Below are 57671 nucleotides of genomic sequence, written 5' to 3'. Positions count from 1 at the left end.
AGGTACCATCGGCGTTCTTGATTACACCGTCCCCGATCACACCATTATACCTCCCTGGCAATGTAACTGTGCTTTTACCCAGTGAAGCCATCCTGGAAAAGGTAAGTGAATGTCCTACGGCACCAAGCTGCGCATCAAATAAGACGTTCATGCTGATCCGCTTATAGGTAAGGCCGGTGCCAAAACTGAACTTAAACTTGGGTAAGGTATTGCCGAGATAAAGCAAGTCAGGATTTTCCAGAGCCACGCCGGTAACTGGATTAAATACAATCTGTCCGTCTGGCGAGCGTAGATAGCCCCTTCCATACAGATCACCCATACTACCGCCTGCGTTAGCCACGACCTGGCCACCACCCAGAGCGCCGGTGCGGAGCACTACAGAACTATCAGCCAGTTCCCGGATCTTGTTCCTGTTTGCAGTGAATGTTCCAAATGCCGTCCAGCTGAAGTTTTTCGTTTTTACAGGCGTGCCATTAATCGCTAGCTCAATGCCTTTATTATCTACACGGCCTATATTCACAACTTGCACATTGTAGCCGGTAGCCTTATCTACAATCCGGTTCAGGATCTGATTTTTTGTATTTCCGGAATATACAGCAAGGTCGAAGTTTAAGCGGTTCCTAAGTGTTTTCAACTCGAGACCAAGTTCTACTGTAGTGGTTATCAGCGGTTTCAGGTTAGGGTTTGGCAATGTCCTGGGATTGTTCATCGCACTGTCTGGGTAAATTCCGTCCGAGGCATATACATAATTATAGGCCGTACGATACGGAATGGTACTGCCGCTACCTACCTGTGCAACAGAAGCTCTTACCTTTGCAAAGTCAATCAGCTTAGGCAACTTCCAGTAATCCGAAGCGATGAAGGCAATACTTGCTGAAGGATAGAAAAAGCCCACATTATCTGTCCTGGTAATGGTTGCCAGAGTACTGTTCCAGTCCTGACGACCGGTAAGATCAAGGAATAAGTAGTTCTTATAGCTGAACGATGTAGCCGCATAAAAGCTGTTGATTCTATAGCGTGCCGTATCCGGAACATATACCAATGGGTTCTGGTTGTTCAGCAGACTATACCAGTTTGGTATTACCAGGCCGTCCGCACGTCTTTCTATTTTGTCATAGACGTTGCGCATCTGGCTGCCTCCCAAAGATGCGGTCAGCTGCAGGTCTTTGTTAAAACGCTTATTGTATTTTAGCAGGAAATCTACATTGATCTCATAAGAGCGGATATTTGCAACCCGATAAGAGCCTTGGGCAAATTTATTCCCGGCGGCATCCCATGGACGCCGGGTTTCACGGATATCCTTATTGTAATCCACCGACGCCCTGGCCATCAGGCTCAGCTCATCTGTAAATTTATAATTAGCCTGAATATTACCCAGTGCCCCGTTGCGTCTTTGCGCATTGATATATTGTTCAGAAATGGCATAGGGACTTTCCGGATTGGTAGTGGTAATATTAATCAATTGCTGATACTCCTTGCCCGGTGCCCAATAATCTCTGTACCAGTCAACGTTCACGTTTGGCTGCGCGAACATGAACCAGTACATCAATGACTGGTTACCATAGCCGGTAGCAGGCAGGTTATCACTATATCTGTTGCTGTACATCGCCTTTAGGTTAATGTTGAGCCTTTTCGTGAGGTTGGTATTGGCATTCAGCGAAACGCTTGTTCTTTCCAGCCCCGTATTGGGTACGATCCATTCGTTCTCACTATGACTGGCGGACAACCGCAGTCCGACATTGTGCAGCGTACCGTCAAGGCTTACTGAATTGCTCGATTCAAAGCCGGTAACGAAAAATGCATCAATAGGATCCTCATAAGACACCCATGGAGTCCGGTTTACACCTCTTGCTTTGGTTACCGGGTCAAACTGGTAAAACATACTTCCTGTATTCAATGGCGGCCCCCAGGTGGAACTGGTGGCATTAGTACTTGGTCCGTCTACAGTGGCTCCGTATGAGAAATAAGAGTTACCATAAACACCAGCCCCAAACTCCTGTTGCCTGTCCGGACCACGGTTCACATCTTCCCAGGTGCTGTTGGAGGTAAAGGTAATGCCCAGGCCCTTTCTGCCTTTCTTTGCCGATTTAGTCGTAATGATAATGGCGCCGTTAGCACCTCTTTGTCCATACAGCGCCGAAGCAGCGGGGCCTTTCAACACGGTCACCTCTTCAATGTCGTCAGGGTTCAGATCGTTCAACCCGCTGCCAAAGTCGGCTGGCATAATATCACCCGAAGTACCATAGACACCACCACCAGTAGCAGCAGTACGTTTTGAACTGCTTGACGCCACAACACCGTCAATAACGATCAAAGCCTCATTATCGCCGGTAAGGTTATTTTCTCCGCGCAAAATGATTTTATTTGATCCCGCAGGACCTCCATTACGGACCAGGTTCAACCCTGCCACTTTACCCGACAGGGCATCAGTCCAGTTGCTGGAAATTGCACCGGTCAGCTGTGTGCTGTCTATTTTTGTTACCGCGTAGCCCAGGGATTTTTCTTCCCGTTTGATACCAAGAGCAGTCACAACTACTTCCGATAATGCATTGTCTGCCGGAACAAGTTTGGCGTTCAGAGTAACCGAAGATCCAGCCCGCACCTGTATATTTTCGCGCCTGAACTTTTCATAAGAGATGAAAGAGATCTCCACGGTATAGGTTCCGGGTTCTGCCTCCAGTGTATAGCGGCCATCATGATCAGTCTGCCTGGAAATGCCGAGACTGGTGATCCTTACAATGGCGCTGGGCAGTGGCTGGTCATTTTCGTCAAGTATCCTTCCGCTGATCTTCCCCCCAACCGGCTTTTCTACGATCAGTACATTACTGCCGTTACCCATTTTAAAGGTAAACGTTGTTCCGTTGAGCAGCATTCCAAGCACCTGCTTGACAGTGAGTTCAGCTTTCGGCACAGTAACTACACGCTGATCGTTTAATTTGGTATTGCTGTAATTAATGGACAGGCCACTCAGCTTTTCCAGTTCCTGGAATGCTTTTTTTAAGGTCGTCGCCTGCACTCCGAACGTAATGGTCTTATCAACGACTGTCTGTGCCTTTATTTCAGCAGGGCAAAAAGACAACCTTAAAAGCACCAATATGGTTAGCAACCATAACTTATTCATATATTTACTTAATTTATACTTATTAATTCCCGAGTTTAAATTTTACTGATGTCCGGCGGGTTGCTGGTAATAGCCCGTCCGGACTTTTTATGATCTTCTGGTAAGGTTATTTCATGATCTTTCCTCCTTTTTGATGTTGTTTGGTAATAAAGACCTGGTTGTCTCTGAGCGTATAACCCAAACCGGAAAGCAGGCTCAGGTCATCCAGCACTGCCTTAAGTGGCATGTTTCTAAATTTGGCTGTATAGCGGCCTTTGCCCAGTTCATCGTCTGTAAATTGTATACTTACTCCATAACGGTGTTCCAGGGAACTGGCAATTTCCCTCAGCGGCGTATTGTAAAAGATAAATTCGTTACGGACCCAGGCACTCACTGCTGCTGCATCTGCATCATTGAACGTATACAAGCCAGTGGCGGTGTTGATCTCAATTTGCTCATCAGGCACGAGATAGCGTAAAAGTTGTTGTCGTCCGGAGTCCGAACACATTATGCCTACTCTTCCGGTCTTCACAGTCACCACTATTTTATCGTCCGTCCTGAAAGCCCTGACATTAAAAGAAGTTCCTAGCACTACGGTCGAGATATTACCGCTTTTTACCACGAAGGGCCGGTCCGGGCGGTGTACCACGTCAAAAAAAGCTTCTCCATCCAAATAGATATCGCGTTCCTTCCCCGAAAAACTCTTTTCATAACGGATACGGCTACCGCCAGCCAGGTATACCACCGAACTATCAGGCAATAAAATCCGAGACTGTTGTCCCTCGGGATTACTGATCTCAGCAAATACCGGCGTTTCGTCAGTAGGACTAAACCGATATCCATACATCACTATGGCAACGGCCGCCAGCAACAGACTGGCTGCTGCATATAAAGGCCAGTTCTTTAGCTTCCCTAACCGAAATCGCTTTAATACTCCGGCTTCACTATGTGCCTTTACTTTCACCCAACTCTGCTCCATCCTGACAGGCTGCCCAAGGTACGCGGCAGATGCTTCCAGGACTTTCATTGTGTTGATGAATGCTTCCAGATGTTCCGGGCGTTCGTCGATCCACAATTGCAGTTCCGTCAGTCCGCTGTCATCGATGGCCCTTTCAAAATAGGCAGTGATTAACCTGTATTCCCTGTCTTCCATTTTATGGTGTTCTGATAGGAAGACAACTTTTTGCTCCTGCTTACGTAGTGCAGCCCATTAAGGTTATATTAAGAAATCATTAACCGCCAGAACGCTGGTCCTGCGGATCCCTGAGCTGCTGTCGCAATTGCTTTACCGACTGATAAAGGAGAGTTTCCACAGTTCTCACCGTAATCCCCAGCAAGTCCGCAATACGAGATTTTTCTATATTTTCAATACGGCTCATTAGCAGCACCTCTCGCTGTCTGGCAGGAAGCTTATCGATAACAGAGAAAATTTCCCTGTAAGATTCCCTTCCCGCAAGAATATGAAAGGGAGTGTGGTTGTCCTGTGGAAACATAGCATCATCGTCTAGTTGCTCTGCAGGTCCCGGGACGGCCTTTAACTTTTGCAGGTAGTTAAGCGAGCTGTGCTTTGCCGCAACAAAGAGATATTCTTTGGGTTTTCCGATCTCACGGTTTTTTCTGCTGTCCCAGATCCTGATGAAAATATCTGCAACGAGTTCTTCCGCAGCTGGATAATCTCTGGTATAGATATTACAAAACTGGCAGAGTTGCCTGTAATACCGGGTAAAAAGTGTTTCGAGCGCCATTACATCATCTTTCCGCAAAAGATCGGCTAGAACTTCGTCTGTATGCTGGGCGTACATGGCTTTGTGGTTATTTTCCGCAAAAGTAAAGAGGTAATGTTAGGTCAGTGTTAAATATCTGTACCTTACTTTTTACGTTCGGTAGTGTAGCGCACCAATTGTTCTAATCCGGTACGGGCATCACCAGGGGCAAAACTGTCCAGGATATCAAAGGCTTCCTGCTGATATTCCAGCATTTTCTTATGTGCGTAATACACCCCTTCCTGACCGTTTACAAAGTCAATGATCTCTTTGATCTTCGCCGGATCGTCCTGATGATTTTTTACCAGACTCACTATGCGTTTCCTTTCTGGCTTCTCTACTCTGTTCAGTGCATAGATTAGCGGCAGGGTAACTTTCTTTTCCTTAATATCAATGCCTAAAGGCTTGCCCACATCGTCAGTACCAAAGTCGAAGGTATCGTCCTTGATCTGAAAAGCTATACCCACCTTTTCACCGAACATCCGCATTTTCTCGATCGTAGCTTCATCTGCCCCGGCGGAAGCAGCTCCGCAAGCACAACAGGACGCAATCAGAGAAGCTGTCTTTTGACGGATCACATCAAAATACAACATCTCGCTAATGTCCATACGCCTTACCTTCTCAATCTGCAGCAGTTCTCCCTCGCTCATCTGTCTTACCGCTTCGGAAACAATTTGCAGCAAGCGGAACTCACTATTGTTTACAGAAAGTAACAACCCTTTGGCCAGCAGGTAATCGCCGACAAGTACCGCAATTTTGTTTTTCCACAGCGCATTGATTGAAAAGAAGCCCCGGCGCTCATAAGCATTGTCCACAACATCATCATGCACCAGGGTAGCCGTATGCAACAGCTCTACAAGTGCCGCTCCCCTATGTGTAGATTCAGTGATCCCTCCGCAGAGCTTTGCCGCAAAAAATACGAACATCGGTCTTATCTGCTTGCCTTTACGCTTGACAATGTAGTGCGTAATGCGGTCGAGCAAGGGGGCATCACTGTGCATCGAGTCCTTAAATTTGGACTCAAAGGCATCAATGTCTGCAGCAATCGGTTTTTTTATCTGGTCTATTCCAGGCATTACGCTATAAAAATTCGTGTGCAAACATAAAGATTTTTCTCAGATTTTCACGGCTTTCAGCGCCGTATACCCACCCTCTATATTGATTACCTTGTCGACTCCGCGTGCCTTCAGTATAGATGCTGCGATCATGGAACGGTAACCTCCCGCACAGTGAACATAATAGATTTTTTCCGGTGTTCCGGTTAATTCATTTGTCCAGTCGTTAATGTAATCAAGCGGACGCAGCAGGGCCTCTTTCAGATGTCCGTCTTCATATTCGTCCGGCTTGCGTACGTCAAGTACTTCTGCCCCTCCCGCAGGAACCCGCATAAATTCTTCCGCACTTACCGAAAAGATGCTGTCGGTCTGCTTTCCAGCCAATGTCCAGGCTGCAAATCCCCCTTTGAGATAGCCTATCGTATGGTCATACCCCACTCTGGACAAGCGCATAACTGCCTCTTCTTCCCTGCCTGGTTCAGTCAACAGCAGCAGTGGCTGTTCCATTTCGCTCACCAGCGCCCCTACCCAGGGTGCAAATTGTCCGTCAAGACCTATATTGATCGCACCCGGAATAAAGCCGGCCGCAAAATCATGTGATGTGCGCGTATCCAGCACCAGGGCACCGGTAACAACGGCCAGTTGCTCAAAATCATCAGGATCCAGCGCTTTCGTTCCCTTTTCAATAATCTTGGCAAAACGTTCATAGCCATTTTTGTTCATCGCCGCGTTCTTTGCAAAATATTGCGGCGGGGGTAAAATCCCAGAGGTTACCTCTTTGATAAACTGCTCACGGCTCCCAGCTTTCAATGCATAATTCGTCGCCTTTTGGCGTCCAAGTGTATCAGAGGTTTCACGGCTGATGTTCTTGCCGCAAGCGGAGCCCGCCCCATGAGCAGGATAAACGATGACCTCATCTGGCAGTCCAAGTATCTTGGTATGCAGTGAGTCATAGAGGATACCTGCCATATCTTCCATTGTCATCTTTCCCTGCTGAGCCAGATCGGGCCGGCCAACATCACCTATAAATAAAGTATCACCGGTAAAGATGCAATAAGGCTTGCCTTTCTCATCCTTCAACAGGTAAGTTACCGACTCGGGTGTATGGCCAGGTGTATGCAGTACGGTAATCGTCAGCTCCCCGATCCTGAAAACCTCCCCATCCGAAGCAATATGAGCAGGAAAAGTAGTTTCCGCTGTAGGTCCGTATACAATGGTCGCACCCGATTGCTCAGCCAGGTCAATATGCCCCGATACAAAATCCGCGTGAAAATGGGTTTCGAAAATATAGCTGATCCGGGCATTTCCTTTTTCCGCGCGCTTTAGGTAAGGCCCAATTTCCCGAAGAGGGTCAATAATCGCTGCTTCGCCGCTGCTTTCTATATAATAGGCAGCCTCCGCAAGACAGCCTGTATAAATTTGTTCAATGATCATCATTTATGTGGTTAGTTCACCCCTTAATTCCGTAGCCATCAGTCTGACCACCTCAGACTTATTCAACTGCTGCCCCATCAGGTACATGAGTTTAGTTGTTGCTGCCTCAAAAGTCATATCGTAACCGCTTACAATACCGATCTCCTTTAACCGTCTGCTTGTTTGATACATGCCAAGTTCCACAGAACCTCTCTGGCATTGCGTAATGTCAACAATGACCTTACCGGCATCAATAGCCTCCTGCAAACAATTAATGAACCAGTCTGCCGTACTTGTATTTCCCGAGCCAAAAGTCTCCATCACGATAGCCGTTACCGTTGACGAAGTCACTGCCCGCACTGCCAGTTCAGAGATACCAGGATAAAGCTTAAGTACACCAATATTAGGATCATAATCCAGGTGGACAATAAGCTCATGTTTGGGCTGGGGCAGGATATAGTTATTAAAAAAAGAGAGTGTAACACCTGCTTCGGCCAGCAGGGGATAATTAGGGGAACGGAAAGCCTCGAACTTCTCAGAATTGTATTTAATGGAACGGTTACCCCTCAGCAACTGGTAATCAAAGTAGACACAAACTTCAGGCACCATAGGCTGGCCGTCCGGCTTTTTGGTTGCCGCAATCTCCAGTGCAGTGATCAGATTTTCCTTAGCATCTGTCCTGATCTCACCTATAGGCAGTTGGGAGCCGGTAAGCACTACTGGCTTACCCAGATTTTCCAGCATAAAACTCAGCGCAGATGCAGTAAAGGCCATCGTATCCGAGCCATGAAGGATCACGAAGCCATCATAAGACCCATAGCTGTCCCGGATCAGCACTGCGATCTGCGCCCAGATATCAGGCGTCATATTAGAAGAATCGAGGATCGGGTCAAACGAATAGACCTCCAGGTTATAGTCCAGACGGCCCAGCTCAGGTACGTTCTGCCTGATCTGTCTGAAATCAAAGGGAACAAGATCTCCCTTTACAGGATCATTGATCATCCCGATCGTACCTCCGGTATAAATAATGAGTATACTCGTCATCACTTGCCAAATATGCGTTTAGAGTTTTCGGTAGTTATGGCAGCGATCTCCTCCTGATCCCGTCCGTAAATCTCTGCCACCTTCCTGGCAACATGGACCAGGTAGCTGCTCTCGTTAGGTTTCCCGCGAAAAGGCACTGGTGCCAGATAAGGCGAATCTGTTTCCAGAACAATACTGGAAAGCGGCACTTGTTTCAATACTTCGTCAAGTCCCGAATTCTTGTAGGTCACTACGCCACCGATACCCAGGTAAAAGCCCATTCCAATAGCCCTGTGTGCCTGGTCAATATTACCGGTAAAACAATGAAAAATGCCGCTCAGCTGTTCATCCTGTTCAGCTTCCAGCACTTCAAAAACCTCATCAAACGCTTCCCGGCAATGGATCACAATAGGTAGCTCCATATCCTTCGCCCAATTGATCTGTTCACGGAAAGCTGCCTTCTGATGCTCCAGTGTAGATTTGTCCCAGTACAGGTCAATCCCGATCTCTCCGATAGCACATATTTCGCGGTCGGCCATACTTTCGCAGATCTGGTCCAGCAGATCTTCGTAGTCTTCCTTTACTTCGCAGGGATGCAGGCCTGCCATTGCAAAACAGTTTTCCGGATAACGCTGCACCATCAAATCTATCTTTGTGACAGATGCCATATCCACATTGGGTAAAAAGAGCCGGGTTATACCCTGCTCAAAGCAGCGTCCCATCAGCACCGCCAGTTTATCCGCATCCGTTTCGTAATACAGATGGGTATGAGTATCAGTTAGCATGGTCAAAGATAATGAAAAAACCCTGTCCGGTACCGGACAGGGTTCTTATTTCGATTGTACACTTCCGTTACAAGAGCGCCTATTTCTTAACAGGAGCAACTGGCGTGGTGGCAACAGGTGCGGTTCCAGGCTTCTTGATATCAACCAGCTCTATCTCAAACGCCAGTGGAGAATAAGGCGTGATCTTAGCCTGAGGTTGTCCGTTTTCACCATATCCCAGTTTAGAAGGTATAATCAGCAGAATCTTTCCACCTTTTCCGATCAGTTGAATACCTTCATCAAAACCTGGGATCGCAGCGCCAAGCGTAAACTTACGCGGGCCGTATTGCGCCATAGGGTGGTGAATGCCTGCTTCTTTAGCAGTCTTCTCTATCGAAGTATCAAAGATCATTTCCTTACCGTCTTTTTTCTTGGTCAGCAGTTTTCCGGTATAGTTCAGCATAATGGTATCACCAGGAGCCGGCCTTTGCGAATCACCAGGGGCATTGATTACATATTGAAGACCTGAAGTAGTCGTTTGAGTCTTCAGCTTATTGTCTTCAATGAATTTTGTAATCTTACCAGCTTCCGCCTTTTTCAGGCGCTCTACGCCTGCCATATAGTCCTTTTGAAAGAAATCCTGCGCTCTTCTCTGAAATGCACTGTCTGCTTCTTTAGCGTTCTTCTTCAATACCTTCTCTACTTTTACCGTAAAGACAAGATATTTATCTTTTGCCGCATAAGGTGGTTTAGGATTATTGGTGTGTTTGGCCATGGTGTCCAGGTCCAATTTAAAGGTAGCACTGTCACCTTCACCAAAAAGGTACAGCACATCGTTCATATCACCTGCATATTGCTTCTTTGCCACAGGGAAAACCTGGGCCTGGTCAATGTCATAAGTACTGAACAGTACAGAATCCTTTTCCGTTTTCTGAATAAAATTGAGCTTTACGATGTCGCCTTCTGCGATCTTGGCGTTACCTCCATCTTTGTGGATCTTGTACATCAGGCCACCCTGGCCTTTCTTGTAGTTGTTACAGGCAGCCAGCCCCAGGGTAGCTGCGAAAAGAATTACTATACCTTTCTTCATTTTATATTTATTGTAATAATTGTGTTTTATATTCGGTTAATATCGATTTAAACTTTTGTACGGTCTCTCCAAGATCTGTTTCGGAAACACCTCCCGCAGCATTTCTGTGTCCGCCTCCGTTGAAGTACTTCTTACAGATCTCGTTGGCAGGAAAATCCCCAGTAGAGCGCAAAGATAACTTTACTTTATCAGTTCGCTCAATAATAAATGCAGCCAGTCTGATGCCGTTGACAGAGAGTGCATAATTGACTATACCCTCAGTATCGCCCGTTACGATATCATACTCCTGCAATTCCTGGCGGCTCACTGCGATAATAGCAGTATTGTACGCACGGAGTATTTCCAGCTTACTACTGATGCAATGTCCCAAAAAACGTAAACGGTTTTCAGTGGCATTATCGTACACCAACTGATGTATTCTCCAGTGCTCCGCTCCCATGTCGATCAGGTCTGCTGCGATGCGGTAAACTGAAGAAGTAGCCGATTCAAATCGGAAAGACCCAGAATCAGTCATGATACCTGTGTAAAGACAGGTCGCAATGTCTTTATTCATCCGCTTACCGTCACCCAGCTCGTTTACGATGAAATCATAGACCAGTTGCGCAGAGGCACAGGCATTGATGTCCCAGTGGCGGTAATCATCGAAATCCTCCGGCTCCAGGTGATGGTCGATCATCAGCTTATAGCCAGGCGCCACACGCACCAGTTCGCCAAGTTCATTGATCCTTCCAAGACTGTTAAAATCCAGGCAAAAGATCAGCGACGCATTTGCTACCAGCTCTGCTGCCTGTTCCTGTGCTTCGGTAAACACGATTACTTCAGCATTGTTGGGCATCCAGTGCAGAAAATAAGGATAGTCAGTTGGCGTAATTACCTGAACATGGTGCCCCAACTGAATCAGATAAGCATAAAGCCCAAGTGAAGAGCCCATCGCATCTCCATCTGGCTTATGGTGTGTAGTGATCACGATCTTCTGCGGCGTAGCCAGCAGGGACTTTATTTCTGAAATGGGCAACATCATATTAGGCGCCAAAGCTAAGGATTATATTTTGCAGCTTTAATATTAACAGTATAAAATGTAATTTTGCAAAAAAATCGAAATTATTAAAGATGATTACCAACAGAACTTTTACCATGATCAAGCCGGATGCTGTGGCAAACGGCCATATCGGGGCAATTATCGACGACATCACCAAAGCAGGTTTCAGGATCATAGCCTTAAAATACACCAGGCTTACTCCGGAGGCCGCAGGCAAATTCTACGAAATCCACAAAGAACGTCCTTTTTATAACGACCTGGTGAATTTCATGTCTTCAGGACCTATCATTGCCGCTATCCTGGAAAAGGACAACGCAATAGAGGAGTTCAGGACGCTGATTGGAGCAACTAATCCGGCACAGGCTGCAGAAGGCACTATTCGCCGTAAATATGCCAAATCCATTGATGCCAATGCCATTCACGGTTCAGATTCAGACGCCAATGCAGAGATAGAAGGCAATTTCTTCTTCACTGCAGAAGAACGTTTCTAACTACCAATGAACGAATGAAGAAAATTCTCATTACTGCCTTAATGCCAATATGCACTATAGCAGCATTTGCCCAAACAAAGGCACCGGTTAAAAAAGCCGGCACAGCAACTGCCAAACCAGCCACGGTAAAGACCGGGTCACCGGCTATCACACTCAAAAACAACCTGGACTCAGCAAGCTATGCCTTTGGGTCAGCAATGGCCGCCAGCCTTAAAAATAATGGTATCACTGCGCTGAATTACGACCTGCTTGTAAAAGGTGTACGCGACGCCTTCAGCGGCAATTCCTCCTTACTTAACCAGGAAAGCGGACAAGCAGCCATCATGAAGGCGTTTAATGCCGCTAATGAAAAGAAATTCGGACCTGCAATCGCCGAAGGAAAGGCTTTTCTTGAAAACAACAGCAAGCAACCAGGCATACAGGTAACCCCAAGCGGCCTGCAGTACCAAATTATTACCAAAGGTACAGGTGCTGCACCCAAGGCTACCGATACCGTAACTGTACATTACAAGGGAACTCTTCTGAACGGCAAGCAATTTGACAGCTCTTATGACAGGAATGAGCCCCTGGACCTGGCCCTAAACGGCGTTATCCGCGGATGGACAGAGGGAGTTCAACTCATGCAGACCGGCGCAAAATACAAGTTCTTTATCCCTTATCAGTTGGCCTACGGAGAAAGGGGTGCGGGGCAGGACATTCCTCCATACAGCACGTTGATCTTTGAGATAGAATTATTGAAGGTGAAGCCTGCAAATGGTAATCAATAAGACTTCTCCAAACTATTGTCACAGATCTTTGTTGTTATAAGAACATCAATAATTACAATTCTCTTATAACAACAAAGACCTATGACAAATAAAAGCCACTTCCCGCTCGCATTACTTGCGCTTCTCTGTACCACACTGTCCAGTTGCGAACTCATCGAAGGCATCTTCAAGGCTGGGGTATGGACTGGGGTCATCATCGTAGTCCTCGTACTGGCACTGATTATCTGGCTTATCAGTAAGATTTTCTGATCAACCGCTTCAAGCGGTTAATGTTGCCCAGATTACAGAAATACAATCTCTGTGATTACTTCAGTACCCGCCTTTTCATTGATCTTCTGAATAATGCCAGCCCTAACCATGAGCAGTTCATTCTTCACTACTGAAGATTCCAGGCGCACAAACAGCTTCTTTTGCGATACATAGATTTGCGTCGTCCTGTTGGCCACAGCTTTACCCATCAGTTCAGGCCAGAAAGCCACTACAGATGTTTCATCATATCTGCCTTTAAGGCGATAAACATTCAGCAACTTCTCAATTGCCTCCTTCATCGTAATATCATTCGGTTTACGCATGCTTTATCGTTCCGTTATGTACTTCAAAAAGTGCTACGGGTACATTTATCCTGTTAAACAGAGTCTCCACCCGTTCCCGACCGGTATCTGTAATGAAAATCTGCCCGAAGTCGTCACGCGAGACCATTTCCATAAGCTTATGCACCCTCAGATCATCAAGTTTATCAAAAATGTCATCAAGTAGCAATAACGGCTTGAAACCTTTATACTGTTGCAGATAAGCATATTGTGCAAGTTTTAATGCGATGAGAAAAGACTTCTGCTGACCTTGCGAGCCAAACTTTTTCAACTGCATCCCCGAAAGTGTAAACACAAGCTCATCCTTATGGATGCCTGTCGTCGTTCGTTCCAGCAACTTGTCCTTCTCAGTTGACTGCAGGAGCATCTGGCCAAAATCAGCACTGTCCAGTTGGCTCTGATATTCCAATCCCACCGTTTCCTCTCCTCCCGTTAGGTAATAGTAATACTGGTCAAACAAGGGGATAAATGTCTGCATAAACTGCTTCCTTTTAGCAAATATTCTTTCCCCAGAGACGACCAGCTGGTCGTTTAGTATTTCCAGCAGTGCAGGGTCATAGTTCCGCGTTATGGAAATCTGCTTCAGCAGAGCGTTGCGGTTCTGTAAATGACGATTGTAAAGAATGAGTTCATCCAAATATTGTGTATCCGTCTGAGAGATGACATTGTCTATAAAACGCCTGCGTTCCTCACTACCCTCCATTACGATGTTAGTATCATAGGGCGAGATCATTACAAGCGGAAATAGTCCGATATGGTCAGCCAGCTTGTCGTATTCCTTTTTGTTGCGCTTAAACTGTTTCTTCTGGTTGCGTTTCACCCCGCAAGAGATCTTTTCATTTTTGTTCTGCCGGTCAAAGTCTCCCTGCACCAGGAATAAATCTGTTTCGGCCTTGATCTGCTGACTGTCTATCGGGTTAAAATAACTCTTGCACAAACACAGATAATGGATTGCATCCAGCATATTTGTCTTACCTGCCCCATTATGGCCTACAAATACATTCACGGTCCTTGAAAAGCTAAGGTCCGCATCCATATAGTTTTTAAAATTGAGCAGTGTAATGTTTTTTAACCACATAAGATCAGCTTCAAAGTTACCGTTTCGTCCTGTCAATTCAGAGACCATCTCCGGAATTATTCGCTACTCCCGGAGAAAAGCTGCTTCTGATTAACAATCAGCCCATTAAATACTGAAAAAACCAGTTGATACTTTAATGTAAAACTGTATTTTTGCAATCCTTAATTTTATTACACAATTATGTCCACAACAGAAAATGAGATAACACAGCCGGTAAAGAAAGGTGCGTTTTTACAGGAAAATACTAAAAGCCTGCTGTTCATCGCCGGGGCCATTGTCGTTTTGATCGGTATCTATATTTGGTATCAGAACGTATACCTGAAGGACCGGGCTGAAGAAGCCGCTGCTAAAATGTATAAGGCGGAACGCCTGCTCGGTACCGATTCCCTGGCCAATAAAGCCATAAACGGGGGCATAGATTATCCGGGTTTTGCAAAGATCGCAGAAGAATACAACAACACCAAATCGGCTAATTTGGCCAGCCTTTACCTGGGTGGCATTTACCTGCGCAAAGGCGAGTATAAAAAGGCTATCGAATCCCTGGGTAATTACGCGGAAACTGGCAGCCCGGTAGCTGACCCGCTTGCGCTTGGTCTTCTGGGCGATGCATACAGTGAGTTGAAAGATTATAAGCAGGCCATTACCTACTATAAAAAAGCCGCCGATAAGTCCAGCAACAAATTTACTTCACCGTTGTTTCTGAAGAAACTCGGCCTGGTTTACGAAGCAGAAAAAGACTTTAACAGTGCAGCCGAGGCTTACACCAAGATCAGGACACAATATCCCGAAAGTGCAGAAGCCGCAATGATCGACGAGTACATTGCCCGCGCTGAAGCACAAGCTAAATAAATAGTTTCTTTATCAAAATGAATGATAAAGCCGGCTGCTAGCCGGCTTTTTTTATATCGTCATAGCGCACAGTTCATTTACCGGCAAAACCGTACCTTTGCATATATGGCAACACAACTCAAAAACCTCTCAGACTTTTCACATACTACAGTACCTGATGGTTCACGTTATAAATTTGCGATCGCAGTGGCAGAATGGAACGCCGAAATTACCGGTAGTCTTTATAACGGGGCCTTTCAAACCCTGCTGAAGCATAATGTAAAAGAAGAGCATATCTTAACTGTAACCGTGCCCGGCAGTTTTGAACTGAGCTCAGCAGCAGACATTTTGCTTCAGAAGCGTCCTGATCTCGATGCCGTTATCTGTCTGGGTTGTGTCATTCAGGGCGATACCAGGCACTTTGATTTTATCTGCGATGCCGTAGCCAATGGCATCACTCAGGTTAGTGTTAAATATAGCAAGCCCGTTATCTTTGGAGTATTGACTACCAATGACCAGCAGCAAGCCATAGATCGCGCAGGTGGAAAACATGGTAATAAAGGTGATGAGGCCGCGATTACCGCGATTAAGATGGCGGCATTTTCAGCCTCGCTCTAAATTTTTGTATACTTTAGCGAAAAAACTGTAGTTTAGTATTGTATCTCTAAATCCAGATCAATGATGAAAGTAGCGATTCTATTACTTGGCGTATTTTTTGCAATAACTGTACTGGAAGCCTGCTCCAGCCGTATCTGCCCTGCCTATAGTTCTTATCCGGAAGGCAAACGGCGCAGGGGATAGTCCAGGCAATGATATTTAAAGACAGAAAATGATAAAGATGCAGTGGAAAAACATTACCGACCCAGAACAAGTCAGCCAGATAAAAAACCGACAGGGCTACAGCCTCATTTTCAAACACAGTACACGCTGTTCTGTGAGCGCAATGGCCAAAAGACGTTTTGAACTCGATTGGGATTCCATTCCTTCAGATACGCCACTTTACTTTTTAGACCTCATTACATACCGTAATATCTCCAATCAGATTGCCGAGACATTCCAAGTGCATCATGAATCGCCTCAGATCCTGCTCATAAAAGACGGCGAATGCGTACTCGATGCCTCGCACAGTGACATCTCTGCTGAAGAAATAGCGGAAACTATTATTTAGTCCTGGTTGGCCTCACCTCAATCTTACTTGGCAGCACATTAGGATTCATCTTCAGCAAGTCTAGTATCATTTGCCCAATGTCCGAAGGCTGTATCTTCCAACCATCAGCATCATTTGGTTCGTGGTCATTGAAATGAGAAGTTACCGACCCGGGCATGATGGTCGTAGTTTTCACCCCGTAATCCCTTAAATCCAGCATAGCAGCCTGCGTGAAACCCACCACACCAAATTTAGATGCATTATAACCTGAGCCTCCCGCAAAGAAATTCGTACCGGCAAGGCTCGCAATGCTGATATAGTACCCTGTATTTTTCTTAAGTTCTTCCACACTTGCCTTAAGGGTATGAAATACGCCCGTAAGGTTTGTAGCAATCATGGCATTCCAGTCTTCTAGACTTAACTGGTCCACTGGTGCAAATTTGCCCAATCCCGCATTCGCAATGACCACATCCAGCTTACCGAACGTCGCTACGATACCCTCAACTGCCCTCTGCTCGTCGTTAAAATCACGCACATCCGAAGCAATTGCCAGCACATGGCCCTGGTCAGCCAAAGCCCCATCTGCCAGCCGGGCTTCTTTCAGCAGGCGGGTCTTTGCATCTTTTGCGTCTTCCAGTTTTCGTCCGGAGATCGCTACTTTCAAACCTGCCTCCACCAGTGCTTTCGCAATACCAAAGCCAATACCCTTTGTACCACCCGTAATGTAAACGACCTTATTCTCTATACTCATGATATGATTTGTTTCTTAGTTTCATTCATCCTTTTACGCTGCTTTTAGACACAAAAACAGCGCCAATCCAATCTTTATAAAGTGTATATCCGCTTGTTAGTAAGCGATTTATTTTTCTGAACGTACATATCGAACAGAATTGCTATATTAACGGCTTAATTTTTTAGAATATACTATGAAAACCGGTACAGTTAAATTCTTCAACACCGAAAAGGGATTTGGGTTCATTAAAGCTGACAATGGAGATGAAGTCTTTGTTCATATTTCAGGACTCGTCGATCAGATCAAACAGCATGACAAAGTAGAGTTCGAAGAAAAGGAAGGTAAAAAAGGCGTTAATGCAGTTAATGTCCGTTTAATTCAGTCGTAAGACGGTAAAGGCTACCATGCCTTTTATCAGATTTTTATCAAATAAGCATCACCAGCCAATGGGGGCGGCTATCGATACAAACTATTCAACTGTATTGCTTAACTTTGCCGTATGATCGCACTTCCGGTTGTAAAAGAAAATCCAGTACAGCGCAAGCCGGACTGGCTGAGGGTAAAACTCCCAGTAGGTAAAGAATATGCTCAGGTACGCAGCCTGGTGGATACACATAAGCTGCACACAATATGCGAGAGTGGTAATTGCCCGAATATGGGAGAATGCTGGGGTGCAGGCACCGCGACATTCATGATTCTCGGCAACATCTGCACACGCTCATGTTCATTCTGTGCTGTAGCCACAGGCAGACCGTTGGCGGTAGATACCGATGAACCGAATCGCGTAGCCAATTCGGTAAAACTCATGCAGGTTAAACATTGTGTGATCACGTCAGTAGACAGGGACGATCTGAAGGATGGAGGATCTGTCATTTGGTCTGAGACCCTAAAGGCCATCCGCAGGGAAAGTCCCGAAACTACACTGGAAACCTTAATACCCGATTTCAAAGGCCAATGGGACAACCTGTACCGTGTGTTGGAAGAAAGGCCTGAAGTCGTTTCCCACAATATGGAAACGGTAAAAAGCCTGACCAGACAGGTAAGGATACAGGCAAAGTACGACCGTAGCCTGGAATGCCTGCGGCGCATCTCTGAATTCGGTCTAAGAACAAAGACCGGCATCATGCTTGGTCTCGGTGAAACTGAGGAAGATGTACTGGAGGCAATGGATGATCTGGTCGCCAATGGCGTACATATCCTGACATTAGGACAATACCTGCAACCTACCCGTAACCACCACCCTGTAATCGACTGGATACATCCCGACCAGTTTGCCCGATATAAAAAGATCGGCCTGTCCAAAGGGTTAAGATATGTGGAAAGCGGACCACTGGTACGTTCTTCATACCATGCTGAAAAGCATTTATTTGACCTCTAAGGGGAAAACAAAATCTATTTTGATCTTGTTGTTCTTTGCGTATATTCGCTAGGTATTGGCACCCGCAAAAAAAATATCAATCTCCGAAGACGAGCTTGTCAGCAAACTAAAAAGTCAGGACACCACTGCTGTCAGGACATTATATGAAATGTATTCGGGTGCATTAATGGGTATTATTTCAAGAATTATACCCCAAACTGAGCTGGCCGAAGATCTCCTGCAGGAAACATTTGTAAAAATATGGCATTCTGCGGCTTCCTATGATAGCAGTAAAGGCCGTCTGTTTACCTGGATGATGAACATTGCCCGCAACCTTTCCATTGATAAAGTCCGCTCCAGAGATTTCCGGAATGCCGTAAAAAACCAGGATATCGAAAATAACGTAGATTTCATTGATTCGCAGAAGGAGATTACATTTAATGCGGATCTGCTAGGGATAAAGGAGATGGTAAACTCACTGAAACCGGAATACAGAACTGTACTGGACATGGTATATTTTAAGGGATATACACACGTAGAAGCCGCAGAGGAACTGAATTTACCCCTTGGTACAGTAAAGACTCGTATCCGAATGGCTGTTGGGGAACTAAGAAAGTATTTTAACTAAAGTGGAAGAAGCAAGAGTATATATAGAATCTGGCATACTTGAACTCTTTGTTCTTGGGCAGCTGAATGCGCAGGAACAAGCTGAGGTAGAGTCAATGGCGGCAAAGTATCCTGAAGTGAAACAGGAGCTGGAAGCGATTGAAATTGCCATGGAACAATATGCTTTATTGCACGCGGTATCTCCTTCCGAAAAGCTGGGAGAAAAAATAATGTCACACATCAGCCTTGATCCGGCAACCAGAATAACCCTGCCTGTATCTCCGCTTGCAAGTGAAATAAACAATCAACAAAAGATCAGGACATTGCGCTTTGCTTTGGCTGCATGCATCGCGTTGTTGGCCATTAGTGTAGCAGCCCTATTTTCCACACGTAATGCGCTCAGAACCGCAAAGGACCAGATTGCTGAGCTAAGCGTAAACAATCAGAAATACACCAGCACGGTAAACTATATGAGGTCTGAGAACGAAGACCTTAGAAAAATAGCGGACATGAAGTCAGACCCTGACTGGAAGGCCGTGAAGCTTGCGGGTACGGCGATGGACCCGAAAGCCAGCATGATGGTATATTGGCATGTAAGCGGAAAACATGTCATGATGGACAATTCCAAAACCGTACTTCCGGCCAATGATAATATACATCAGTATCAGCTCTGGGCATTAGTCAACGGAAAACCGGTAGACCTGGGTGTATTTGATGTCAGAAAAGACCACTCCAAAATCCTGGTAAACATGAAAGATATTGCGGGCGCCCAGACTTTCGCCGTAACACTGGAAAAAAAAGGCGGAAGCCCGACACCTACCCTCGACAAGATGATCGTTGCAGGCAACGTATCTATCTAACCATAATTAATTAACTTCCTTAAGAAATTTCCTCACAGTTCCTGGCAGTTGCGCAGCTACTTGGGAGGCGGTTACATTGAACTGCTTTGTTGCCAGGTCATCACCTGCCAGACCATGAAAAAAGCAGCCGAGCATAGTCGCGTTAAGCGCGGAGTACCCCTGTGCGAGATATCCTGCAATGATTCCGGTAAGGACATCGCCCATACCTCCTTGTGCCATCGCAGGGTTTCCGGTAGGATTAATGAGCAAGCGTCTTTCGGGGGACGCGATAAACGTGTATCTGTTTTTCAGTACAATGACACATTTCTTCTGTTCTGCAGTATCCAATGCTGTTTGTATGCGCTCCCACCAGGTTTTGTGTTCGCCAAAAAGACGGTCAAATTCCCTCATATGTGGAGTAAGGATGTTGCCGCTACTCATCACATTGAACATGTTTCTGTTCACGGCCATTTCACGGAGCGCTTCTGCATCAATGACTATCGCCGGCTTTTTTTTTAACTGATAAAGGGCTTGAAACAGATTTGCGTCCTCATTACTTATATCGTCAGCGAGTTTCATGCCCGGGCCGACCGCAATCGCATTGTATCTCTCGAAAGCTTCAGGCTCACCCAATCCATCTCTGCCTGTAAACATCGCTTCAGGCAATAGGGTATTGAGCGCGGTAAGGCCGCTTTCAGGTATGCTGACTGTCGTAAGACCTGCACCCGCATGGATACAGCCGCTGGCAGCAAGCAGGGCTGCACCCATCGTATCAGTTGCCCCTGCGACGATCAGGGCATGACCATATGTGCCTTTATGACTGAAAAGATCCCTTGGTCTAATAAGTCCGGAAATATCAACCTCCTTCACCAGGAAAAATCCGGTCCCCGCAGCCAGTCCCTCAGCCACTTCAATATCACTTGGAGCAGAGGCATCGGGAAGATACTTATTTAAGAATAACCTCATAGAGAAAGTATATGAAATGAACCTAAACTCCCATCTCCTTCTTTAAAAATTTACCCGTAAGACTGATGGGGTTCTGTATGAGGCCCTCCGGAGTTCCTTCAAAAATGATCCTGCCTCCACCAGCACCGCCCTCTTCACCCAGATCGATCACCCAGTCGGCCACCTTTACCACGTCAAGGTTATGTTCGATCACCAGTACCGTATTGCCCCGGTCCACCAGCTCATTGAGTACACCCAGCAATACATTAATATCTTCAAAGTGCAGGCCCGTTGTCGGCTCATCCAGGATATAGAAAGTCTTGCCGGTATCCTTCTTGGAAAGTTCCGTAGCCAGTTTTACCCTTTGCGCCTCTCCACCCGATAAGGTAATGGAAGACTGGCCAAGCGTAATATAACCCAGTCCCACATCTTTCAGCGTCTTGATCTTGCGGTAGATGACCGGCATATTCTCGAAAAAGTCACAAGCATCCTCAATACTCATATCCAGCACATCGCTGATCGACTTACCTTTATACCGTACCTCAAGTGTCTCGCGGTTATAACGTTTACCACCGCATTCTTCGCAGGGCACCTGTACATCCGGCAGGAAGTTCATTTCAATAACTTTCATACCTGCACCCTGACAGGTTTCACAACGTCCGCCTTTCACATTGAAAGAAAAGCGGCCAGGCTTATAGCCCCTGATCTTGGCTTCGGGCAGTTGAACGAAAAGATTCCGGATGTCAGAGAACACCCCGGTATAGGTAGACGGGTTAGACCTCGGCGTACGGCCGATAGGAGTCTGGTCAATCTCAATCACCTTATCAATATCCTTCAACCCGTTGATCTTTTCATACGGAAGCGGATGCTTTTTAGCCCTGAAGAAATGATGGTTGAGGATTGGATATAAAGTTTCGGTGATCAGGCTGGATTTGCCACTGCCGGAAACACCTGTCACGGCGATGAACTTACCCAGGGGGAAATCTACGGAAACATCCTTAAGATTGTGGCCGCTGGCCTTTATGATAGACAGTTTATGCCCGTTGCCTTTGCGACGCTTCTTAGGTACTTCTATCGCTTTGCGGCCGTTTAGATAAGCGGCAGTAAGCGTATCCGACAGGAGGATCTGATCAGGCGTACCTTCCGCAACGATCCGGCCACCATGGACACCGGCCGCAGGCCCTACGTCGATGACATGGTCAGCTTCCAGGATCATATCTTTATCGTGTTCCACAACCAGAACAGTATTGCCCAGGTCACGCAGGTTTTTCAGCGCGTTGATGAGGCGCTCGTTGTCTCTCTGGTGCAAACCTATACTAGGCTCATCGAGGATATACATGACATTCATCAGTTGGGAACCGATCTGCGTCGCCAGCCGGATGCGTTGCGCCTCACCTCCTGAGAGCGTACGGGCAGTACGGTCCAGCGACAGGTAATTGAGCCCCACATCGCTGAGAAAGCCCAGCCTGGCCCTGATCTCCTTCAGGATTTCTTTAGCAATAGTACGCTGACGTTCCGACAACCTGCTTTCCAGGTCGGTATACCAATCCCTTAACCCGTTAATATCCATTTCAGCCAGCTCAAAGATATTCTTGCCGTCGATCTTAAAATGCAGGCTGTCCTTCTTCAATCGGGCACCATTACAGACAGGGCAGGTTTTGAGCTTACGGAACGCCTCCATATCATCTACTGCTCCTTCCCCCCTGCGTTCCTGCTGTTCCTCCAGCAGTTTAATGATACCGTCGAAGTTAATCTGGTAATTCTGTACATTCCACTTATTGTGCTCTACAGCCACTGTCAGCAGTTCTTCTGTACCGTTCAGGATAATATCAATATTAGGATCACCCAGCTTCTCAATCGGTGTAGACAACGAAAAGTTATATTTTTTAGCAAGAGCCTTCAACACTTGGAAGACCCATATGTCCCTGTATTCGCCCAGGGGCGCAAGCCCTCCGTTCATAATACTCAGCTTGGGGTTGGGAATCACAGAACTCCGGTCAATGACAAAGATATAGCCAAGGCCATCGCAGTTTTCGCAAGCCCCGTAAGGTGAGTTGAAGGAAAAACTGTTCGGTTGCGGCTCGTCATAAGAGATACCCGTCGTAGGGCACATCAGAAAACGGCTGAAATGAGAAACATTATTTTCCTTATCACTGATCTTGATGACACCCTTGCCCAGGCGCATGGCAGTTTGCAGAGAATCCTGCAAACGCTTGATATCTTTCCGGTCGATCAGTAAGCGGTCAACCACGATCTCAATGTCATGGATCTTATACCGGTCCACCTGCATTTTAGGTACAAGGTCCTGTATCTCTCCATCTATGCGCACCTTGACATAACCTTGCTTGCGGATCTGTTCAAATAACTCCCGGTAATGGCCTTTTCGCCCCTTGACAACCGGTGCCAGGATATTAACAGCCACACCCCCGAATTTTTTAAAAATGTTATCCAGTATCTGGTCCTCGCTCATCCGTTCCATCTTTTCTCCGGTATTATAGGAATAAGCATCTGCGGTACGCGCATAGAGCAGGCGCATGAAATCGTAAATCTCCGTAATGGTCCCAACAGTAGACCGGGGGTTCTTACTGGTCGTCTTTTGCTCTATCGCGATAACGGGGCTAAGACCAGACACCTTATCGACATCGGGCCTCTCCATACCACCCATGAACTGGCGCGAGTAAGCGCTGAAAGTTTCCATATACCGCCGCTGTCCTTCCGCATAAATTGTATCAAAGGCCAGAGAGGATTTACCACTTCCGCTAAGACCGGTGATCACGACCAGTTGGTTACGCGGAAAAGAAACATCGATATCTTTAAGGTTGTGTACCCGGGCACCGTACACTTCTACATCTTTTTGCTCGCCCAGGTCTATGGTATTATTGCTCATATTTTTTTAAAAAAGGACCGAAAGTTCTCAAAAAAGTTCCACTTTACTGTATATCGGAACAGAATTTACATGCTGATGTTTTCTTTTACCACGGATATTACCACTGTATCGTAGTTCCATCTTCAGTGGGGTGCCCGGTGCAGACAAGGACCCTTCCCGCCGCGACCTCCTCATCGATCAGCACTTCATTGTAATCCATACGTACATGCCCGCTGGTACAGGTTGCGGTACAGGTACTGCATATACCCGAGCGGCAACTGTAAGGCAGGTCAATACCAGAATCCAGGGCAACCTGCAGGATAGTACGGTTATAAGGCACCCGGATACCGTATACTTCTCCCCGTATTTTAAGCTGTACAGTGTAAGTACGGGTATCTTTAACTGCCTTTTCTGTGGTATCGTCGTCGTCCTGTTCGTCTTCCGGCAGCACAAAAGTTTCACGTCTGATCTGGCTGATGCTGAAGCCTAGCTTTAACAGGGTAATGCGGCAGGACACCATATAGTCGATAGGTCCGCACGTATAGAACAACGCCTCCTCACGGCTGTATTCCAGTTCTTCATTTACGATCTTCTCGATCAGGAAGACGTTAAGCCGCGCAGTCATCAGGTTTTTACTCTGGCTGGACACATAAATTAGTTTCAACCTCCCCGGATATCGTGCTTCCAGATTGTTGAGTTCATCATAGAAAAGGGTGTCGTCAACGGAGCGGCTGCTGTACACCAGCACGAGCTTAGACTTGCCCTCAGCTGCAAGCGCTGTCTTGATGATAGAGAACAGCGGCGTAATGCCTACTCCAGCTGCAAAAAGGAATACTGTCCGTTGCAGTTCCGGCGCCGGTACATAGGTAAATTGTCCATTAGGCGGCAGTGCCTTCAACACATCCCCCACCGCAGTACGGTGGTGCAACAGCCGTGAAATCTCACCATTTTCAATGCGCTTGATAGCAATCGACAGCGGCTCTCCGGTAACGGGTGAACTGCAAAGAGAATATGAACGTCTGACTTCCCTGCCCTGCAGATCAAATACCAGGGTAATGAACTGTCCGGCAAGATATGCGGGCTGTTTATTACCCTCCGTATCAAAAACAATGATCAGGGTATCTCCAGGACTTCGCCTGAGTTCAGCAATGCGTAAGCTCATCTGTTCCATTGCGCTCAAAATAGCAAATTATGAACAGATGTGCCAGTACAATTCCTTATTCCTAGTTATATGCTTTGAACTTGTTCTCCTGACGGTAAGCAATCAGACCCTTTGCCGGCCGGTAGCCATAGCGTGCAGGGTTTTCTACCACTTCTTTCATAGAGATAAGCTTATAGACATACCCGCCGGTTTCCCGGTTCAGCTTCAGCTTAAAGTAATTGTCCTGGTTTTGCTTGTTAATCTGCTTCTGAATATGCACATCACCAACATTATAGGCCGCCGCTACAAGTGTCCAGCTGTCGAAAATATGATACAGTTCCTTGATGTATTTAGCGGCAGCAATGGTAGACTTGCGCAGGTTCTTGCGTTCATCTATCTTCCTGTTGACTTTCAGTCCGTAAATACGTGCAGTACCCGGCATAAATTGCCAGATGCCAGATGCACCTTTATGTGATGTGCCTTCCTGAAGACCAGATTCTACCAGGGCGATGTATTTGAAATCATCAGGTATACCATAGGCCGCCAGTATCGGCTCAATGACCGGGAACCATTCTGCTGCCTTGCGGTGCAGCCGGTTCGTCTGTAAACGACCGTAAGTATAAGCGGTAAGTACCATCTTCATCTTTCGCTCTACCCGGGCATCTCCCAGTGGCAGGGTCTCATCTGCAAAGTTCAGTTGCGCCATGTGCGAAAGCGGAACTGCAGCTTTTGGTGTGGTTTGTGTGGTGTCTTTTAGTGTCGTGGTTCCATTCTCCGAATGGCTTTTTGCTGTGGTGGGCATGTGGTAAGCAAACACTCCTGCTGCAACTAGTAATACTAAAATTACCGTACAGCGTACGATGTGTTTCTTTATCATTTTCCTCCTTTTTTTGGTGAACAATATAAGAACGGCTGCAAACATACAACATATATTGTTAATTACCAAGCATTTACAAAACAAAGCATAAAAACCGGCCCTGAACATACCGTAAAGGCCGATTCTGACGACCCCTCTTTTTGCCCGAAATTTTGCCTAACTTTGCAACCCGCAATTCTTTTTTAGCGGACAAAACGTATCATGACAAAAGACAATAACAGGAAAAGTCGGGATGACAAGTCCACACCTGGAAACAGGAACACAGGGACCAGGAAAACATCAGGTTCAGCAAATGATTTTAAGGGAAAACGCAGCTTCGGAGACAAGGGAAGTTTCGGAAACAAGAGCAGCTTTGAAGACCGGAAAGGCAAGTTTGACGACCGCGGCGGAAAACAACGTGAAAGTGCCAGGGGTTTTGTAAGAAAGGAAAAGGATGGCGATACCGGATCTTTCAAAGATAAGCCTTTCAGAAAATCCGGAGACAGGAAAGAAGGCGGTGCTTTCGCCGACAACAGGCCCTTCCGCAAAAGGGAAAACGATTCCTACTCAAAACCAGGTTTTAAAAACAAGCGCGGCGACTTTAAGCCCGGCGAAAAATATCAGGGCGGACCGGAACGTGCGGAAAGAGCCGGCAGAACCGACAAGAAGCCGGTATTGCGGAGCCGAAAAAATACAGCCGTCAAAGACGACGGGCTGATCCGCCTGAACCGTTATATTTCCAATGCGGGCATCTGTTCACGTCGCAAGGCTGATGAACTGATCTCGGCAGGTGTGGTTTCCGTGAACGGAGAAGTAGTTTCGGAACTTGGCCATAAGGTAGACCCCTCAAAGGATGTCATCAGGTACAATGGCGAAGTACTGAAGCGCGAGAAGAAGATCTACGTACTGCTGAACAAGCCAAAAGACTATATTACCACTACCGATGATCCGCAGGAACGCAAGACAGTAATGCACCTGGTGGAAAAAGCCAGCCGGGAGCGCATCTACCCTGTAGGCCGGCTGGACAGGAACACAACCGGGCTGTTATTGATGACAAACGACGGCGAACTTGCGGACAGGCTCTCTCACCCAAAGAACGGCATCACCAAGATATACCATGTGGAACTGAACAAAAACCTCATCCAGGGCGACCTGAACAAGCTTCAGTTCGGTCTTGAACTGGAAGACGGCTTCATCAAACCAGATTCGGTATCGTATGTAACAGGCGCATCTAAAAAAGAGATCGGCATCCAGATCCACAGCGGCAAAAACCGCATCGTCAGGAGAATATTTGAACATCTGGGTTACGATGTGGTCAAGCTCGACCGCGTAGTCTATGGCAACCTCACCAAGAAAGACCTTCCGCGCGGCAGGTGGCGCTACCTGGATGAGCATGAGCTGATCCAGATCAAACATCTGATCAAATAAAAAAGAACTGCAACTTATGAGAAGGCTATTTGTTTCATTGCTGATGACACTGACGATACAGACCCTTGCCCAGGAAAAATTTCATAACCTGTTGATCGGAACCTATACAGGTGAAGGAAAAGGCGAAGGCATCTATGTTTACCAGTTCGGCAGTGAAACAGGTGCCTTCAAATTAAGAAGTACAGCAAAAGGCGTAGCCAATCCAAGTTACCTGGCCCTGGCTCCCGGAAACAGACTGGTTTATGCCGTAAACGAGTCAGGAGATAAGAGTTCAGCAAGCGCATTCACTTTCGATCCCGAAAGCGGGACGCTTAAGTTCATCAACAGAATACCTGCCGGAGGAAACGATCCATGTTACATCATCGCTGACGAAAAGCATGTCATTACCGCCAATTACTCCGGTGGCAGCCTCACAGTTTTTGGCGTAAATGCAGATGGCGGCCTTACAAAGGCAAAGCAACTGATCAGACATAACGGAAGCAGCATCAATAAGAGCCGGCAGGAAGCACCCCATGTACATATGGTTGCCTTCAGTCCGGAAAGAAAGTATGTGACGGTTAACGACCTGGGAACAGACAAGGTTTACCTCTACAGTTATCATCCTGATGACAATAATAATGTCCTTATTCCTGCAGACAGCATCAGCCTTACTCCCGGCGCCGGACCAAGACACCTGACATTCAGTAAAGACGGCAAGTACGCCTATGTGCTGCATGAGCTCGACGGTGGGCTGACAGTAATGAGTTATACAGAGGGCCAGCTAAATACCATACAGGAAACAAGCATCAACAGCCCCGGGTTCTCTGGAGAGAACGGGGGTGCAGATATCCATCTTTCACCCGATGGCCGCTTTCTTTATGCCAGCAACAGGGGAAGTGAAAATAAGATCACCATATTTGCTGTAGAAAAGGGCGGCATTCTCAATCGGCTGTCACAAGTAAGTACAATGGGCAAGGGTCCCAGAAATTTCGCAATAACTCCCAATGGCAAGTTCCTGCTCGTGGCCAACCAAAACAGCAATGAGGTAGTAATTTTCAGCCGCGATCTTAAAAGCGGTATGCTGAAAGATACAGGAAAACGGATCTGTGTCGGCGCCCCGGTATGCCTGGTATTCACTCCGGCATCTTAAACCTCGTTAAGCTTAAGCTGGCTTTCAATCGTTTCTGTATAATATGCGACATATTGCGGCAATATCTTCTTAAGATCGAATTCCCTCGCTCTGGCCAGTGCATTATCCTTAAACTGCTGAAGCGTTTCGTCATCCTGAAGAATACTGATCGCCTTGGCCGCCATATCATCTACATCGCCGACATTGCTCATATAGCCACTGAATCCATTCACATTCAACTCCGGCAGGCCACCTGCATTGGAAGTAATGGCAGGGACCTTACAGGCCATAGCCTCCAGTGCGGCTAGGCCGAAGCTTTCTGACTGGGAAGGCATCAGGAAGAGGTCAGATACCGAAAGTATCTCTTCAACGGCATCTTGTTTACCCAGGAAGCGCACGTGGTCACAAATACCCAGGCTCCGGCAAAGCTGCTCGTCTGCTGCACGTTCAGGACCGTCACCAACCATCAGCAGCTTAGACGGAATCTTTTCCTGTATCTTCTGAAAGGTACGGATCACATCTGAAGTATTCTTTACCTTCCTGAAATTAGAAGTATGGATAAGGATACGCTCGTTATTGGGCGCTATAGCCTTTTTGAAGTGGTCCTTAGGCTTCAGGCTGAACCTGGAAAAATCAATAAAATTAGGGATCACCCTGATTTCCCTGTCGATCTCAAAGTGCTGTTCGGTGTCGTCCTTCAGACTCTGGGATACCGCAGTTACACCATCCGATTTATTAATAGAAAAAGTAACAACCGGCTTATAGGTCGGGTCCTTGCCTACCAGGGTAATATCTGTACCGTGGAGTGTGGTCACTATTGGAATATGTATGCCATAAGTTTCAAGTATCTGCTTGGCCATAAAGGCAGCTGATGCATGGGGGATGGCATAATGTACATGAAGGATATCCAGTTGTTCGAACCTTACAACATCTACCAGCTTGCTGGCCAGTGCAGATTCATAAGGCGCATAGTCAAATAAGGGATAATCCCTGACAGAAACCTCATGGTAAAACAGGTTAGCGGAAAAGAAATCAAGTCTGGCTGGCTGGCTGTAAGTTATAAAATGTACCTGGTGTCCTTCGTCTGCAAGTGCCTTTCCAAGCTCAGTCGCAACCACACCGCTACCTCCGAAAGTAGGGTAACAAACAATGCCTATCTTCATTAACATATTTTTTTCGACACAAAGTACCGTACTTCAGTTCAGCTTTATGTTAAACAATTGCAATTATTCAACATAAATACGACCTGTGGACTAGGACTTCATTTCATCTTTGATCACCAGGTAGAGTTCGTTGGGCCGCTGGGTGCCTATATAATACTCAAAGCCATCATGCCCGGTAAGCACCACCACGTCTTTTCCCGAAGAATAAAAACGGATACTCCCTTTACGGTGCAGGTTGTATACCGGATTGTTAAAGAGGTAATTACTGTAGGTGTCTTTTCTTACGCTTTTAATCGTACTGAGGTCAATCACCACCTTCTTTGCCGTCCAGAGCCCGTCAATGATCAGTTTACCGTTATTGATCGTAATCTTGTATTGGATCAGGAACAGCAGTATGATGGATACCGCGATGATACCGAAACCGACGACAAGGAACAGATCCTGTGTGCGGTCGCGGTCACGCTCATACACATAAGCGGCAAAGCAAAATGCTGCCATAACCAGTCGGATACATATCCGGATGTAATCCCTTCCGATGTACTGCTTTTCGAGATAGGCGTAACGGGCGCTCATTGTGTTTAATTTTTCAATAAAGTTACTGGTTTTTATAGTGATGTCATCAACAGGCGGCTTATTTTTAATGCGGCAGAAATTCCAGCATGGTGGTTCTTCTGGTGCTGCCCGTTACTTTATAGCGGTCATCCTGGCGCAGACCGCCTACCCAGATCACGTCCCCGTTGCCATTGATCACCAGGGGTATCCTCATTTTTTCCGTCAGCGGCACCTTAAGGTCGATAAACAGGTCACTCAGTTTTTTGGAGCCCCGCATACCCAACGGGTGCAGCCGGTCACCCTCCTGCCAGTACCTGATGATCAGTGGATAGATAAGTTTATCCGCATCTACGAATGCCTTACTCACATCACGTTCAAAAAAAGCAATCTCCGTATGGGTAATACGCAGGGCATTATGCCCAGACTGCACAAAGGTGTCACCCGGATGAACCATCACGATAGCAGGCCGGTCTGCTTCCAGCGGAGAAATGATCACTTCTGTACGGTCAACAAGTGCCTGATGCGTACTGCTGTAGAAACAGGCTCCGCTCTGGCCATCAAGTGCAGAAAGCAGTTCCTCCACAACAGCCTCACTGAAATGATAGGGTTTAAGCAATTCAAAAGTCAGCAGCCGCCTGGGCACCAGCTCCTTGAGGCCGGAAATCCGCAGGTGCAGGTCGCTGCCCTTCATATACGACAGATCCCTGCCGGTCCGCTCAACCTCCCTGATCAGCACCTGTTCTGCTTCGGCAAAGCGCTTTACATTCTGCTGAAAAGTCCCGGACAGGTTTGGATTAATTTTCCTGAGCTGGGGGATAACCTCATGCCTTATGCGGTTGCGGGCATAGTCCATCTTCAGGTTCGAGCTGTCCTCCACATAGGCAATTGCGTTTGCTGTAATTAAGGTGTCGATTTCGCTGCGGGAGAGAAAGAGCAGAGGCCGGATGAGGGTGCCCTTCTTTGGCAGGATACCATGTAGACCCGCGATACCGGTACCCCTTACGAGGTTGAGCAACAGGGTTTCTACAACATCATCCTGATGCTGGGCGAGCGCGACTGCTGCATAGCCATTTTCGCCACGCAGTTTTTCGAACCAGTCATAACGCAATGCCCTGGCGGCCATTTGTATGGAAACCTGATGTGCCTCTGCATACGCTTTGGTATCGAAATGCGTTAAATGAAACGGAACATCCAGATCAGCCGCAAGCATGTGCACAAAGTGCTCGTCCCTGGTAGACTCTTCAGCGCGGAGCCCAAAGTTGCAGTGGGCAATACCGAAGCGGTATCCAGCCAGCCTGAAAAGATGGGCCATCAAGACGGAATCCCTGCCCCCGCTAACAGCAAGCAGGATTTTTTCCGAAGGGTCAAACAGTTCGTGACTACGGACATATGCTTTAAAATTGTGCAGGGGCAGCATGTTTCAAAAATAACAACTAACTTTGTAAAGTGCGGAAAATACACCTTTTCTTTATCTTATTCCTCCTCCCCGCGGCGTTACTTGCCCAGCAAAAGACCAAGATCTTCCTGGAACGCTCAGAGGTGGGCAGCAGCAGCGGCCAGGATAAAATCACCTACCTGAAAAGGCCGGTTTTCCGTCATGCGGGGGCAACCCTCACCTGTGACAGTGCGGTACTCTATGAGGCACGTAATGCCTTTGAAGCTTTTAATAATGTACATATCGTACAGGGAGACACCATCAACATCTATTCCGATCACCTGATCTACGAGGGCGACACCAAAACCGCGCACCTGACCAATAATGTCCGGATGATCGACAAAGAATCCGTGCTCACCACCAATAACCTGGACTATAATATGGGCACAAAAGTGGGCACCTATGTTCAGGGCGGGAAGATCGTCAATAAGGATGTAACACTGACGAGCAGGAACGGGTATTACTTTTCCAACAGCAGAGATGCGTACTTCAGGTACAACGTCGTCGTGGTTACGCCCGAGACCAGGATTACCTCAGACACGATGAGGTACAATACCCTGACCAACTGGGCTTATTTTTACGGACCAACAAATATCAAAGGCAAAGGCGACAATCTGTATACCGAGAACGGGGCATACAATACCAAAACCGAATACGCCTACTTCGGCAAAAAGAACCTTTACACCAACGGTTCCAAATCACTCAAGGGCGACAGTCTTTACTACGATGGCATTGCAGGCTACGGCAAGGCAGTCCGGAACATTGTATTCAGGGATACTACCGACAAGACCGTACTCTACGGACAACTGGGCTTTTATTACAAAGCCGATGAACGCGCACTGGTGACGCGCAATGCTTACGTCGGCATGGGCACCAGCGACTCCGTTACTGTAAATAAAAAGCTGGTGCCAGACAGCATCTGGATGGGTGCAGATACCCTGGAGACCCAGATGGTGCAACGGGGTACGCTAAAACTACTGTCCTTTCCCATACTCAAAAAAGACAATGAACTTGGTGAAGAGGATAGCCCGGCAACAGAAGACAAAAAGCCATCGGCAGGTCTTCCGAAGCTTCCTGTGAAAATGCCGGCCGGACGCATAGCCCCCAAAAGCAGGCCCGGCAGCAAGAGCAAAGCAAAAAAAGGACTTCCCGCAGTTCCCAGGTATAGTCTGAATACAGACAGCCTTTTGCGGAGCAGCCTGGCAAAAGACAGCGTGCAGCGCGCGAAAGAACGGCCCAGGCTCATAAAGGATAAAGTCCCTGCCCCAGCCCCTGCCAGGGGGAAAACGACACCCGCTCCAAAAACGCTTCCGAAGGATAGCCTGAGTAAAGACAAACTGAAAAAGTCTGTTAAATTACCCGACACCGTATTTACCAATCCCCAGGATACCATAAAAACCAGGATCATTAAGGCTTATCATCATGTCCGGGTATATAAGAGCAATATGCAGGCGCTGGCAGATTCCCTTTTCTACAACAGTGCAGATTCTACGCTGCGGTGGTTCAGCAATCCTATCCTTTGGTCACAGGGTTCTCAACAGACCGGCGATACCATTTATCTTCGCCTGAAGAACAAAAAACTCAACACCCTGCAGGTACTTGAAAACGGGTTCCTGGTAAACGTAAATGCAGACTCGACCAGGCACAACCAGGTAAAGGGCAAGCTGTTTACCGCCTTCTTTAAGAACGGCGAACTCTCCACCATGTTTGTCGATGGCAATGCAGAAAGCATCTACTATATCAGGGATAAGGACAGCGCATATACAGATATGAACCAGACGGTAAGCGCGCGCATCAAGACCTTGTTTAAAAACAAGGAGATCACCAATTTGCTGACCATTAAAGATCCCGAAGGCGCCAAAATACCCATAGCAGAATTAAAGGAGGAAAAGTTCCTGACCGGCTTCAGCTGGAAGCCCGAACTGCGGCCGCTTTCCAAAAAAGAGATCGTCAGCGGAAAAAAGACAACGACAGGGAAACAACCAGCGAAAGCCGGTGCCGCAGACTCCAAATCACAGACACGTAAGATCAATGTAAAGAACGGCAAGGTCATTGAAACGCGGAGTGGAAAACCCCTGAACACACCAATACCCCTAAAAGCCGATTCACTGCTGAAGACAGCTCCACCTTTAAAAAAGGGAGCAGACTCACTGGTAAAAGAATTGCGTGCAGATTCAGTGCTTAAGCAAGCAGACTCGCTGCTCAAGAAATCCCGGCCCCTTCCTTCAAAAAAGCAATAAGCTTTGCCATTGCCTTCGCCCGGTGGCTGATCCGGTTTTTCTCCTCCATACTCATTTGTGCGAATGTCCTTTCATGGCCTTCGGGCCTGAATATAGGATCATATCCAAAGCCCTCCGTTCCCAGGGGCGCTTCCGTCAGATGCCCTTCTGCAGTTCCCTCAAAAAAGTAAGATTCACTTCCCATCCGGAGCGAGATCACCGTCCTGAAACGTGCGCTGCGGGTTTCCTCGCCCTGCATCCTTTGCAATACCAGCTCCAGGTTCTGCCGGTCGTCCCTGGTCCCTGAGTAACGGGCAGAATAGACCCCTGGCTCGAGGCCCAGCGCATCCACCTCCAGGCCACTGTCATCTGCAAAACAATCAAGCTGATAATGTTCCTTCACGTAACTGCTTTTCAGCGAGGCATTTTCGGCAAAAGTCGCTCCAGTTTCAGGAATATCCACATCGCAGCCGATATCCTTCAGGGTAAGCACCCTGTACCCCTCACCGAGCAGCTGTTGTATTTCTTCTGCCTTATGCCGGTTATTGGTCGCAAATACCAGGTCCTTTCTCATAGTTCCAGTTGTTTAAGCGCCCCCCAAAGTATCTTCTTTGCCTGCATATCGTCATCCAGCATCTCAAGGCCAGCTGAAAAAATGAGCTTTACACTACCTTCAGTCACTACGGTATACAATGCATGATCCGGAAGGCCGAGCTGGTTGCAACCGACACCAAATGAGAACACGATCTCCGGATTAAAAAAAGCAGCGAGTTCGCTGAAGTCCGTTTCCGGATAGCCTGCATAGTTCAGCAAGGCAAAATCTGCCGCCGCCAGGTTTACCGATTTTACGATTTTGCGCAACAGCTCCCTGCCCTTTTCATTGCTCACTTGCTCAGATTGACTGTTCACCAGGATCAGCACATTGCGCTTATTATTGCCCAGGTATTTAAATTCCCGGGCCTTTGCAGGTACCGTCTCCGAAATTTCCGGAGTCACCGGCTCAACAGGAGTGCCGGTCATCTCTGCTGCAGTATCGGAGGCGTCGTCTACAGGTAGAGCTTCGGCATCCCCCGCCTGTACCCTGGCTTCAGGAACGAGGTAGACATCTTCCGTAAAAAACAGGTGAAGCGCCTGAGGATCAGCGATAAATTGGTCTTGCATCTGAAACTTGTCTGATGAGGCTTTTTTTCTGTTAAAAATAGTTAAATATCTGGTTACAGTACCTTTATTTGTTATTTTTATGGCTTAAATCCAATTACTCCGGTTCCATAAGTGAGAAAAGTCTACTGTCTGGTTTTGCTCTGTCTGATCACATGCGGCTCATTTGCCCAGCACCTGGCCACCATCAACGGCACTACAGTCAGCAGTAAGGAATTTACGTGGTTCTATAAGAAAAACCATCAGGGCAATGCGCCCGCGTCCGTAAAGGAACTGGAAGGCTACCTTGATCTCTATATTAATTTCAGGCTGAAAGCGATCGATGCCCGGCAACAGGGGCTTGACCGGGATACCGCGTACCTTGCAGAAGTAAGGGAATTTGAGGCCACCCTGAAGAACCAGAAACGCCATTCTGCCTCAAAACCTGACAATACCTACCTGCTCAATGAATATAAGGACGCCGTCCTGATGTTTAACCTTACAGAAAAAAGGGTGTGGGGCAAGGCACAGAACGATGAAGCGGGACTTCGCGCCTACTTTGACACCAATAAAGGGAAATATGGCGGCGCATCCCTGGACGAGGTCCGCGACAAAGTCGTGAACGATTACCAGCAGCAGTTGGAAGACCAGTGGGTCGCCGAATTGAGAAAAAAATACCCTGTAAAGATAGAACAGGATGAACTGAGGAAGCTGGCAAAGCGTTAAATTGCCCGTTATCCGTTAGATATGTTAAATTTGCAAACGAGATATAATTGACAAAAGATAAATGAGGAAGTTTTTAATCATTGCCTGCGGATTGGTATGCTGGCTGACGGGCGTTCAGGCACAGAAAAAGAATATAGACAAGGTGATCGCCGTACTCGGCAATAACATCATATTGTTGTCCGATCTCAACCAGCAATATGCGCAGTACCTGAATTCAGGCAACCCCGACAACCCGAACATTAAATGTTATATCCTGCAGCAGATCCTTACCCAGAAATTACTGAAGCAGCAGGCCGAAATCGACTCGATCGTAGTAGACGAGTCTATGGTAGACGAAGAAGTAGACAAGCGTATGCGCTACCAGATTCAGCGCGCCGGGGGCCAGGAGAGACTCGAGCAGTTCCTCAACCGTTCCGTACTTCAATATAAGGATGAGATCAGGCCCGATATCAAAGAGCAGCTTATCTCCAATAAAATGCAGCAGAAGATCACAGAAAATGTGGTCGCTACTCCACTGGAAGTAAAGAAATATTTTGACAGCTATGAAAAGGACAGCCTGCCCGATATCCCAACAGAATTTGAGATCGGCGAGATCGTCATGTATCCGAAACTGACCAAGGCAGAGAAACAGAAATTTTATGACAAGATCGATGCGCTCCGCCTGAGGGTCAAAAGCGGTGAAGACTTCGGCTTCCTCGCCAAATCCTACTCGGAAGATCCTGGTTCTGCCCCCGATGGCGGCGACCTGGGCTTCTTCGACCGTACCCGCATGGTGAAGGAGTTTACCGCATGGGCCTTCAAGCTGAAACCCGGAGAGATCTCCCCGGTCTTTGAAACAGAACATGGCTTCCATATCCTGCAGGTCATTGAACGCAGGGGCGAGCAGGTGAACGCACGCCATATCCTCGTCAGGCCGCAGACTACGCCTCAAAGCCTCGACCGTGTCAAGCTGCATGCAGATACCATCTATCAGAACATCGTCGACAAGAAATTACCTTTCTCTACCGCAGCTTCATTATATTCAGACAACAAGGACTCCCAGTACAACGGCGGCATGCTGCTGTATGCCGACCAGGTGACTGCAAGGACTACCTTTATCCCTGCCGATAAACTCGACCCTAAGGTTTTCCTTGTGGTAGATACCATGAAGGAAGGTGAGATCTCCAAACCTATCGCCTTTACAGATGCAGAAGGCAAGGAAGGTTATAAGATCCTGTACCTGAAATCCAAGATACCTCCGCACAAGGGCAACCTGGAACAGGATTACGCCAAGTTTAAGGAAAAGGCGTTACAAGACAAGACCAACCGCATCCTGAGCGACTGGTTTAAGGAGAGAAGAGAAGATACTTATATCCGGATAGACGACGATTACGACAACTGCGACGAGCTGAAGATCTGGACCCGGCATATGACGGCAAAACAATAAGGCTTATGCAGTTTGAAAATGACATCCGGGCAGTAGACGCCCTGCACCAGACCTATAACCAGATCCGTACAGAGATCGGAAAGGTAGTGATCGGCCAGCATGACGTCGTCAAATCAGTGCTCATCTCCATTTTCAGCAACGGACATTGTCTGCTGGTGGGCGTTCCCGGACTGGCAAAGACCCTGCTGGTGCAAACTGTAGCCAATGTCATGGACCTGCGTTTCAACCGCATACAATTTACACCCGACCTCATGCCCAGCGACATCATCGGTGCCGAGATCCTGGGCGAAGACAGGAATTTCAAATTTATACCCGGCCCTGTATTTTCCAATATTGTACTGGCCGATGAGATCAACCGTACCCCGCCCAAGACACAGGCAGCCCTGCTTGAGGCCATGCAGGAAAAGGCGGTAACTGCCGCGGGCCACCGGCATATCCTGCCCCAGCCCTTCTTCGTGCTGGCCACGCAGAACCCCATAGAACAGGAAGGCACCTATCCCTTGCCCGAAGCCCAGCTCGACCGCTTCATGTTCAATGTACAACTGGGCTATCCCGAACTGCAGGATGAGCTGGCCATAGTTAAAAACACCACTGTCAATAATGACATCACGCTTGAAAAGGTCATTAACGCCGATCAGATCCAGTATTTCCAGAAACTCGTCCGCAACGTCCCTGCAACCGACAACGTCATCGAGTACGCCGTAAAACTGGCGGGCAAAACCCGGCCGGGCACAGCGCTCGCTACCGCCGACGTGAACAAATATGTAAGCTGGGGAGCGGGTCCGAGGGCCTCACAGTTCCTGGTCATCGGGGCCAAATGTCATGCAGCGCTTTCCGGCAAATATGCCCCCGACATCGAAGACGTACAGGCGGTAGCCGAGCCCATCCTGCGCCACCGCATCGTACGCAATTACCGCGCCGAGGCCGAAGGGCTTTCTATAGAGCAGATCATCAGGAACCTGTTTTAAAGGCTTTCCTTTACCTTTTTATAGAGATTGGGATAATCCGTAACCACTCCGTCTACACCCAGGCCGATCAGGTACTTCATATCCTTTTCAGAATTGACCGTCCAGGGAACGATCTTCACGCCCGCCTCATGGCAGCGGTCTACCAACCCCTTACCGACCAGTACCGCATACGGACCATAGACGGTAGGTTTAAATCCCAGTTGCGCCAGGTTTACCTCAAAATCTATCTTTTCATCGATCAGCAGTGCCGTCTTTACTTTCGGATACTTTTCATGCAGGTACTGCAGTGTGCGCACATCAAAGGATTGTATGGTTACCCGTTTCGCCAGCTTCTTGCGGTTCACCACTTCCATGACCAGTTCTACAAACTCCGCAGGCTCCGGCTGAAACTCGCCGTCACCCTTCGGGATCAGTTTGGTTTCGATGCTGTAATCCGGCCTGGGCAGCTTTTCTCTTTTGACATAGGCCTCTACAGAATCCAGGGTTTCCTCCAGCAGCGGTTTACAGGCCGGAAACTTCTCCTGATAAGGGAAACGGCTGTGGACCTTACTGCCTACATCAAACTTCCTTACCTCCTCATAATCCATTTTGTAAATGTTATAGTTCTTCTGCTCCTTCAGCGAAATTGGTTTGCCGTCAGGCTTCAGACTGATCTCATGGTTAAAATAAGGTTCCTGTGACAGCACCACTTTCTTGTCCTTAGAGATCACGACATTCATATTCAGCGTTGTAGCACCAAGGTCCAGCGCCCGGATCATACCCGGTATCGTATTTTCAGGCATGATCCCGCGCGCGCCCCGGTTACCCTGTATATCAAATTTCTGTGCCAGGGCAGCGACAGTACAGCAGGAGAACAGCAACAGGGATATCCGTTTTTTCATAAGCAGTAGTTAAGTTAAATAAAAAAGGCCCGTCTCATGTCATGGAGAGGGCCTTTAAGATATTTTGATCAGGTTTCCGTTAGCGTTCAGCAGGTGTGAATACCATGGCGATCAGGTTCCAGTTATGGTCCGCCTGGCGCTCGTAAACGAAAACATAGTTAAAGCTCTCACGCAGTTCGGCCTTATAATCTACAGCAGCAAGGCCGTAAGTATATGCCAGGTCACCACCGTCAGCCTTGTTTACCTTAGTCGTCTTTAAGTTAACCTTGCTCATCATGCTGTTAAAGAACGCCATCGCCTTGTCTTTACCAAGAATCGGCTCATAGCCAGGAAACAAGATACGCACGTCGGGGTTAATAAAACCAGCAAAGGCAGAAACGCCGTAAGATTTCAGGGTGGCATTCAGTGTGCTTTCTGTAGTAGCAACAATGCTCGCTCCCGCCTCGCGCTGCTTGTCGTTCAGCAACTGAGGCTTATAATGGTCCTTTGGCTCAATAAACTCCGTAGTTACCTTGTTCAGGGGCTTGTTGTGCTCAGTACCCAGGTCCAGCATCAGTTCCCACTTGCCGTCTACTGCCTTCCAGACCGAAAAATACTGACCATAGGTCGTTTGCTGACCGCTATATACATAAGGACCAGTAGTGAACCCCCAGTCTCCGCTCCTGGAAACCCTGGCGTAAACCGGCTTCCAGCTGATGTCCTTGGTATCCTCGCCTTTGGTCGCATAATATGTTTTTGCACTCACCGGATTAGGGCGAAAAACCAATGCATCATTAGCTGCATAAGTGGCATAAGCGGTCTTGGCACCCGTCTTTGCCAGCTTTTCCGCGAAATCAAGTTCGGCCTTCACCAGTGACTTGGTGGTACCATCAGATTTCTGGGCATATCCTGCCATACTCATAGATGCTGCAACGAGCGTACAAAGGATTTTATTCATTTTACTGTGTTTCATGTATGTAAATATAAGTTTTTTCTTAGATCTTGTTCCAGGTCGTTCCTTCTTTGCTGTCCTTCAGCTGTATTCCTATGCCCTGCAGGCCGATCCTGATCTTATCAGAAGTTGCATAGTCCTTGTTTTCCTTGGCCGATCTGCGGATGTCGATCATCAGGTCCAGGACCGAGTTGAGCTCCACATTGGAAGACTCTTCGTCCTTAAGGCCAAAGATATCCGAGACGAAATCATGCATCAGCACCTTCAGCTTCTCCAGTCCCGCGGCAGAAAGCTTCGCCTTACCGTCGTAGACACTGTTGATCACCCTGGTCGCCTCAAACAGCTCGGCAATGACAACAGGGCTGTTAAAATCATCATTCATCGCCCTGATACAGTTCTCCCTGATCGCGTCGATGTCAAAATCATCCGTACCTTCCGAGGCATGCAGCTTATCCAGCAGGCCCATTGCGCTCATCAGCCTTCTGAAGCCCTTTTCAGAAGCGTCCAGCGCCTCGTTGGAAAAATCAAGCGTACTCCGGTAATGTGCCTGCAGCATAAAGAACTTCACCGTCATCGGGCTGTAGCCCTTTTCCAGCAAAGGATGGTCACCTGTAAAGAGCTCTCCCGGAAGAAAGCCGTTGCCGGCAGATTTAGACATCCGGGCACCGTTTACCGTCAGCATATTGGTATGCATCCAGTACCGGGCAGGCTGTTTGTGGCTGCAGGCCTCAGACTGTGCAATCTCGTTGGTATGGTGCGTAGCGGCAAGGTCCATGCCCCCACCGTGGATATCAAACTCGGCGCCAAGGTACTTGGAGCTCATGGCAGAACACTCAATGTGCCAGCCGGGGAAACCCCATCCCCAGGGAGAAGGCCACTGCATCAGGGTTTCCGGCTTCGCCTTGATCCATAAGGCAAAGTCCAGCCGCCCGTGCTTTTCATCCTGGCCGCCAAGTTCCCGGGTATTGGCCAGCATATCTTCCAGGTTCCTGTTGGTCAGGATCGTATAATTGTATTCCTTGCTGTATTTGTCCACATCGAAATATACCGTTCCCCCTACCTCATAGGCATAGCCATTGTCCATGATCTCCTTGATCATCTCAATCTGCTCGCAGATATGCCCTGTTGCCGTTGGCTCTATGCTCGGCGGCAAAGTATTGAACATCCGCATCACGTCATGGAAGCCGATCGTATATTTCTGTACGATCTCCATGGGCTCCAGCTGCTCCAGCTTCGCCCGCTTGGCAAACTTGTCATCCCCCTCATCACGGTCGCCTTCCAGGTGTCCGGCGTCTGTAATGTTGCGCACATAGCGTACCTTGTAGCCAGCGTATTTCAGGTAACGGAAAATCAGGTCAAAAGAAATAAAAGTACGGCAGTTGCCCAGGTGCACATCGCTGTAAACAGTAGGCCCGCAGACATACATGCCCACATTGGGCGCATGGAGCGGTTCAAAAGGTTCTTTCTTACGTGTCAGGGTATTATAAAGCTGCAAACCAGTATTCATTCTGCAAATGTAATGTTTTTTAAAAGTTTAATCTGAGGTCGCTCCGCACAGGAAAATGATCAGAGAGTTTGGCCTCGATCACGCGGTGGTTAAGCACCCTGAATTCCTTCGTCGCACTGATATAGTCAATCTGGAAATTCGGGAACTTCCCGTTATACGTACGTCCCAGACCAGTCCCCTGCTCCACAAAGGTGTTTTTCAGCGAATGAGTCATCCGGGCGACCGCGTACGAAGCCGGGGTATCGTTAAAATCACCCGCGATCAGAAACGGCGTCTTACAGGAATCCAGGTTCTGCTTCATAATGTCCACCTGGGCGCTGCGCTTAATGAAGGCACGCTTCAGCATACCCAGTATCCGTCTCGAAGGAACAATCTCGGCGTCCATATGCTGCGATACCTTATCGATATAGTCATAGTCCTGCTCCTTAAAAGAAATAGACTGAAGATGTACGTTATACACCCTGATCTGCCGTCCCTGCACCAGCAGGTCCGCATAAATACTGGCGTTACTCCCCGAATTCTCACTGAACTCAATCACACCAGTCCCTTTTATCGGATAACGGGAAAATATAGCCAGGCCAAAGGCCTCATAACTGTTCCCGTTCGAGGACTGGAAATAGAAATGACGGGTCCTGAGGATGCGCTTGAGACTGTCCGTCATTGCATAGCTTCCCTTATTCCGGCTGAAGTACTCCTGGAAACAGATGATGTCCGGGTCCTCCTTCCTGATCACCTCCAGCATTTCGTGACGTACGGAATCAGTAGCATCCAGCCCGTAAGGCCGGAAGGCGTGCACATTATAAGTCATCATGCGGATGTGTTCCGGTTTTGCCTTCGGGCCCTCGCCCTTCGAACCGATCAGCCCGAAGGTAGCATGCAACGCCCGTTGTCCGCAAAGGATCAGCACCAGCGTACCCAGCGCAAAGACCCACCGCCGCCTCAGCAGCCACCAGGCAATCATCAGCACATTCAGGAAAAGCACAAAAGGATAGGCCAGGCCAAAAAACGGAATGTACGGATATTCCCTCGGATCAAACCTGCCGGCAAGAAAACCCAGCACCAGCATCAGGGCCAGTACCAGGGCAAGCAACCGGACCAGCTTGTCCGCAAACGTAGTTCCAGTCTTCTTTCTTTTCCTCATTCCTGGTGCTTACTCGCTTTAAACAAAGTTTCCTTTTCTTCCCTGGTCAGCTTGTCATAGCCAGATTGAGATATCTTATCCAGGATGGCATCGATCTGTTCCTGGTTTACTGCACTGGGTTTACCGCTCCCCGCTTTTCCCGTCCTGCCCGATCTCCGCTCATTCTTCACTACCCGCAGCTTGTGCCGGTTCTTCTTAAAGAGATTACTCCAGTCACTGCCGTTCTGTAAGGCTTTGATATAAACAAAACCCAGCAAGGCACCACCCAGGTGGGCAAAGCTACCACCCGCATTGACACTGGCAATGCCGATCAGGTCCAGCACTACATAGGCCAGGGCCAGGTATTTCAGTTTCACGTCGCCAAACAACAGCAGCCTTATGCTGTAGTCCGGCAGCAACGTCGCAGCAGCCACTACAACCGCCATTACCGAGGCCGAAGAACCGATGATGGTCGCAGCACCTGAAGCAGTCACCTGCGCAAATACGGGAAACAGGTTATAAGCACCCAGATAGACCAGTGCCCCGGCCACGCCGCCAGACAGGTAAACAAAATGAAATTGCCTCGGCTTCAGGAAATCGAGGAATATCTGTCCCATCCAGTACAGCACCAGCATATTAAAGAACAGGTGCAGCAGGCCATCATGAAAGAACGGATAGGTAAATATCGTATAAAACCGGTAAGGCAGTTTGCTGAGGAGGGCAGGAAAGCCTGCATATTCCCTGACATACACATCATACACCAGCCCACCGTTGCCCGCCAGAAAAGATGGCAGCCCGACCAGGGCCAATACCACAAAAATAATCGTATTAAGGCCGATGTAAAAGTATAAAGGGTTGCCCGACTGGAACACCTTATACCTGAGATCCTGGAACAAATTATTCATAATATCTGTAAAATCTGTTGTTATCCTTATCCTTCCAGAGCTTCACCAGGATAAAGCCCAGCAAAGCCCCGCCCAAATGGGCATAGTGCGCTACTGAATCTCCCGGTATCTTTGCGACCCCCATGGAAAGCTCCAGCAATATATATACAGGAATGATGTATTTCGCCTTTACCGGCACGGGGATAAACATGATAAACAGTTCGGCATTCGGATAAAGCATTCCGAACGCAACAAGCAGGCCAAAGATCGCTCCGGAGGCACCGACCATAGGTGCCCCGTAAATGCCCAGGAGTGTCTCAAACTGGTCCTGTGTCAGGTGTGCCAGTGCTGGCCGGCCGGTGATATAACCATTATTAACCGAGATATCCTGCATTGCGCCGGTAAAGGCTCCGGTGATGTGGTGTACCTCGTAAGCCTGTACCGCCATCTGGAGTGCAACCGCTCCCAGCCCGGTGATCAGGTAAAAATTAATGAACCGCTTTACCCCCCAGCGGCTTTCCAGGATACCCCCGAAAGTGAAAAGCGCGAACATATTGAACAGGATATGCATGAAGTTCCCGTGCATGAACATATAGGTCAGGAACTGCCATACCCTGAAAAACGGCGAGTCAAAATAGAATGCGCCCAGCAAGTAATCCAGGTCAACACCCGACAGGATGTATTTTGCCGCAAAGAAAATCCCGTTAATGATCAGCAGGTTTTTAACGACAGGAGGTATATAAGTGTTATTGATCATCTTTATTTTTCAAACTTTTTATCCAGTTCAGCCAGCCCTATTGTCTGGACAACAGGACGGCCATTGATGCTGAAGTTAGGCGTTTTACAGGCAAAAAGCTGCTCGATCAGCATATTCATTTCCATCTGGTCCAAAACAGTACCACTTTTTATCGCGCTGTTCCTGGCCATGCTCCTGGCCAGCGCGTCGCGCTTGTCCAGTTTAAGTTCCTGTCTCGAATTCTTGAACCCCTCGATCAGGTGTTCAAATAACTCGGTCTCATTGATGTTGTTACTGCCCAGGTCAACCGGTATGCCCTCGATCACCAGTGTATTCCTGCCAAACTCCCGCACTTCAAAGCCAAGGCTTTTGATGTCGTCCAGCAAACCCCTGGCAAGTTCATAGTCAGCAGGGCTCAGGGTCACCGTCTGCGGGAACAAGCTCTGCTGCGAAGCACCCTTCCGGTCTTCCAGGTGCAGCAGGAACCGCTCATACAGGATCCGCTCATGGGCCGCCTGCTGGTCAATCAGCATCAGTCCCGATTTGATCTGGGAAATGATATAACGGTTATGCAGCTGCATCAGCTGTTTCGTCACCGGCACCTGTTGCTCAGTAGCCGGGGTCCCGGCATAAAGTTCAGCCTGCTCCTCCACCTTATTTTCCACGATCTCATACAACTTGCCCCAGTTGCGCACGTCCGGCTTCATCCCCGCCGCCGTCCCGTTGCTGTAGCTCCTTGGGTATGCGGCATAAGGCTGCTCCTTAGCAGCGGGCTTATCTGCCGCAAAGGGATTGAAATCAGGATTGAAACTGATGCTTGGCGGTACAATCTCATCCGGTGCTTTCGGCGTGATCATATTGCTGAAACCCGTCTCCTGGTCAAAGTCTATCGTGGGGCTGATGTTGAACCTGCCCAGCGAACGCTTCACCGCAGAATGCAGGATCGCATACACCGATTTCTCATCCAGGTATTTGATCTCCGTTTTTGTGGGGTGTACGTTCACGTCGATGTGCGAAGGGTCCATCTCAATGAACAGCACATATAACGGAAAATTATCTTCCGGCAGCAGTTCCTCATAGGCCCTGGTCACCGCATGGTTCAGGTAAGGGTCTTTGATAAAGCGGTTGTTCATGAAGAAGAACTGCTCGCCCCGCGTCTTTTTCGCAAATTCCGGCTTGCCGATAAAGCCTTTCAGCCGCATGATGCTGGTCTCCTCCTCTACCGGGATCAGACGCTCATTATAATTGTTGCCAAACAAGTGTACGATTCGCTGTTTCAGGGTAGCCGGGCCCAGCCTGAAGATCTCGTTACCATCATGGTGCAGGCTGAAGGCGATGTTCGGGTTGGCCATCGCCACCCGCTGAAACTCATCGATAATATGGCGCATCTCCGCCGGGTTGCTCTTCAGAAAATTCCTGCGCGCAGGCGTGTTGAAGAACAGGTTCTTCACACAGATGCTCGTGCCCTCGGGCGCAGCCACCGGTGTTTCTCGCAGCAGCTCCGAGCCCTCGATCTCGATCAGCGTCCCCAGTTCGTCGTCATGCCTGCGGGTCTTCAGCTCTACCTGGGCGATCGCCGCAATCGAAGCCATCGCCTCACCCCTGAAGCCCATCGTACGGATCGCGAACAGGTCCTCCGCCTTGCGGACCTTAGAGGTCGCATGGCGTTCAAAACACATCCTTGCATCAGCCGGGCTCATGCCGCAGCCATTATCGATCACCTGGATCAACGCCTTACCGGCATCCTTTACAATCAGCTGCACCTTGCCCGCCCCCGCATCTATTGCATTTTCCAGAAGTTCCTTGACCGCCGATGCAGGACGCTGCACCACCTCTCCCGCCGCAATCTGGTTCGCTACACTATCGGGTAAAAGCTGTATGATATCTGACATGAATGATTCCTCGGTAAACGTCGCTAATTTAGGTAAAAATGCAATGCTTTTTATACCTTTAAGGTCATGAAAAATCTCCTTATTATCAGTTTCCTGACACTTTTTACCCTATCCGCCTGCGCACAGGACCACCGCCAGAACGAGCAGACACTGGCCTTGCTGAACAGCATCGCATCCGGCACGGTACTGCTCAATAACCAGAACAATACCATCCCCCTTACCGGCCTCGACAGGAAGCATGTCGCCTCCGTGAGCCTCGGCTATACACAGCAGCAAACCTTTGACAGCCTGCTCAATAAGTACACTAAGGTGACCTCGTTCAGCGCTGCCAGTTATGCGCAGAATACGGCCCTCAACACGCTTGAAGACGACCTGAAATACTTCAATACGGTGGTTGTCACCCTGCCTTCCGTATCCGCCGGCGATACCCGGAACACCCGCTTCATCCTCAATCTCGCTAAAAGCAAACAAGTGGTCCTGGCCCTTTTCGGGGAGGGCCGAAGCCTGGCCATGCTCGATTCCCTGCAGGCCCCCATCATCTGGACCGACCAGAATACCCCACTTGCGGCCAGCATAGTGCCGCAGGTCATTTTCGGCGGCATTGGCGTCAGTAAAAAACTAGCCATCAGCTATTCAAGCAAATACACCGCAGGCTCGGGCTTCAGCACCGTAGCCACACGCCTGAAATATACCCTGCCCGAAGATGCCCTTGTCAACGCCGATAACCTCCGGGAAATCGATGCCATCGCCGAAGAAGCGATCCGTGCCAAGGCGGCACCAGGCATGGTCGTACTGGCCGTCAGAGACGGAAAGGTCATCTTCAACAAAGCTTATGGCAACCATACCTACGGAGGTATCCCGGAAAAGGTCAGCGACATTTTCGACCTCGCTTCCGTAACCAAGACCACCGCCACCACGCCAGCCGTTATGCGGCTCTATGAAGAGCATAAGCTCAACCTCGACACCAATGTGGGTGCATACATCCCAAGGGCGCGCGCCCTGCCCATGAACAACATCCAGGTACGCGAAGTCATGCTGCACCAGGCAGGTTTCATCCCTTATATTCCCTTCCACGACTTTGTGACCCCTGCCGATCACAGCAGCGATTCCAGTGCAGCCTTCCCCACCAAGGTAGCCGACGGGTACTATATCCGTAAAGACTATTTTAAAGAGGTCATGTGGCCGAAAATGCTCAATGCCCCCATCAAAACACGCGGGCAATATGTCTACAGTGACATCAGCATGTATGTCATGAAAGACATCGTAGAGCGCATCAGCGAAACACCGCTCAACGACTACGTCGCAGAAAATTTCTACAAACCACTCGGCATGCAGACCGCCGGGTTCCTGCCGCGCAATCGCTTCCCCAGGGAACAGATCGTACCCACAGAGAACGATACCTATTTCCGCAAGACTCTGCTGGAAGGTTATGTACATGACCAGGGTGCCGCCCTGGTGGGCGGGGTATCCGGGCATGCGGGTCTGTTTGCCAGTGCCAACGACCTCGCCATCATTTACCAGATGCTGCTCAACAAGGGCAGTTATGGCGGGCAGCAATACTTCGAGCCACGCACCGTAGAAATGTTCACCGCCAAACAGTCTGCCGTCAGCAGAAGGGGCCTCGGTTTCGACCGCTGGGACCCCGTCGTCAGCAAGCAGTACCCTTCAGAGCTGGCTTCGCCCCAGACCTATGGACATACCGGCTATACCGGCACCTGCGTATGGGTAGATCCGGCCCGGCAGCTCGTCTATATCTTTTTGTCCAACAGGGTAAATCCCACCGTTACAGACAAGCTGGGCAATATGAAGATACGCGGACGGATACAGGACGTACTCAACAGAGCAATCGATAAAGGGCTTTAATAGACGCCTTTTCTAAGATAGTATTTATTTTTTCAGGCCAATTTCCCTGAGCCTTTCATCCAGGTATTCCCCGGCGGTCATATCGCTGTATACCTTCGGATGTTCCGCATCAATGCAGGAATCCAGGCTTGTCAGGTCCATTTCCGCCTTAGGATGGAGGAAGAACGGCACAGAATAACGGGAAGTCTTCATCAGTTCACGCGGCGGGTTCACCACCCGGTGCGTCGTCGAGCGCAGCTTGTTGTTCGTCAGCCTTTGCAGCATGTCGCCTACATTCACGACGATATCGGTATGTCCTGCTTTTATCGGCAGCCATTCATCGCTCCGCGTCAGTACCTCCAGGCCGTCGGCACTCGCACCGATCAGCAGCGTAATGAGGTTAATGTCTTCATGTGCACCTGCCCTTACCGCATCAGCAGGTAAGGCATCCGGGTTTTCTATCGGAAAATAATGTATGCCCCTCAGTATGGAATTACCCTTGTCCACGTGCTGGTCAAAATAAGTTACCGGCAGCTCCAGGTAACTGGCAATGGCTCTCAGCAGTTGCTTACCGCTTTCCTCCAGCTTCACAAAGATCTCCCTGGTCACATTGTTAAACTCTGGCACTTCTTCCAGGTAAAGGTTATCATCCTGCCCGATCTGCCAGAACTCCTTCAGGTCGGCCGTCATTGCACCCTTTGCCGTCTCCCGTCCCGGGCTGGTATAGCCACGCTGTCCGGCCAGCTCCGGGCGCTCATATTGCTGCTTCACGGCCGATGGCAGGCCAAACATCGCCTGTATGTTCCGGTACAGCTTGTCGATCAGTTCCTGGTCAAGACCATGATTGGTGATCGTTACAAAGCCCGAATCGTTGAACGCCCTGCCCAGTTCATCAGAAAACTGCTTGCGTTGTGCTTCAGAGCCGTTAATATAGGTACCCAGATCAAGACATGGAATGTAAGGTGCAGACATTGGTTTTGTGTTTTTTATGAAAAGTTAAGACGAATTTATAAAACTATTGTCAATAAATTCGTATTGTTGAAACTATAACTGTCTCCCTGCCGTACTTTGTATTAAGTAACGAAATAACCACGAGACACATGAAAAAATTACTGATTATGATAATGATACTCCTTTCGGCGGGCACAGCTGACACTGCCGACGCACAGTCCGCGAAATTACAAAAGGCGACCTTTGGAAACGGATGTTTCTGGTGCACTGAAGCCATTTTCCAGCGCCTGAACGGCGTCACTGCGGTACGTTCGGGCTACGAGGGCGGCTCAGTGGCCAACCCTACTTATAAAGAAGTATGCACCGGCACCACCGGTCATGCGGAAGTGCTTGAGATCACCTACGATCCTAAAAAGATCAGCTACGATGAACTGCTTGAAGTCTTCTGGAAAACACACGACCCTACTACGCTTAACCGTCAGGGTAATGATGTCGGCCCGCAATACCGCTCCGTGGTCTTCTATCACGACGACACCCAAAAGGCCCTAGCAGAGAAATACAAGAAGGAGCTCAACGACAAGAACGTCTACGGTAAACCTGTCGTCACCGCCGTCGAAAAAGCCGCACCCTTCTACCCCGCTGAAGACTATCACCAGAACTACTTCAACCTCAACGGCAACCAGCCCTATTGCCGCGCCGTCATCCAGCCCAAAGTCGAAAAATTCGAGAAAGTCTTCAAAGACAAACTCAAACACAAATAACAAAAAAGCGCACCATTCCAGTGCGCTTTTTGCTTTTGAAACTAATTTAATCCGGAAATCTTCCGACTTGAATACGCTTTCCTGTCTCTTTTATTTGGCCAATAAACAACCCAATATCAGCACCTTGTAACACAATCTGAAAATTTACTCAGTGTACTGAGTAAATTAGCTAAGTCAATTTCCCCAGATACTGAGTCGTACTTACCGCATCCCCCATCTCACTTAAATACTGCATCCAGACATGCACCGGCTCATCAGACGTCCGGGAGAAACCCGCAGGCAACGTCAGCTTCACCTGCCCGTCTCCCCGCTGCGCGACACCCTCAAACACTGCGAACTCATTACACTCCGGACAGTATACCACCACCGTCAGCCGGTCCGTCCTCAAACAAAACACATTCTCCTGTACATCATCCCATAAGATCTGAAGCAGCGACTCAGGCAATCTGATCACCGCCCTTACCAGCGAAATCAGCAGCTCGCCCCTGCTGAAAATTGCCTTTGCGAAATCAATTACAAAATGTCCGTCAACCTCCCGTACCGCCTCCTTCAGGTGATAGCCAACACACCCGTTCATTGGCGTCTTGCTTTCCGTAAAAAACCGGTAACCAACATTAATCACAGCGAACAACGGCTGTAACCATTTCCGCACCAGTTTAAACTTCAACCGCTGCAACTCCTGCGCCTCCGACGATACCCGCACCGCCCTCGCTTTCGCCCTGAAATAAGTCACACCTCGCCAGCTCGACGCCACCACATTCCCCACCTTGCCGCTCACCGGCCCATTTATACCATTCTTATATCTTGCCATAATATTTCACCTTTTATACAACACATTTTACAACGCACCCGTCATCCCATTCCCGCTTTAACGTCATTCCAGTCCCTCTTTACGTCATCCCATGCTCCCAACCGTCATCCCGACGATAGGAGGGATCTCTTGAACCCTACCAGAACAAGAGATCTCTCGGTGCCCTCGAGTAGACGGCAGGCAGAACCCTAAAACCCTACTGCACCTCAATCACCCCCATATACTTCGACGCACTCACCTTCTTCCCATCCGACCTTACAAAATACCCCCACACCTGCACCTCCTTGCCAGACCACAAAGCAGGCACCTGCAAGTCATAAGCCGCAGCAGTCCTTAACGCTGCTCCCTCCTGGATCACCCAGTCCTGCAACACCGGGCAGTGCGCCAGCACCGTAATCTTATCCAGTCCCGGATGCAAAAGATCATCCGCATCAGCAGCAGGAGAATTGTCATTCCAGCTCACATCAATCTGCCCATCCACAGTTGTCGCCAGCACCGGCGCCTGCACCGCCTTCAGGTCACCTTTTGCAAACAGCACCTCCGCATAGTCAATGGCCAGGGCCGGGTAAACACCCGCTACCGCATGCCTCACATTCAGTGAAAAAGCCTTGTTGAAAGGCGTTATCCCCTGCTGCCGGGCCGACTGAAAGCCCACATTAAACAGCGACTTACAATCCTTGCTCATAAAGCTGCGCATCAGTTCAAACGATGCCCGCCAGGCCAGCTGCGCAGCCGTTGCAGGCTTTGAGGATTTCTTAGGCCGCTTGCGGATCACGTTATCGTCCCTGTACTCCGCAAATACCACGTTGTCTACACGTCCCGACGCATCGCCAAGGACTCCTGTTCTTGTTCTTCCCATAATTTCTAATTTTAAATGGGTCCATGACGATTGCAAGCCTTTTTATAGCTGTGGCTAACAACGATACCAGCTCATTAGCTCAAAAGAACCTCGGAAAATTCATGCTCAGCCCCTCTACAGCCAGCACAAACTCCTTTGCCCCTACCTGAAGGCTAAACTTGCGCTGCTCCCTTACCCGGAGTTCAAGCGCTACCACACTGCCGGAAAAGCAGCAGTGCAGGTACCATTCCATCCGGTAAACCGTGCAAAACCTGAGGCAGCAATCCTGTGCGGCACCCGTGGCAACGGCACGGCCCAACTGCACCAGTTCCGCAACAAGCACCCAGACGCCTGCAATTCCAGGCACCTTGTAGCAAGCCCTTTCAAGCTTCACATGCAGGCAGCCCTGCAAATCTGCAGACTTATAAACCCGCAGCAACAACTCATTTCTGTTCAAGTATTTTAAAAACGTTTTGGTTAGATGAAGGACCGGGGACAATGCCCCGGTCCTCCGCTCCCTTTCAGGAAGCCTGTTGAAAGACGCCTCCGGAAGCAATCATTCAACGGCACAAAAGTAAGGACTACTTTTGCAGGGAAGGTTCTATTCCTGAGACCCTTCCCTGCTATTTCTATACCCCTTCAGGATACAATTTCCTCGATTCTGCCAGTGTTCCGGCTGAAATACCAATAAACGCGCATATCTCTGCATTGGTAAGCCTCCACTTGCCATCCGTAAGGAATTCAGGGAACAGTTCCTTCAGCCTTTTATAGCGTTCCTTACGGTCGGTTATCTGAAGGATCTCCTTCTGAAGTTCTTCCTGCTGGGTCTGCCTGGCCAGTATCTCATCGGTCAGTTCCTGGGCAAAGGGATGCTGTGCATAGACGAGTTGCATGGTTGCACTGCTGATCCCCACCAGCTCGCTGCCTTCCATCACCTCCATATAATACTTGCGGTTCCTTTTGCCTTTCCTGAATTTCCGGAACAGCACCACGATACTTTCCGCATTCCAGATATAAGACATCACCAGGCAGCCTTCCCTGGTATAATAATACATCTTTACCAGGCCCTTCTTCAGGAACCAGGCCATATCTACATTTTTCCCCGGCTGCAGCAACAGGTCACCTTTAAAATGGCGAACCGGCAACAACGCATCAGATTGCATCAGGTCTTGCTCCAGCGCACCGGGAAAGGGTGCATCAAGCAGACCTTTCAGGTAAACCACCGTACTCATTTTCAGATCCTGTTCTTCTTCAGTACTCAGTGGTATAATAATTTTGTTTTTCATCAGTAAATAATTATAAAATCGAAAACAGAAAATTCTGCTTAGTCAATAACCGATCCTCATTATTTTCCCTATAATTTGAAAGCCGTCAATTTCTGATAACAGCAGAACGCCGTTCCTGCCACCAGCCCCGGAAGCAGTTGATCAATGTTCGTAAACGTATGGTGTAGTATCGATTCCTGAATGGCCGCAAAAGTATAACCCTCAGTTGTAAAAACAAAGAAAAAAGAACATAATTTTTATCCTCAAAATACTGATAACCAAACATTTAAAAAACAAAAAGGCCGCAACTATCCGTTACGGCCTCTTATCTCAAAAGTCGTTCTTACCCCCTGAAAAGCCATCATCTCAAGCTTCCGCCCGTCATCTCGAGCGCAGCGAGAGATCTCTTGAACCGTACCGGCGAAACCCCCTCCCGCCTCTTAAAACTCCTGGTAAAATGCCCATGGTCACAACAACCAATCGTATACGCAATCTCGCTTACCTTTAGGGATGAATGTATGAGGAGATGAAGCGCCTCCCGGTGCAACCGTTCCTGAATCAGCTCATAAACAGTCTTGCCAAATCGCCTCTTGGTAAACCCATTCAACACGTACAACGTCGTATTCAACCTCGCCGCATAAAACTCCGGGTGCCGCTGCTCACGGAAATGCCGTTCAAGAAGAATTTCCAACTCGCTGGTCATACCCAATCATTCACCCCGCAGTACCTCCATCACCGTGGTCATCAGTTCCAGTCCGGTAATGTGCTCCAGTTCATCCGCACGCACTGTGGTTATGATATCGCCTTCGGCTCTGCGCCGCTCCATTCTCCTGGCGTGCTTTAGCCTTGAAATCTCCTGCTGCTCCAGCTGCTCCCGGCTCAGCATGCCGACAAACTCCTCAAAGGAGATCTTAAAGTAGTCGAGCAGTTTTACCGCGGCCAGGAAAGGAAGGTCCTTTTCCTCCCGCATGATCTTCAGTAAGGAACCCTGGGTCAGGTTCAATGCCTCGGCAACCTGGCTCCGCCGGATACCCGGTTTGCTGCTGATCAAATGTTCAATTGCTTGTGGTATGGTCATGTGAAATTTTTGATGATGAATTCTTTGTTAAAATGTTATTTCATCTCCGGCCAGGTACTAAGCCCTTTTTCCATTTTTTCCAGTGTATCCTTAAACACCTGCTCATTCGGGTCCTGTGCTACTGCTTTCTTTTCCCATTCAATGGCTTCGGTCGTCTTTCCGAGTTTATGCAGGAGGTTTGCATAGGTGTCCATTTGCATGGCACTCTTCGGATCAATTACCAATGATTTTCTGCTCCACTCCAAAGCCTTTTCCAATTCCTTTTTGTTGTTGGTACTTTCAAAGAGTTGCCATGCCCAATCATTATAAGTTCCTCCGTTATACCGGTCATCGTAGCGGGTTGCGGCTTCTACCAGGTTCCTTGTCGCATTTTGTTGTTTTTGAGCGACCGCATTTCTGTACCTAATTACAGAAAGCCCAACAATCAGCTCTCCGTCCAATGCAGGATACTTTTTAATTATAGCATCTACTGCTGACCAGTCAGGGTTTTCAGTCAGCAAATGAGAAACTTCCGTTTTGAAAATGATATTTTGAGCATACCGAAGCGCTCCTTTGGACGCATTCACTTTTGAAAGTCTGTCCAGGTTTTCCATAATCAGTTTATGCCCTGGGTCTGCTTCCGTTGCGGTAAACATCAAGATGAAGTTGAGATTTGCTTCTGTAAACGGATCTTTTAGTCCGGTTATGTAACGCCCAGCAATTGCTTTTGCATGCTCAATATCCTTTTGAGCCACTGCCATCAAAGCCAGGTTCCTTAAAAACTGCTGGTCATTCTTACCTGCTTTGTATTCTGCCAGCCTTTCCTGGTAAGTTTTGCTTACAGTATCTGCTACTTTAGCGGTGAAGCCTTTGGTTGCGCTTAGATAGTTTGCCGTTACTGGCTGTAGTTTTGCATGAATCGTTCTCAGGTCTTCCGGTTTTAGCTTAATAAGCTCCCTGTCATAAGTCATGATACCATTTTGCTCCGTCTCCACATCAAACGGTTGGGTATAGATCGATCCACTTAAACCTTGTTCTTTTAATTTCACCAGTGAATTAACCATTGCCGAATATTGCGCTTTCATTTTCTGCGGAGTCACTATACCATCATAACCCCAGCCTGCTTTGGTGTCGTCCCAGAGATGGTCTTCTATGGGTGCACCAATGCCACCAAATTCACCCAGCACCCTTGCTTTACCTGCTTGCTTTTCGGAAATCATAGGATTCGGATAGCTATGTACATCAGTCATATCCGCATTTACATAAGCGTCAGGGCTTGGTGAGCGTAGTTGGTTATTTACATACAGGTATTCTCCGCTGTGTCCGTTCACCAGCCTGCTCGGGTCTGCTTTTTTTATTTCACTGGTCAGCCTTGCCTGGTCATATTGTCCCCATTTCTCGTTGAATAAAACCCATGTGGTAATGCTTGGGTAGCTATACAGTTGTTCGATAGTTTCTTTGTTTTGCTGTTCAAATGCTTTTTTCGAGCCGTCAGGTAAACCTTGGTTTGGGTTTACCATATCCTGCCAAACCAGCATACCTAGCTTGTCGGCATGGTAGTACCATCTTGCTGGTTCAACTTTGATGTGCTTTCTGATGGTATTGAAGCCCATAGCTTTGATGGCCTTTATATCAAATGCCAATGCTTCATCTGTAGGAGCAGTATACAAACCATCCGGCCAGAAGCCCTGATCAAGTGTTCCAAGGTTGAAGTAGGGTCTATTGTTCAACATAATTCGGTCAATGCCTTTTTCGTCTTTGCCCACACTGATCTTGCGCATACCGAAGTAGCTTTTTACTTTGTCCTTTCCTAAGGTAACTTTAAGATCATACAGAAAAGGATCATCCGGACTCCAGAGTTTCGCATTTTTTATAGGAATCTCGATAACTGTGTTCACGTCATTGCGAGGAACCGAAGCAATCTCTCTTTTACCTTCAAAGACTTTTATACTTACTTTTTCCGAACTACTGGAATTGACAGTGATCTTCACCGTTCCCTTATCCACATCCGGTGTGATCTTCAATCCTTCAATGTATTCCTCCGGTACCGTCTCCAACCAAACGGTTTGCCATATGCCGCTGCTTGGTGTATAGTAAATGCTGCTCGGGTTAAGCACCTGCTTACCATGTGGGCCTACTCCTTTATCTGTTGGGTCATATACTTTTACGGTCAGCTCGTTTTTTCCTGCTTTCAGCTGCCCGGTGATGTCAAAGCTGAAAGCGGTATAGCCGCCAGTATGGCTTCCTATTTCTTTTCCGTTAAGGTAAACGGTAGCCTGCCAATCTACTGCACCAAAGTGCAACAGTATTCGTTTGTTCGTCATCTCGAACGAAGAGAGAGAACTCTCTATTGTTCTCCGGTACCACAGGTTTTGTTCTGGTAACAGCTCCCGTTTAACCCCGGAAAGGGATGATTCAACAGGAAATGGAACTAGTATTTTTCCATCATAGCTGGACGGCATACGGGCATCTTTTTTTGTAATCGCATATTCCCAAAGACCATTCAGGTTCTGCCAGCTTTTACGTTCTTGCTGTGGTCTTGGATATTCTTTAAGTGCATTATTGGGGCTTACTTGCTTTGCCCATCTGGTCTGGATTAGGTTAGGCTGAGCCTTCCAGGTTTGTTGTGCTTCGCCAGTATTTCGGAAAATAACGGGCAAAGCTAGCGCTATAAGCGCTGTTTTTAGTGCTTTCATTTGTATGGTTTTTATGTGTATGTTAGTGGTACCTTGTTATGGGATACGGTTTAGTGAGTCGAGCTGTAGACCAGATTTTATGCCTTTATATTTCGCCGGGATGCCTTCGACCATCCATAATGGAGCCGGTTTATCCTTAAGGTAATGGTCGAAGAATTGTTGTTGACGAACTGTAAAGTCTAAAGCTGCCTGGTTAGAATGCTGGAAATCAATTACATGCTCATGATAATCATATTGAAGCATCCAAACCGGCTTTTTCAAACGCCGAAGAGCACTAAACATTTCTACGCCCTGGCGAAAGAGATTTCCGTCTGATTGATTATGTTGGAGTAGTAGCGGAGTAGTAATCTTGTTAGCTTTAAAGATAACGCTGCTTTTCACAAAAACGTCAGGATTATCCCATGGTGTGGTTCCTAAATTACCTTGACCCTTCTCGTAATAATAATTTAAGGATTCATCTCCAAATCTAATATCTCCATAATCGCTCACTACATTACTAATACCAGCAGACGATTGTGCTGCTGCAAATAAAGAACAATTTGCAATCAATAAATTTGTCTCATATCCACCGAAACTATGTCCCTGTAGACCAATTTTGGTTTTATCCACCCAATTTTCACTTCCCAAATATCGAACAGCAGATGGAAATACATTCATAAGATGTTCCGTGATCTTTCCTTTTGAGAAGTCCGGTTTAATATCTGGCACGAATACTAAATAGCCATTGCTTACGTACCAGGGAATACTTAATGATCCGCCACTAAGGGCAGGTCTCATGTAAAAGTTCAGTTCATCACTCTTCGATTGATAAAAATGAAAAATTACGGGGTATTTTTTGCTTGAATCAAAGTTTTCGGGCTTATAAAGTATGCCCTTCCATCTGCTACCATCATCCAACGTCCAAGTTAACAATTCCGATTTCAGCCAGTTAAATTTATTCTCAGGTTGTACGTGAGAAAGCTGTCTAAAACTCCGGAGATTATTCGATATAAATAAGTTTGGTGAATGTGACGCAGTTTGTTTGGTCACAAGATATATTTTGCGATCCCTTGCTTGAATTAGGGGAAATGTTTCGCCATCATGTGGTACAATCGTCCAATAATAGAGACAGGAATCCATACAAAGTTTGATAGGATCTAACCCATCATTCAGCTTCCAGAAACCATTGGTTTTGGAATCATCATTGAGAGCAATTAACAATGCATTTCTGGCATCTAACATGCTGCCAAATCCCGAAATTGGCCTAAGCTTTATCCTATTTTTCGCGCCAAATCCATTTGTAATGTTTTTATTTTTTACTTTACCATGTAAATCAACCTTCCAGAGATCATACCCATCTGTCAAAATCACGTCATCTTCCAATGAAAACCACTTTACACCGTTGGTAAATGTATGGTCTTTATCAGTAATGCTTATAATAGTTTTGGAGCTTAGTTGAAAAGAAAAGACAGCACCGGTAGTAAGATTATGAATCACCAAGAACTTATCACTTTTAGGGTTCGAAAGATTGATAATATCTCCCGACCTACTTGGTATATCTGGGACTTCCTCGCGTTCACCAGTTAATAAATTAATTATAACATAATGTCTTTTTTGTACTTTATTATAAAATTCCTCGTGTTCATTTGTTCTGTTTCGAACTACAACATATCGATTCATCCTTAGTTCAACCGTTAGTTCAACATCTTCCAGCTGAATTACTTTCTCAGGTCTAGCTAAAAATGTAAAACAAGTATATGTTCTATTCCTAGCCTCATCTAATAAAAATTTTTGGTTTGGCTGAATAAATAGGTCTTTATAAGACCAAACGTCTACTGAGGCGCAAATTAAATTTGCATCCTTTCCA

56 protein-coding genes (2 of these 56 running past the window's edge) are annotated in these 57671 nt (G+C 47.8%); 19 read left to right on the top strand and 37 right to left on the bottom strand.

Annotated features, from left to right (window positions below):
* The 9 genes from P2W84_RS08815 to P2W84_RS08775 all read right to left on the bottom strand — a co-directional run.
* Window positions 1-3121 carry the 5' portion of a SusC/RagA family TonB-linked outer membrane protein gene (locus P2W84_RS08815; protein ID WP_276089755.1) on the bottom strand. 335 nt of this gene lie to the left of the window's left edge, so the window shows 3121 of its 3456 coding nt (coding positions 1-3121); its start codon is at window positions 3119-3121; its stop codon lies beyond the left edge, outside the window.
* A gap of 106 nt (window positions 3122-3227) precedes the next feature.
* Window positions 3228-4253, bottom strand: coding sequence for a FecR domain-containing protein (locus tag P2W84_RS08810; RefSeq protein ID WP_276089754.1), 1026 nt, complete (start codon window positions 4251-4253; stop codon window positions 3228-3230).
* 79 nt (window positions 4254-4332) lie between these two features.
* The gene (locus P2W84_RS08805) at window positions 4333-4902 is read right to left on the bottom strand and encodes a sigma-70 family RNA polymerase sigma factor (RefSeq protein WP_276089753.1); all 570 of its coding nucleotides are present in this window, start codon (window positions 4900-4902) and stop codon (window positions 4333-4335) included.
* 65 nt (window positions 4903-4967) lie between these two features.
* Entirely contained in the window at window positions 4968-5939 is a 972-nt protein-coding gene (locus P2W84_RS08800; RefSeq protein ID WP_276090081.1) for a polyprenyl synthetase family protein, read from the bottom strand.
* A gap of 39 nt (window positions 5940-5978) precedes the next feature.
* Window positions 5979-7352 carry an MBL fold metallo-hydrolase gene (locus P2W84_RS08795; RefSeq protein WP_276089752.1) on the bottom strand — a complete coding sequence of 458 codons (1374 nt, stop codon included), beginning with the start codon at window positions 7350-7352 and terminating at the stop codon, window positions 5979-5981.
* A 3-nt stretch (window positions 7353-7355) separates the two neighbouring features.
* Complete coding sequence (locus P2W84_RS08790; protein ID WP_276089751.1) at window positions 7356-8375, bottom strand: type I asparaginase; 1020 nt, start codon at window positions 8373-8375, stop codon at window positions 7356-7358.
* On the bottom strand, window positions 8375-9139 hold the full coding sequence (locus P2W84_RS08785) for a TatD family hydrolase (protein ID WP_276089750.1): 765 nt from the start codon (window positions 9137-9139) through the stop codon (window positions 8375-8377). The genes P2W84_RS08790 and P2W84_RS08785 overlap by 1 nt, the downstream gene beginning before the upstream one ends.
* A gap of 79 nt (window positions 9140-9218) precedes the next feature.
* Complete coding sequence (locus tag P2W84_RS08780; protein WP_276089749.1) at window positions 9219-10208, bottom strand: FKBP-type peptidyl-prolyl cis-trans isomerase; 990 nt, start codon at window positions 10206-10208, stop codon at window positions 9219-9221.
* Window positions 10209-10215: 7 nt separating this feature from the next.
* Entirely contained in the window at window positions 10216-11226 is a 1011-nt protein-coding gene (locus P2W84_RS08775) for a DHH family phosphoesterase (protein WP_276090080.1), read from the bottom strand.
* Window positions 11227-11318: 92 nt separating this feature from the next.
* Between P2W84_RS08775 and P2W84_RS08770 the strand changes: the two genes are divergently transcribed.
* The 3 genes from P2W84_RS08770 (at window position 11319) to P2W84_RS08760 (ending at window position 12754) form a co-directional block, all read left to right on the top strand.
* Window positions 11319-11738 carry a nucleoside-diphosphate kinase gene (locus tag P2W84_RS08770; protein WP_276089748.1) on the top strand — a complete coding sequence of 140 codons (420 nt, stop codon included), beginning with the start codon at window positions 11319-11321 and terminating at the stop codon, window positions 11736-11738.
* 14 nt (window positions 11739-11752) lie between these two features.
* Window positions 11753-12505: an FKBP-type peptidyl-prolyl cis-trans isomerase gene (locus tag P2W84_RS08765; RefSeq protein ID WP_276089747.1), complete on the top strand. Its 753-nt coding sequence runs from the start codon at window positions 11753-11755 to the stop codon at window positions 12503-12505.
* 81 nt (window positions 12506-12586) lie between these two features.
* Window positions 12587-12754, top strand: coding sequence for a hypothetical protein (locus P2W84_RS08760; RefSeq protein WP_276089746.1), 168 nt, complete (start codon window positions 12587-12589; stop codon window positions 12752-12754).
* A gap of 32 nt (window positions 12755-12786) precedes the next feature.
* Here P2W84_RS08760 and P2W84_RS08755 read toward each other — a convergent pair whose 3' ends face one another.
* Window positions 12787-13077 carry a DUF721 domain-containing protein gene (locus P2W84_RS08755; RefSeq protein WP_276089745.1) on the bottom strand — a complete coding sequence of 97 codons (291 nt, stop codon included), beginning with the start codon at window positions 13075-13077 and terminating at the stop codon, window positions 12787-12789.
* A complete protein-coding gene (recF, locus tag P2W84_RS08750; RefSeq protein WP_276090079.1) occupies window positions 13070-14173 on the bottom strand; it encodes a DNA replication and repair protein RecF in 1104 nt (367 codons plus the stop codon). Before recF ends, P2W84_RS08755 begins: the two co-directional genes overlap by 8 nt.
* A 180-nt stretch (window positions 14174-14353) precedes the next feature.
* Between recF and P2W84_RS08745 the strand changes: the two genes are divergently transcribed.
* From P2W84_RS08745 to ytxJ, 4 genes are all read left to right on the top strand, one after another.
* A complete protein-coding gene (locus P2W84_RS08745) occupies window positions 14354-15022 on the top strand; it encodes a tetratricopeptide repeat protein (RefSeq protein ID WP_276089744.1) in 669 nt (222 codons plus the stop codon).
* 105 nt (window positions 15023-15127) lie between these two features.
* Window positions 15128-15619 (top strand): 6,7-dimethyl-8-ribityllumazine synthase, encoded by a 492-nt coding sequence (gene ribH / locus P2W84_RS08740; protein ID WP_276089743.1) that lies wholly within the window; start codon window positions 15128-15130, stop codon window positions 15617-15619.
* Window positions 15620-15679: 60 nt separating this feature from the next.
* Window positions 15680-15802, top strand: coding sequence for a hypothetical protein (locus tag P2W84_RS08735; protein WP_276089742.1), 123 nt, complete (start codon window positions 15680-15682; stop codon window positions 15800-15802).
* A gap of 37 nt (window positions 15803-15839) precedes the next feature.
* Window positions 15840-16169, top strand: coding sequence for a bacillithiol system redox-active protein YtxJ (gene ytxJ, locus P2W84_RS08730; protein WP_276089741.1), 330 nt, complete (start codon window positions 15840-15842; stop codon window positions 16167-16169).
* Here the strand turns inward: ytxJ and P2W84_RS08725 are convergent.
* Window positions 16162-16899, bottom strand: a complete 738-nt coding sequence (locus tag P2W84_RS08725) for an SDR family oxidoreductase (RefSeq protein WP_276089740.1) — start codon at window positions 16897-16899, stop codon at window positions 16162-16164. The genes ytxJ and P2W84_RS08725 overlap by 8 nt on opposite strands.
* 175 nt (window positions 16900-17074) lie before the next feature.
* On the opposite strand from P2W84_RS08725, the gene P2W84_RS08720 reads away from it, so the two are divergent.
* The 4 genes from P2W84_RS08720 (at window position 17075) to P2W84_RS08705 (ending at window position 19704) form a co-directional block, all read left to right on the top strand.
* On the top strand, window positions 17075-17269 hold the full coding sequence (locus P2W84_RS08720) for a cold shock domain-containing protein (protein WP_276089739.1): 195 nt from the start codon (window positions 17075-17077) through the stop codon (window positions 17267-17269).
* Window positions 17270-17380: 111 nt separating this feature from the next.
* A complete protein-coding gene (gene lipA, locus P2W84_RS08715) occupies window positions 17381-18259 on the top strand; it encodes a lipoyl synthase (protein WP_276089738.1) in 879 nt (292 codons plus the stop codon).
* 55 nt (window positions 18260-18314) lie between these two features.
* Complete coding sequence (locus P2W84_RS08710; protein WP_276089737.1) at window positions 18315-18866, top strand: sigma-70 family RNA polymerase sigma factor; 552 nt, start codon at window positions 18315-18317, stop codon at window positions 18864-18866.
* Between the two features lies 1 nt (window position 18867).
* The gene (locus P2W84_RS08705) at window positions 18868-19704 is read left to right on the top strand and encodes an anti-sigma factor (RefSeq protein WP_276089736.1); all 837 of its coding nucleotides are present in this window, start codon (window positions 18868-18870) and stop codon (window positions 19702-19704) included.
* Window positions 19705-19710: 6 nt separating this feature from the next.
* Here the strand turns inward: P2W84_RS08705 and P2W84_RS08700 are convergent, their stop codons facing one another.
* The 4 genes from P2W84_RS08700 to P2W84_RS08685 form a co-directional block, all read right to left on the bottom strand.
* Window positions 19711-20649 (bottom strand): NAD(P)H-hydrate dehydratase, encoded by a 939-nt coding sequence (locus P2W84_RS08700; RefSeq protein WP_276089735.1) that lies wholly within the window; start codon window positions 20647-20649, stop codon window positions 19711-19713.
* Window positions 20650-20671: 22 nt separating this feature from the next.
* Window positions 20672-23515, bottom strand: a complete 2844-nt coding sequence (uvrA, locus tag P2W84_RS08695) for an excinuclease ABC subunit UvrA (RefSeq protein ID WP_276089734.1) — start codon at window positions 23513-23515, stop codon at window positions 20672-20674.
* A 97-nt stretch (window positions 23516-23612) separates the two neighbouring features.
* Window positions 23613-24665, bottom strand: coding sequence for a ferredoxin--NADP reductase (locus P2W84_RS08690; protein WP_276090078.1), 1053 nt, complete (start codon window positions 24663-24665; stop codon window positions 23613-23615).
* A 52-nt stretch (window positions 24666-24717) separates the two neighbouring features.
* Window positions 24718-25512 carry a lytic transglycosylase domain-containing protein gene (locus tag P2W84_RS08685; protein WP_276089733.1) on the bottom strand — a complete coding sequence of 265 codons (795 nt, stop codon included), beginning with the start codon at window positions 25510-25512 and terminating at the stop codon, window positions 24718-24720.
* Window positions 25513-25713: 201 nt separating this feature from the next.
* Here P2W84_RS08685 and P2W84_RS08680 point away from each other — a divergent pair, with 201 nt between their 5' ends.
* Both P2W84_RS08680 and P2W84_RS08675 read left to right on the top strand, forming a co-directional pair.
* Window positions 25714-26919 (top strand): pseudouridine synthase, encoded by a 1206-nt coding sequence (locus P2W84_RS08680; protein ID WP_276089732.1) that lies wholly within the window; start codon window positions 25714-25716, stop codon window positions 26917-26919.
* Window positions 26920-26935: 16 nt separating this feature from the next.
* Window positions 26936-28048 carry a lactonase family protein gene (locus P2W84_RS08675; protein WP_276089731.1) on the top strand — a complete coding sequence of 371 codons (1113 nt, stop codon included), beginning with the start codon at window positions 26936-26938 and terminating at the stop codon, window positions 28046-28048.
* On the opposite strand, the gene bshA is transcribed toward P2W84_RS08675, so the two are convergent.
* The 3 genes from bshA to tilS form a co-directional block, all read right to left on the bottom strand.
* Window positions 28045-29190, bottom strand: a complete 1146-nt coding sequence (gene bshA, locus P2W84_RS08670; protein WP_276089730.1) for an N-acetyl-alpha-D-glucosaminyl L-malate synthase BshA — start codon at window positions 29188-29190, stop codon at window positions 28045-28047. The genes P2W84_RS08675 and bshA overlap by 4 nt on opposite strands.
* 90 nt (window positions 29191-29280) lie before the next feature.
* On the bottom strand, window positions 29281-29763 hold the full coding sequence (locus P2W84_RS08665) for a hypothetical protein (protein WP_276089729.1): 483 nt from the start codon (window positions 29761-29763) through the stop codon (window positions 29281-29283).
* 64 nt (window positions 29764-29827) lie between these two features.
* Window positions 29828-31159, bottom strand: coding sequence for a tRNA lysidine(34) synthetase TilS (gene tilS / locus P2W84_RS08660; protein WP_276089728.1), 1332 nt, complete (start codon window positions 31157-31159; stop codon window positions 29828-29830).
* A 29-nt stretch (window positions 31160-31188) separates the two neighbouring features.
* Between tilS and P2W84_RS08655 the strand changes: the two genes are divergently transcribed.
* Window positions 31189-33417, top strand: coding sequence for an OstA-like protein (locus tag P2W84_RS08655; RefSeq protein ID WP_276089727.1), 2229 nt, complete (start codon window positions 31189-31191; stop codon window positions 33415-33417).
* Here P2W84_RS08655 and rdgB read toward each other — a convergent pair.
* Both rdgB and P2W84_RS08645 read right to left on the bottom strand, forming a co-directional pair.
* Window positions 33380-33970, bottom strand: coding sequence for an RdgB/HAM1 family non-canonical purine NTP pyrophosphatase (rdgB, locus tag P2W84_RS08650; protein ID WP_276089726.1), 591 nt, complete (start codon window positions 33968-33970; stop codon window positions 33380-33382). The two genes, P2W84_RS08655 and rdgB, sit on opposite strands and share 38 nt — an antisense overlap.
* A complete protein-coding gene (locus tag P2W84_RS08645; protein WP_276089725.1) occupies window positions 33967-34557 on the bottom strand; it encodes a hypothetical protein in 591 nt (196 codons plus the stop codon). The genes rdgB and P2W84_RS08645 overlap by 4 nt, the downstream gene beginning before the upstream one ends.
* Window positions 34558-34668: 111 nt before the next feature.
* On the opposite strand from P2W84_RS08645, the gene P2W84_RS08640 reads away from it, so the two are divergent.
* From P2W84_RS08640 to P2W84_RS08630, 3 genes are all read left to right on the top strand, one after another.
* A complete protein-coding gene (locus P2W84_RS08640) occupies window positions 34669-35259 on the top strand; it encodes a hypothetical protein (protein ID WP_276089724.1) in 591 nt (196 codons plus the stop codon).
* A 61-nt stretch (window positions 35260-35320) separates the two neighbouring features.
* Window positions 35321-36685, top strand: a complete 1365-nt coding sequence (locus tag P2W84_RS08635) for a peptidylprolyl isomerase (RefSeq protein ID WP_276089723.1) — start codon at window positions 35321-35323, stop codon at window positions 36683-36685.
* Between the two features lie 5 nt (window positions 36686-36690).
* Window positions 36691-37653 (top strand): MoxR family ATPase, encoded by a 963-nt coding sequence (locus P2W84_RS08630; RefSeq protein WP_276089722.1) that lies wholly within the window; start codon window positions 36691-36693, stop codon window positions 37651-37653.
* On the opposite strand, the gene P2W84_RS08625 is transcribed toward P2W84_RS08630, so the two are convergent.
* The 7 genes from P2W84_RS08625 to mutL form a co-directional block, all read right to left on the bottom strand.
* Window positions 37650-38534, bottom strand: a complete 885-nt coding sequence (locus tag P2W84_RS08625) for a glycerophosphodiester phosphodiesterase family protein (protein WP_276089721.1) — start codon at window positions 38532-38534, stop codon at window positions 37650-37652. The two genes, P2W84_RS08630 and P2W84_RS08625, sit on opposite strands and share 4 nt — an antisense overlap.
* 79 nt (window positions 38535-38613) lie before the next feature.
* The gene (locus P2W84_RS08620; protein ID WP_276089720.1) at window positions 38614-39486 is read right to left on the bottom strand and encodes a DUF4440 domain-containing protein; all 873 of its coding nucleotides are present in this window, start codon (window positions 39484-39486) and stop codon (window positions 38614-38616) included.
* A 22-nt stretch (window positions 39487-39508) separates the two neighbouring features.
* The gene (cysS, locus tag P2W84_RS08615) at window positions 39509-40972 is read right to left on the bottom strand and encodes a cysteine--tRNA ligase (RefSeq protein ID WP_276089719.1); all 1464 of its coding nucleotides are present in this window, start codon (window positions 40970-40972) and stop codon (window positions 39509-39511) included.
* 19 nt (window positions 40973-40991) lie between these two features.
* The gene (locus P2W84_RS08610; RefSeq protein ID WP_276089718.1) at window positions 40992-42113 is read right to left on the bottom strand and encodes an endonuclease/exonuclease/phosphatase family protein; all 1122 of its coding nucleotides are present in this window, start codon (window positions 42111-42113) and stop codon (window positions 40992-40994) included.
* Complete coding sequence (locus tag P2W84_RS08605; protein ID WP_276089717.1) at window positions 42110-42997, bottom strand: rhomboid family intramembrane serine protease; 888 nt, start codon at window positions 42995-42997, stop codon at window positions 42110-42112. Before P2W84_RS08605 ends, P2W84_RS08610 begins: the two co-directional genes overlap by 4 nt.
* A complete protein-coding gene (locus P2W84_RS08600) occupies window positions 42990-43733 on the bottom strand; it encodes a rhomboid family intramembrane serine protease (RefSeq protein ID WP_276089716.1) in 744 nt (247 codons plus the stop codon). The genes P2W84_RS08605 and P2W84_RS08600 overlap by 8 nt, the downstream gene beginning before the upstream one ends.
* 2 nt (window positions 43734-43735) lie before the next feature.
* Window positions 43736-45604 carry a DNA mismatch repair endonuclease MutL gene (gene mutL / locus P2W84_RS08595; protein ID WP_276089715.1) on the bottom strand — a complete coding sequence of 623 codons (1869 nt, stop codon included), beginning with the start codon at window positions 45602-45604 and terminating at the stop codon, window positions 43736-43738.
* Window positions 45605-45670: 66 nt separating this feature from the next.
* On the opposite strand from mutL, the gene P2W84_RS08590 reads away from it, so the two are divergent.
* Entirely contained in the window at window positions 45671-47467 is a 1797-nt protein-coding gene (locus P2W84_RS08590) for a serine hydrolase (protein WP_276089714.1), read from the top strand.
* A 24-nt stretch (window positions 47468-47491) separates the two neighbouring features.
* On the opposite strand, the gene P2W84_RS08585 is transcribed toward P2W84_RS08590, so the two are convergent.
* Complete coding sequence (locus tag P2W84_RS08585; protein ID WP_276089713.1) at window positions 47492-48418, bottom strand: 2-oxoglutarate and iron-dependent oxygenase domain-containing protein; 927 nt, start codon at window positions 48416-48418, stop codon at window positions 47492-47494.
* 128 nt (window positions 48419-48546) lie between these two features.
* Here P2W84_RS08585 and msrA point away from each other — a divergent pair, with 128 nt between their 5' ends.
* A complete protein-coding gene (msrA, locus tag P2W84_RS08580) occupies window positions 48547-49158 on the top strand; it encodes a peptide-methionine (S)-S-oxide reductase MsrA (RefSeq protein ID WP_276089712.1) in 612 nt (203 codons plus the stop codon).
* A gap of 169 nt (window positions 49159-49327) precedes the next feature.
* Here msrA and P2W84_RS08575 read toward each other — a convergent pair whose 3' ends face one another.
* The 8 genes from P2W84_RS08575 to P2W84_RS08540 form a co-directional block, all read right to left on the bottom strand.
* Window positions 49328-49969: a DUF6266 family protein gene (locus tag P2W84_RS08575; protein ID WP_276089711.1), complete on the bottom strand. Its 642-nt coding sequence runs from the start codon at window positions 49967-49969 to the stop codon at window positions 49328-49330.
* A 196-nt stretch (window positions 49970-50165) separates the two neighbouring features.
* Window positions 50166-50828, bottom strand: a complete 663-nt coding sequence (locus tag P2W84_RS08570) for a DUF6266 family protein (protein WP_276089710.1) — start codon at window positions 50826-50828, stop codon at window positions 50166-50168.
* A 79-nt stretch (window positions 50829-50907) separates the two neighbouring features.
* Window positions 50908-51264: a hypothetical protein gene (locus P2W84_RS08565; protein WP_276089709.1), complete on the bottom strand. Its 357-nt coding sequence runs from the start codon at window positions 51262-51264 to the stop codon at window positions 50908-50910.
* 172 nt (window positions 51265-51436) lie between these two features.
* A complete protein-coding gene (locus tag P2W84_RS08560; RefSeq protein ID WP_276089708.1) occupies window positions 51437-52093 on the bottom strand; it encodes a Crp/Fnr family transcriptional regulator in 657 nt (218 codons plus the stop codon).
* A gap of 340 nt (window positions 52094-52433) precedes the next feature.
* Entirely contained in the window at window positions 52434-52775 is a 342-nt protein-coding gene (locus P2W84_RS08555) for an AraC family transcriptional regulator (RefSeq protein ID WP_276089707.1), read from the bottom strand.
* Window positions 52776-52781: 6 nt separating this feature from the next.
* Complete coding sequence (locus P2W84_RS08550) at window positions 52782-53150, bottom strand: hypothetical protein (RefSeq protein ID WP_276089706.1); 369 nt, start codon at window positions 53148-53150, stop codon at window positions 52782-52784.
* A 35-nt stretch (window positions 53151-53185) separates the two neighbouring features.
* The gene (locus P2W84_RS08545) at window positions 53186-55825 is read right to left on the bottom strand and encodes a sugar-binding domain-containing protein (RefSeq protein ID WP_276089705.1); all 2640 of its coding nucleotides are present in this window, start codon (window positions 55823-55825) and stop codon (window positions 53186-53188) included.
* 36 nt (window positions 55826-55861) lie between these two features.
* A protein-coding gene (locus tag P2W84_RS08540) for a prolyl oligopeptidase family serine peptidase (RefSeq protein WP_276089704.1) crosses the window boundary here: on the bottom strand, window positions 55862-57671 show its 3' portion. The gene runs 818 nt beyond the window's last position; the window shows 1810 of its 2628 coding nt (coding positions 819-2628); its start codon lies beyond the right edge, outside the window; its stop codon occupies window positions 55862-55864.

The organism is Pedobacter sp. JY14-1 (assembly GCF_029269825.1).
Classification (GTDB): domain Bacteria; phylum Bacteroidota; class Bacteroidia; order Sphingobacteriales; family Sphingobacteriaceae; genus Pedobacter.
The sequence above is the reverse complement of the archived record's forward strand: the minus strand, read 5'-3'. Positions and strand labels throughout refer to the sequence as shown.

Excerpts from the sequence above, each read along its gene's own strand:
- rdgB (WP_276089726.1), bottom strand. The coding sequence starts at position 33,970 with ATGAGAAAGGACCTGGTATTTGCGACCAATAACCGGCATAAGGCAGAA.
- P2W84_RS08755 (WP_276089745.1), bottom strand. The coding sequence starts at position 13,077 with ATGCGTAAACCGAATGATATTACGATGAAGGAGGCAATTGAGAAGTTG.
- P2W84_RS08780 (WP_276089749.1), bottom strand. The coding sequence starts at position 10,208 with ATGAAGAAAGGTATAGTAATTCTTTTCGCAGCTACCCTGGGGCTGGCT.
- P2W84_RS08785 (WP_276089750.1), bottom strand. The coding sequence starts at position 9,139 with ATGCTAACTGATACTCATACCCATCTGTATTACGAAACGGATGCGGAT.
- P2W84_RS08620 (WP_276089720.1), bottom strand. The coding sequence starts at position 39,486 with ATGAAACACAGTAAAATGAATAAAATCCTTTGTACGCTCGTTGCAGCA.
- P2W84_RS08700 (WP_276089735.1), bottom strand. The coding sequence starts at position 20,649 with ATGAGGTTATTCTTAAATAAGTATCTTCCCGATGCCTCTGCTCCAAGT.
- ytxJ (WP_276089741.1), top strand. The coding sequence starts at position 15,840 with ATGCAGTGGAAAAACATTACCGACCCAGAACAAGTCAGCCAGATAAAA.
- P2W84_RS08645 (WP_276089725.1), bottom strand. The coding sequence starts at position 34,557 with ATGCAAGACCAATTTATCGCTGATCCTCAGGCGCTTCACCTGTTTTTT.
- P2W84_RS08760 (WP_276089746.1), top strand. The coding sequence starts at position 12,587 with ATGACAAATAAAAGCCACTTCCCGCTCGCATTACTTGCGCTTCTCTGT.
- lipA (WP_276089738.1), top strand. The coding sequence starts at position 17,381 with ATGATCGCACTTCCGGTTGTAAAAGAAAATCCAGTACAGCGCAAGCCG.
- P2W84_RS08575 (WP_276089711.1), bottom strand. The coding sequence starts at position 49,969 with ATGGCAAGATATAAGAATGGTATAAATGGGCCGGTGAGCGGCAAGGTG.
- P2W84_RS08570 (WP_276089710.1), bottom strand. The coding sequence starts at position 50,828 with ATGGGAAGAACAAGAACAGGAGTCCTTGGCGATGCGTCGGGACGTGTA.
- P2W84_RS08665 (WP_276089729.1), bottom strand. The coding sequence starts at position 29,763 with ATGAGCGCCCGTTACGCCTATCTCGAAAAGCAGTACATCGGAAGGGAT.
- P2W84_RS08810 (WP_276089754.1), bottom strand. The coding sequence starts at position 4,253 with ATGGAAGACAGGGAATACAGGTTAATCACTGCCTATTTTGAAAGGGCC.
- P2W84_RS08690 (WP_276090078.1), bottom strand. The coding sequence starts at position 24,665 with ATGGAACAGATGAGCTTACGCATTGCTGAACTCAGGCGAAGTCCTGGA.
- P2W84_RS08610 (WP_276089718.1), bottom strand. The coding sequence starts at position 42,113 with ATGAGGAAAAGAAAGAAGACTGGAACTACGTTTGCGGACAAGCTGGTC.
- P2W84_RS08605 (WP_276089717.1), bottom strand. The coding sequence starts at position 42,997 with ATGAATAATTTGTTCCAGGATCTCAGGTATAAGGTGTTCCAGTCGGGC.
- P2W84_RS08800 (WP_276090081.1), bottom strand. The coding sequence starts at position 5,939 with ATGCCTGGAATAGACCAGATAAAAAAACCGATTGCTGCAGACATTGAT.
- P2W84_RS08725 (WP_276089740.1), bottom strand. The coding sequence starts at position 16,899 with ATGAGTATAGAGAATAAGGTCGTTTACATTACGGGTGGTACAAAGGGT.
- P2W84_RS08635 (WP_276089723.1), top strand. The coding sequence starts at position 35,321 with ATGAGGAAGTTTTTAATCATTGCCTGCGGATTGGTATGCTGGCTGACG.
- P2W84_RS08775 (WP_276090080.1), bottom strand. The coding sequence starts at position 11,226 with ATGTTGCCCATTTCAGAAATAAAGTCCCTGCTGGCTACGCCGCAGAAG.
- P2W84_RS08550 (WP_276089706.1), bottom strand. The coding sequence starts at position 53,150 with ATGACCATACCACAAGCAATTGAACATTTGATCAGCAGCAAACCGGGT.
- P2W84_RS08795 (WP_276089752.1), bottom strand. The coding sequence starts at position 7,352 with ATGATCATTGAACAAATTTATACAGGCTGTCTTGCGGAGGCTGCCTAT.
- cysS (WP_276089719.1), bottom strand. The coding sequence starts at position 40,972 with ATGAATACTGGTTTGCAGCTTTATAATACCCTGACACGTAAGAAAGAA.
- uvrA (WP_276089734.1), bottom strand. The coding sequence starts at position 23,515 with ATGAGCAATAATACCATAGACCTGGGCGAGCAAAAAGATGTAGAAGTG.
- bshA (WP_276089730.1), bottom strand. The coding sequence starts at position 29,190 with ATGAAGATAGGCATTGTTTGTTACCCTACTTTCGGAGGTAGCGGTGTG.
- P2W84_RS08625 (WP_276089721.1), bottom strand. The coding sequence starts at position 38,534 with ATGAAAAAACGGATATCCCTGTTGCTGTTCTCCTGCTGTACTGTCGCT.
- P2W84_RS08600 (WP_276089716.1), bottom strand. The coding sequence starts at position 43,733 with ATGATCAATAACACTTATATACCTCCTGTCGTTAAAAACCTGCTGATC.
- mutL (WP_276089715.1), bottom strand. The coding sequence starts at position 45,604 with ATGTCAGATATCATACAGCTTTTACCCGATAGTGTAGCGAACCAGATT.
- P2W84_RS08720 (WP_276089739.1), top strand. The coding sequence starts at position 17,075 with ATGAAAACCGGTACAGTTAAATTCTTCAACACCGAAAAGGGATTTGGG.
- P2W84_RS08770 (WP_276089748.1), top strand. The coding sequence starts at position 11,319 with ATGATTACCAACAGAACTTTTACCATGATCAAGCCGGATGCTGTGGCA.
- ribH (WP_276089743.1), top strand. The coding sequence starts at position 15,128 with ATGGCAACACAACTCAAAAACCTCTCAGACTTTTCACATACTACAGTA.
- P2W84_RS08560 (WP_276089708.1), bottom strand. The coding sequence starts at position 52,093 with ATGAAAAACAAAATTATTATACCACTGAGTACTGAAGAAGAACAGGAT.
- tilS (WP_276089728.1), bottom strand. The coding sequence starts at position 31,159 with ATGCTGCCCCTGCACAATTTTAAAGCATATGTCCGTAGTCACGAACTG.
- recF (WP_276090079.1), bottom strand. The coding sequence starts at position 14,173 with ATGTGGTTAAAAAACATTACACTGCTCAATTTTAAAAACTATATGGAT.
- P2W84_RS08585 (WP_276089713.1), bottom strand. The coding sequence starts at position 48,418 with ATGTCTGCACCTTACATTCCATGTCTTGATCTGGGTACCTATATTAAC.
- msrA (WP_276089712.1), top strand. The coding sequence starts at position 48,547 with ATGAAAAAATTACTGATTATGATAATGATACTCCTTTCGGCGGGCACA.
- P2W84_RS08805 (WP_276089753.1), bottom strand. The coding sequence starts at position 4,902 with ATGTACGCCCAGCATACAGACGAAGTTCTAGCCGATCTTTTGCGGAAA.
- P2W84_RS08590 (WP_276089714.1), top strand. The coding sequence starts at position 45,671 with ATGAAAAATCTCCTTATTATCAGTTTCCTGACACTTTTTACCCTATCC.
- P2W84_RS08545 (WP_276089705.1), bottom strand. The coding sequence starts at position 55,825 with ATGAAAGCACTAAAAACAGCGCTTATAGCGCTAGCTTTGCCCGTTATT.
- P2W84_RS08745 (WP_276089744.1), top strand. The coding sequence starts at position 14,354 with ATGTCCACAACAGAAAATGAGATAACACAGCCGGTAAAGAAAGGTGCG.
- P2W84_RS08675 (WP_276089731.1), top strand. The coding sequence starts at position 26,936 with ATGAGAAGGCTATTTGTTTCATTGCTGATGACACTGACGATACAGACC.
- P2W84_RS08630 (WP_276089722.1), top strand. The coding sequence starts at position 36,691 with ATGCAGTTTGAAAATGACATCCGGGCAGTAGACGCCCTGCACCAGACC.
- P2W84_RS08680 (WP_276089732.1), top strand. The coding sequence starts at position 25,714 with ATGACAAAAGACAATAACAGGAAAAGTCGGGATGACAAGTCCACACCT.
- P2W84_RS08735 (WP_276089742.1), top strand. The coding sequence starts at position 15,680 with ATGATGAAAGTAGCGATTCTATTACTTGGCGTATTTTTTGCAATAACT.
- P2W84_RS08790 (WP_276089751.1), bottom strand. The coding sequence starts at position 8,375 with ATGACGAGTATACTCATTATTTATACCGGAGGTACGATCGGGATGATC.
- P2W84_RS08765 (WP_276089747.1), top strand. The coding sequence starts at position 11,753 with ATGAAGAAAATTCTCATTACTGCCTTAATGCCAATATGCACTATAGCA.
- P2W84_RS08555 (WP_276089707.1), bottom strand. The coding sequence starts at position 52,775 with ATGACCAGCGAGTTGGAAATTCTTCTTGAACGGCATTTCCGTGAGCAG.
- P2W84_RS08685 (WP_276089733.1), bottom strand. The coding sequence starts at position 25,512 with ATGATAAAGAAACACATCGTACGCTGTACGGTAATTTTAGTATTACTA.